The 54940-nt window shown below is 65.9% G+C and carries 54 protein-coding genes and 7 pseudogenes (1 of these 61 cut by a window edge); 26 read left to right on the forward strand and 35 right to left on the reverse strand.

Annotated features, from left to right (window positions below; translation table 11 throughout):
- The 5 genes from G205_RS03140 to G205_RS03160 form a co-directional block, all read right to left on the reverse strand.
- On the reverse strand, positions 1 to 601 hold a 601-nt coding region (locus G205_RS03140), incomplete at its 3' end, for a DUF222 domain-containing protein (RefSeq protein WP_235046758.1).
- A gap of 138 nt (positions 602 to 739) precedes the next feature.
- On the reverse strand, positions 740 to 1942 hold the full coding sequence (locus G205_RS03145) for an N-acetylglucosamine-6-phosphate deacetylase (protein ID WP_009356696.1): 1203 nt from the start codon (positions 1940 to 1942) through the stop codon (positions 740 to 742).
- Positions 1939 to 2736, reverse strand: a complete 798-nt coding sequence (locus G205_RS03150) for a copper homeostasis protein CutC (RefSeq protein ID WP_009356697.1) — start codon at positions 2734 to 2736, stop codon at positions 1939 to 1941. The genes G205_RS03145 and G205_RS03150 overlap by 4 nt, the downstream gene beginning before the upstream one ends.
- Positions 2721 to 3500 (reverse strand): glucosamine-6-phosphate deaminase, encoded by a 780-nt coding sequence (gene nagB, locus G205_RS03155; protein ID WP_009356698.1) that lies wholly within the window; start codon positions 3498 to 3500, stop codon positions 2721 to 2723. The genes G205_RS03150 and nagB overlap by 16 nt, the downstream gene beginning before the upstream one ends.
- Before the next feature lie 43 nt (positions 3501 to 3543).
- Positions 3544 to 4794, reverse strand: a complete 1251-nt coding sequence (locus G205_RS03160; RefSeq protein ID WP_009356699.1) for a PTS transporter subunit EIIC — start codon at positions 4792 to 4794, stop codon at positions 3544 to 3546.
- Positions 4795 to 5026: 232 nt separating this feature from the next.
- Between G205_RS03160 and G205_RS03165 the strand changes: the two genes are divergently transcribed.
- Entirely contained in the window at positions 5027 to 5257 is a 231-nt protein-coding gene (locus G205_RS03165; RefSeq protein WP_009356700.1) for a PTS sugar transporter subunit IIB, read from the forward strand.
- Positions 5257 to 5715 (forward strand): PTS sugar transporter subunit IIA, encoded by a 459-nt coding sequence (locus tag G205_RS03170; protein WP_009356701.1) that lies wholly within the window; start codon positions 5257 to 5259, stop codon positions 5713 to 5715. Before G205_RS03165 ends, G205_RS03170 begins: the two co-directional genes overlap by 1 nt.
- 12 nt (positions 5716 to 5727) lie before the next feature.
- Here G205_RS03170 and G205_RS03175 read toward each other — a convergent pair whose 3' ends face one another.
- Positions 5728 to 6477: a GntR family transcriptional regulator gene (locus G205_RS03175; RefSeq protein ID WP_009356702.1), complete on the reverse strand. Its 750-nt coding sequence runs from the start codon at positions 6475 to 6477 to the stop codon at positions 5728 to 5730.
- Between the two features lie 156 nt (positions 6478 to 6633).
- On the opposite strand from G205_RS03175, the gene G205_RS03180 reads away from it, so the two are divergent.
- Entirely contained in the window at positions 6634 to 7491 is an 858-nt protein-coding gene (locus G205_RS03180; RefSeq protein WP_235046759.1) for a hypothetical protein, read from the forward strand.
- Between the two features lie 76 nt (positions 7492 to 7567).
- On the opposite strand, the gene G205_RS03185 is transcribed toward G205_RS03180, so the two are convergent.
- Positions 7568 to 8164 (reverse strand): nucleoside/nucleotide kinase family protein, encoded by a 597-nt coding sequence (locus tag G205_RS03185; protein ID WP_009356704.1) that lies wholly within the window; start codon positions 8162 to 8164, stop codon positions 7568 to 7570.
- Positions 8165 to 8650: 486 nt separating this feature from the next.
- Here G205_RS03185 and G205_RS03190 point away from each other — a divergent pair.
- Positions 8651 to 9581 (forward strand): annotated as a pseudogene (locus G205_RS03190) (threonine/serine dehydratase).
- Between the two features lie 33 nt (positions 9582 to 9614).
- Here the strand turns inward: G205_RS03190 and G205_RS03195 are convergent.
- Complete coding sequence (locus G205_RS03195) at positions 9615 to 9953, reverse strand: hypothetical protein (protein WP_009356705.1); 339 nt, start codon at positions 9951 to 9953, stop codon at positions 9615 to 9617.
- 150 nt (positions 9954 to 10103) lie between these two features.
- On the opposite strand from G205_RS03195, the gene G205_RS03200 reads away from it, so the two are divergent.
- Positions 10104 to 11027, forward strand: a complete 924-nt coding sequence (locus G205_RS03200; RefSeq protein WP_035751915.1) for an SMP-30/gluconolactonase/LRE family protein — start codon at positions 10104 to 10106, stop codon at positions 11025 to 11027.
- A gap of 9 nt (positions 11028 to 11036) precedes the next feature.
- Here G205_RS03200 and G205_RS03205 read toward each other — a convergent pair whose 3' ends face one another.
- The 3 genes from G205_RS03205 to hisC all read right to left on the reverse strand — a co-directional run bounded on the left by G205_RS03205 (position 11037) and on the right by hisC (position 13535).
- Positions 11037 to 11678: an NADPH-dependent F420 reductase gene (locus G205_RS03205; RefSeq protein ID WP_035751918.1), complete on the reverse strand. Its 642-nt coding sequence runs from the start codon at positions 11676 to 11678 to the stop codon at positions 11037 to 11039.
- A gap of 70 nt (positions 11679 to 11748) precedes the next feature.
- Positions 11749 to 12429, reverse strand: coding sequence for a YitT family protein (locus G205_RS03210; RefSeq protein WP_009356708.1), 681 nt, complete (start codon positions 12427 to 12429; stop codon positions 11749 to 11751).
- Positions 12430 to 12440: 11 nt separating this feature from the next.
- Positions 12441 to 13535, reverse strand: a complete 1095-nt coding sequence (hisC, locus tag G205_RS03215; RefSeq protein WP_009356709.1) for a histidinol-phosphate transaminase — start codon at positions 13533 to 13535, stop codon at positions 12441 to 12443.
- Positions 13536 to 13627: 92 nt separating this feature from the next.
- Here hisC and G205_RS03220 point away from each other — a divergent pair, with 92 nt between their 5' ends.
- Positions 13628 to 14110: an Lrp/AsnC family transcriptional regulator gene (locus tag G205_RS03220; protein WP_009356710.1), complete on the forward strand. Its 483-nt coding sequence runs from the start codon at positions 13628 to 13630 to the stop codon at positions 14108 to 14110.
- A 105-nt stretch (positions 14111 to 14215) separates the two neighbouring features.
- On the opposite strand, the gene G205_RS03225 is transcribed toward G205_RS03220, so the two are convergent.
- Positions 14216 to 15145: an SRPBCC family protein gene (locus G205_RS03225; protein WP_009356711.1), complete on the reverse strand. Its 930-nt coding sequence runs from the start codon at positions 15143 to 15145 to the stop codon at positions 14216 to 14218.
- A gap of 191 nt (positions 15146 to 15336) precedes the next feature.
- The gene (locus G205_RS22020; RefSeq protein WP_165976893.1) at positions 15337 to 15480 is read right to left on the reverse strand and encodes a hypothetical protein; all 144 of its coding nucleotides are present in this window, start codon (positions 15478 to 15480) and stop codon (positions 15337 to 15339) included.
- Between the two features lie 267 nt (positions 15481 to 15747).
- On the opposite strand from G205_RS22020, the gene G205_RS03230 reads away from it, so the two are divergent.
- Positions 15748 to 16359 (forward strand): NADPH-dependent FMN reductase, encoded by a 612-nt coding sequence (locus G205_RS03230; RefSeq protein WP_009356712.1) that lies wholly within the window; start codon positions 15748 to 15750, stop codon positions 16357 to 16359.
- 77 nt (positions 16360 to 16436) lie between these two features.
- On the opposite strand, the gene G205_RS03235 is transcribed toward G205_RS03230, so the two are convergent.
- Complete coding sequence (locus G205_RS03235; RefSeq protein WP_009356713.1) at positions 16437 to 16913, reverse strand: sensor histidine kinase; 477 nt, start codon at positions 16911 to 16913, stop codon at positions 16437 to 16439.
- 200 nt (positions 16914 to 17113) lie between these two features.
- On the opposite strand from G205_RS03235, the gene G205_RS03240 reads away from it, so the two are divergent.
- From G205_RS03240 to G205_RS03255, 4 genes are all read left to right on the forward strand, one after another.
- Complete coding sequence (locus G205_RS03240) at positions 17114 to 17869, forward strand: ZIP family metal transporter (RefSeq protein WP_009356714.1); 756 nt, start codon at positions 17114 to 17116, stop codon at positions 17867 to 17869.
- Positions 17870 to 17951: 82 nt separating this feature from the next.
- Positions 17952 to 18416 carry a pyridoxamine 5'-phosphate oxidase family protein gene (locus G205_RS03245; RefSeq protein ID WP_009356715.1) on the forward strand — a complete coding sequence of 155 codons (465 nt, stop codon included), beginning with the start codon at positions 17952 to 17954 and terminating at the stop codon, positions 18414 to 18416.
- 70 nt (positions 18417 to 18486) lie between these two features.
- Positions 18487 to 18903, forward strand: coding sequence for a YkvA family protein (locus G205_RS03250; protein ID WP_009356716.1), 417 nt, complete (start codon positions 18487 to 18489; stop codon positions 18901 to 18903).
- 77 nt (positions 18904 to 18980) lie between these two features.
- Positions 18981 to 19181 carry a hypothetical protein gene (locus G205_RS03255; RefSeq protein ID WP_009356717.1) on the forward strand — a complete coding sequence of 67 codons (201 nt, stop codon included), beginning with the start codon at positions 18981 to 18983 and terminating at the stop codon, positions 19179 to 19181.
- 238 nt (positions 19182 to 19419) lie between these two features.
- Here G205_RS03255 and G205_RS03260 read toward each other — a convergent pair whose 3' ends face one another.
- A complete protein-coding gene (locus G205_RS03260; RefSeq protein WP_009356718.1) occupies positions 19420 to 20220 on the reverse strand; it encodes an IclR family transcriptional regulator in 801 nt (266 codons plus the stop codon).
- A 114-nt stretch (positions 20221 to 20334) separates the two neighbouring features.
- On the opposite strand from G205_RS03260, the gene G205_RS03265 reads away from it, so the two are divergent.
- From G205_RS03265 to G205_RS03300, 8 genes and pseudogenes are all read left to right on the forward strand, one after another.
- Positions 20335 to 20838, forward strand: a complete 504-nt coding sequence (locus G205_RS03265; protein ID WP_009356719.1) for a tripartite tricarboxylate transporter TctB family protein — start codon at positions 20335 to 20337, stop codon at positions 20836 to 20838.
- 124 nt (positions 20839 to 20962) lie between these two features.
- The gene (locus tag G205_RS03270) at positions 20963 to 22342 is read left to right on the forward strand and encodes a tripartite tricarboxylate transporter permease (RefSeq protein ID WP_009356721.1); all 1380 of its coding nucleotides are present in this window, start codon (positions 20963 to 20965) and stop codon (positions 22340 to 22342) included.
- Positions 22343 to 22400: 58 nt separating this feature from the next.
- Positions 22401 to 23399 carry a tripartite tricarboxylate transporter substrate binding protein gene (locus G205_RS03275; RefSeq protein WP_009356722.1) on the forward strand — a complete coding sequence of 333 codons (999 nt, stop codon included), beginning with the start codon at positions 22401 to 22403 and terminating at the stop codon, positions 23397 to 23399.
- 33 nt (positions 23400 to 23432) lie between these two features.
- Positions 23433 to 24060, forward strand: a pseudogene (locus G205_RS03280) (RraA family protein).
- 18 nt (positions 24061 to 24078) lie between these two features.
- Positions 24079 to 24858, forward strand: coding sequence for an NAD(P)-dependent oxidoreductase (locus G205_RS03285; protein ID WP_009356724.1), 780 nt, complete (start codon positions 24079 to 24081; stop codon positions 24856 to 24858).
- Positions 24859 to 24934: 76 nt separating this feature from the next.
- Positions 24935 to 26271, forward strand: a pseudogene (locus G205_RS03290) (TRAP transporter large permease subunit).
- Between the two features lie 12 nt (positions 26272 to 26283).
- Complete coding sequence (locus G205_RS03295) at positions 26284 to 26544, forward strand: hypothetical protein (protein ID WP_009356727.1); 261 nt, start codon at positions 26284 to 26286, stop codon at positions 26542 to 26544.
- Positions 26541 to 27530: a cyclase family protein gene (locus G205_RS03300; RefSeq protein WP_009356728.1), complete on the forward strand. Its 990-nt coding sequence runs from the start codon at positions 26541 to 26543 to the stop codon at positions 27528 to 27530. Before G205_RS03295 ends, G205_RS03300 begins: the two co-directional genes overlap by 4 nt.
- A gap of 25 nt (positions 27531 to 27555) precedes the next feature.
- Here the strand turns inward: G205_RS03300 and G205_RS03305 are convergent, their stop codons facing one another.
- The 17 genes and pseudogenes from G205_RS03305 to G205_RS03390 all read right to left on the reverse strand — a co-directional run bounded on the left by G205_RS03305 (position 27556) and on the right by G205_RS03390 (position 45922).
- Positions 27556 to 28206 (reverse strand): GntR family transcriptional regulator, encoded by a 651-nt coding sequence (locus tag G205_RS03305; RefSeq protein WP_009356729.1) that lies wholly within the window; start codon positions 28204 to 28206, stop codon positions 27556 to 27558.
- Between the two features lie 78 nt (positions 28207 to 28284).
- Positions 28285 to 29738, reverse strand: a pseudogene (locus G205_RS03310) (NAD-dependent succinate-semialdehyde dehydrogenase).
- Between the two features lie 28 nt (positions 29739 to 29766).
- Positions 29767 to 30900 carry an FAD-dependent oxidoreductase gene (locus G205_RS03315; RefSeq protein WP_009356731.1) on the reverse strand — a complete coding sequence of 378 codons (1134 nt, stop codon included), beginning with the start codon at positions 30898 to 30900 and terminating at the stop codon, positions 29767 to 29769.
- 62 nt (positions 30901 to 30962) lie between these two features.
- Positions 30963 to 32369, reverse strand: coding sequence for an NAD(P)/FAD-dependent oxidoreductase (locus G205_RS03320; protein ID WP_152419511.1), 1407 nt, complete (start codon positions 32367 to 32369; stop codon positions 30963 to 30965).
- 13 nt (positions 32370 to 32382) lie between these two features.
- On the reverse strand, positions 32383 to 33117 hold the full coding sequence (locus tag G205_RS03325) for an SDR family NAD(P)-dependent oxidoreductase (protein WP_009356733.1): 735 nt from the start codon (positions 33115 to 33117) through the stop codon (positions 32383 to 32385).
- Between the two features lie 60 nt (positions 33118 to 33177).
- Positions 33178 to 34284, reverse strand: a complete 1107-nt coding sequence (locus tag G205_RS03330; protein WP_009356734.1) for an alanine racemase — start codon at positions 34282 to 34284, stop codon at positions 33178 to 33180.
- A 9-nt stretch (positions 34285 to 34293) separates the two neighbouring features.
- A complete protein-coding gene (locus G205_RS03335) occupies positions 34294 to 34737 on the reverse strand; it encodes a RidA family protein (protein WP_009356735.1) in 444 nt (147 codons plus the stop codon).
- A gap of 59 nt (positions 34738 to 34796) precedes the next feature.
- Positions 34797 to 35486, reverse strand: a complete 690-nt coding sequence (locus tag G205_RS03340; RefSeq protein ID WP_009356736.1) for a haloacid dehalogenase type II — start codon at positions 35484 to 35486, stop codon at positions 34797 to 34799.
- Positions 35487 to 35952: 466 nt separating this feature from the next.
- Entirely contained in the window at positions 35953 to 38106 is a 2154-nt protein-coding gene (locus G205_RS03350) for an amylo-alpha-1,6-glucosidase (protein ID WP_009356738.1), read from the reverse strand.
- 69 nt (positions 38107 to 38175) lie between these two features.
- Positions 38176 to 38484 (reverse strand): hypothetical protein, encoded by a 309-nt coding sequence (locus G205_RS03355; protein ID WP_009356739.1) that lies wholly within the window; start codon positions 38482 to 38484, stop codon positions 38176 to 38178.
- Between the two features lie 120 nt (positions 38485 to 38604).
- Positions 38605 to 39303 carry a GntR family transcriptional regulator gene (locus tag G205_RS03360; protein WP_152419512.1) on the reverse strand — a complete coding sequence of 233 codons (699 nt, stop codon included), beginning with the start codon at positions 39301 to 39303 and terminating at the stop codon, positions 38605 to 38607.
- A gap of 34 nt (positions 39304 to 39337) precedes the next feature.
- Positions 39338 to 40790 (reverse strand): annotated as a pseudogene (locus tag G205_RS03365) (NAD-dependent succinate-semialdehyde dehydrogenase).
- Between the two features lie 26 nt (positions 40791 to 40816).
- Positions 40817 to 42070 (reverse strand): aspartate aminotransferase family protein, encoded by a 1254-nt coding sequence (locus G205_RS03370; RefSeq protein WP_009356741.1) that lies wholly within the window; start codon positions 42068 to 42070, stop codon positions 40817 to 40819.
- Between the two features lie 80 nt (positions 42071 to 42150).
- Positions 42151 to 43281, reverse strand: coding sequence for an N-methyl-L-tryptophan oxidase (solA, locus tag G205_RS03375; protein ID WP_009356742.1), 1131 nt, complete (start codon positions 43279 to 43281; stop codon positions 42151 to 42153).
- Between the two features lie 3 nt (positions 43282 to 43284).
- Entirely contained in the window at positions 43285 to 44052 is a 768-nt protein-coding gene (locus G205_RS03380; RefSeq protein WP_009356743.1) for an amino acid ABC transporter ATP-binding protein, read from the reverse strand.
- The gene (locus tag G205_RS03385) at positions 44049 to 44945 is read right to left on the reverse strand and encodes an amino acid ABC transporter permease (RefSeq protein WP_009356744.1); all 897 of its coding nucleotides are present in this window, start codon (positions 44943 to 44945) and stop codon (positions 44049 to 44051) included. Before G205_RS03385 ends, G205_RS03380 begins: the two co-directional genes overlap by 4 nt.
- A 47-nt stretch (positions 44946 to 44992) precedes the next feature.
- Positions 44993 to 45922, reverse strand: a complete 930-nt coding sequence (locus G205_RS03390; RefSeq protein WP_009356745.1) for an ABC transporter substrate-binding protein — start codon at positions 45920 to 45922, stop codon at positions 44993 to 44995.
- A gap of 415 nt (positions 45923 to 46337) precedes the next feature.
- Between G205_RS03390 and G205_RS03395 the strand changes: the two genes are divergently transcribed.
- The 5 genes and pseudogenes from G205_RS03395 (at position 46338) to G205_RS03415 (ending at position 52001) form a co-directional block, all read left to right on the forward strand.
- Positions 46338 to 47012: a haloacid dehalogenase type II gene (locus G205_RS03395; RefSeq protein ID WP_009356746.1), complete on the forward strand. Its 675-nt coding sequence runs from the start codon at positions 46338 to 46340 to the stop codon at positions 47010 to 47012.
- A 28-nt stretch (positions 47013 to 47040) separates the two neighbouring features.
- Positions 47041 to 48318, forward strand: a complete 1278-nt coding sequence (locus tag G205_RS03400) for an NAD(P)/FAD-dependent oxidoreductase (protein ID WP_009356747.1) — start codon at positions 47041 to 47043, stop codon at positions 48316 to 48318.
- Between the two features lie 159 nt (positions 48319 to 48477).
- Positions 48478 to 49903 (forward strand): annotated as a pseudogene (locus G205_RS03405) (aldehyde dehydrogenase family protein).
- Positions 49900 to 51021 (forward strand): tartrate dehydrogenase, encoded by a 1122-nt coding sequence (locus tag G205_RS03410; protein WP_009356748.1) that lies wholly within the window; start codon positions 49900 to 49902, stop codon positions 51019 to 51021. The pseudogene G205_RS03405 and the gene G205_RS03410 overlap by 4 nt, the downstream one beginning before the upstream one ends.
- Positions 51018 to 52001: a D-2-hydroxyacid dehydrogenase gene (locus tag G205_RS03415; protein ID WP_009356749.1), complete on the forward strand. Its 984-nt coding sequence runs from the start codon at positions 51018 to 51020 to the stop codon at positions 51999 to 52001. The genes G205_RS03410 and G205_RS03415 overlap by 4 nt, the downstream gene beginning before the upstream one ends.
- Positions 52002 to 52070: 69 nt before the next feature.
- Here G205_RS03415 and G205_RS23940 read toward each other — a convergent pair whose 3' ends face one another.
- The 3 genes and pseudogenes from G205_RS23940 to G205_RS23950 form a co-directional block, all read right to left on the reverse strand.
- On the reverse strand, positions 52071 to 52292 hold the full coding sequence (locus G205_RS23940) for a hypothetical protein (protein WP_235046760.1): 222 nt from the start codon (positions 52290 to 52292) through the stop codon (positions 52071 to 52073).
- Positions 52292 to 53014 (reverse strand): MFS transporter, encoded by a 723-nt coding sequence (locus G205_RS23945; protein WP_235046761.1) that lies wholly within the window; start codon positions 53012 to 53014, stop codon positions 52292 to 52294. Before G205_RS23945 ends, G205_RS23940 begins: the two co-directional genes overlap by 1 nt.
- Positions 53015 to 53160: 146 nt before the next feature.
- A pseudogene (locus G205_RS23950) lies at positions 53161 to 53481 on the reverse strand (MFS transporter); the annotation flags it as partial.
- A 624-nt stretch (positions 53482 to 54105) separates the two neighbouring features.
- On the opposite strand from G205_RS23950, the gene G205_RS22440 reads away from it, so the two are divergent.
- Positions 54106 to 54426, forward strand: coding sequence for a sugar ABC transporter substrate-binding protein (locus G205_RS22440; RefSeq protein ID WP_235046762.1), 321 nt, complete (start codon positions 54106 to 54108; stop codon positions 54424 to 54426).
- An 11-nt stretch (positions 54427 to 54437) separates the two neighbouring features.
- On the forward strand, positions 54438 to 54940 hold the 5' portion of the coding sequence (locus G205_RS22445; RefSeq protein WP_235046771.1) for a sugar ABC transporter substrate-binding protein. Its footprint extends 190 nt past the window's final position; only the first 503 of its 693 coding nucleotides appear in the window; the start codon lies at positions 54438 to 54440; its stop codon lies off the right edge, out of view.

Consider the following 54940-nt stretch of genomic DNA (forward strand, 5'->3'; position numbering starts at 1 on the left):
CCGCGACGCCCTTGGCGTGCCGTTTCTCGATCGACTCCGGATGATGCCGCTCCCGCCAGGCCCGCACCTTCGACCTCAACCGTGAAGGCACCAGCTGCCCAGCCGGACAGCCCCGGGCCGGATTCGGCGCGTCCGGGTCCAGGAAGTGGTCCGCGAGGGCGACGGCGGCGGGATGGTCCAGGTTCTCGGTTTCGTCGGCGATGATCCTGGCGCCCTGCCAGGACAAGGACCCGGTGGACAGGGCCTCGTACACGGATGGGAGGGAACAGACCTGCCGGGCCTGGGACAGGAACGCCCCTGCTGCTCCGGAACTGATGGTCAGGATCCCAGCGATTTCTTCCACTGCCGATATTTCCGCGCACGTACGGTCGTGGGTGGAGGCGTCGGGCGGGGTCATGGCCTGCTGCAGGTCGAGGGACTGGGCGGCGTCGCGGGCCGTGAGCGCGGCGACCTGTGCCTCAAGCCGCTTTTCCAGGCCCAGCCGTTCCAACCGGACCCGGTAGAGCCGGTCCAAAAGATCAACGCCGGCGCCGCCATCAGCTCCCGCCGAAGCAGCCGCGAGCGCTTCCTCTTCAAGGAACAGCGCGTTCAGGGCAGCCATGGAGGCAAAAGCACCTTCCATCGGTGCTGCTATGACCGCGCTGTTTCCCATACCTAAATCATCGCGGGAGGGTCCGACATTTCCTGCCCTGCCCTAACGCCGGCCCCCGCATCGGTCACCCGCAGGAATGCAGCCGCACTACGCTGTGGGCGCGAGGGCAGCCACCCATTCGCCCCGGCGCAGAACGCCCGCCAGGGTGAGGCCCGGGCCGACAACGACGACGTCCGCGGGCAGGCCCGCGCGGAGGTCGCCCGCCTGCGAGGACAAGCCGAGGACTGCGGCCGGAACGGCTGTCGCCGACAGGACGGCGTCCTGCAGCGGGACACCCGCGGCAACGGTGGTCCGCACAACGTCCAGCAAGGTGGCGGTTCCGCCGGCGATGGCCCCGGTGCTGTCCACGCGCGCCACACCATGGTCGACGGTGACGGCCAGGGAACCCAGCTGGTATGCCCCGTCCTGCAGGCCGGTTGCCGCCATCGAGTCGGTGACCAGGGCGATGTTTTCCGCGCCCACCAGGTCGAACACCAGCTTGACCGTTTCCGGCGCCAGGTGCACGCCGTCGGCAATGAGTTCCACCACCGCATTGCCTGCCCGGGCAGCGCTGAGGCTGGCCGAGACCGGGCCGGGGGAGCGGTGGTGCAGGGCGGGCATCGCATTGAACAGGTGCGTGACGGTCGGCCTGAACCGGCCGGTTGGATTGGACGGAGCAGACAGTGCGGCGGCAGCGTGCTCCAGGAACCCGGCAGCGGCGGCCGTGTGTGCGGCGGTGTGCCCCAGGGACGGGATGATGCCGCGTGGTGCCAGCAGCTCCACCAGGCCGGATGCCCCGGGAAGCTCGGCCGCCAAGGTCATGGACGCCAGGGATGGCCCGGCGGCTTCAAGCAGTTCGGTCACCAGGGCCGGATCCGGTTCGAGGAGCAGCGAGGGGTCGTGGGCGCCGCACTGCCCTGCCGCCAGGAAGGGGCCTTCGAGGTGGGAGCCGGCAATGAGTCCTTCCGCTGTCAGGGTCCGCAGCACAGAGAGGTTCCGCACCAGGTTTGCTGGCGAGCCTGTCACCAGGCTGGCCAGCAGGGTGGTGGTGCCGCGGCTGTGCAGGTAGCGGGCCGCCGACCGGGCGCCGTCAGCCGAGCCGTCAGAGAAGTCGGAGCCGTTGGCGCCGTGGCAGTGCAGGTCCACCAGTCCGGGCAGCAGGATGTTGTCGGTCGCGGGCCCTGCCTTTCCGCGGTATTCGGACGCCGGCCCGGAATAAGTGACGCGGCCGGCGTCGGCCGCTATGACCCCGTCGGCAATGTCCATGCTTCCGGTGACGATCCGGCCGCGAAGGACCACTTCGTTGCTCATGCTTCCGTGCCTCCCGCAGTGGGTGTCCCCATGGATCCCCTGGCCACTGCCGCGGCCATCGCCGCAGCCAGGGCAGGGTCGGCGTTGGCCACCCGGTCCGCGCCGGAGAGTCCGCGGCGTGCCCGTGCGGAAGTATGGACCGCCCGGACGCCGCTTTCGAGCAGCGACGGTACCAGTTCCAGCGTCACTCCGCCGCCGGCCATGACCTGGACCGACGGCGCGTGGATCCGTCCCAGCTCCACCAGCCGGGCGATCATGCCAAGGCCCAGTGCGCAGTCCGGGCTGCCGCCGCTGGTCAGGACACGGTCAACCCCGGCTTTCTCCAGCCGGGCCAGGGCTTCCGCCGGGTCGAAGCCGGCCGCAAGGGCGGCGTCGAAGGCCCGGTGGAACGTCACCTCGGCGGCCGGTTTGTAGCGCCGCGCCACCTCGGTAATGCGTCCGACGGCGGAGGTGTCCGGTCCGCCGTCGGCCGCCAGGACCCCGACCACCACGCCGGCGGCGCCGGCATCCATGGCCGCCGCCACGTCGCGCTCGATCACCGCAAGCTCGCCGGCCGAGTAGGTGAAGTTGCCGGGGCGGGGCCGCACCAGGACGTGGACCGGGAGGCACACACTGCAGGCCTGCTCCACTGCGGCGATGCTCGGCGTGATGCCCTCCGTCTCGGCCAGGGCCGCGCAGAGTTCCACCCGGGCGGCGCCGGCGGCGGCAGCCAGCCGCACGCCGTCGGCGTCCTCCACAGCGAGTTCAAGTTCAGGAGCGATAACGGCCCGCTCCGTGCTCACAGTCCCTGCCATGCCGGCTTCCGTCCGAAGGTGTCCGTGTAGTACTCCCGGTGCGCCAGCCGGGAGGCCGCGGACTCATCCACCAGGACGGACACGTGCGGGTGCAGTTGCAGTGCCGACGCCGGGCAGATTGCCGCGACCGGACCTTCGACGGCGGCGGCGATGGCTTCCGCCTTCGCCTCGCCCATCGCGAGCAGCAGCAGGTGCCGGGCCTCGCGGATGGTGCCCAGGCCCTGGGTCAGGACATGGTCCGGGACGTCGTCCGCGGAGTCGAAGAAGCGGGCGTTGTCCTGCCGGGTCTGCCGGGTGAGGGTCTTGATCCGGGTCCTTGAGCCCAGCGAGGACATGGGTTCGTTGAACCCCACATGCCCGTCCGTGCCGATGCCCAGGATCTGGATGTCCACCCCGCCCGCCGCTGCTATCAGGCCCTCGTACCGGGCGGCCTCGGCCTCGGGATCCTCCGCCATCCCGTCCAGTCCGTGCACAGCGTCCGGGGCGAAGTCAACGCTGGCGGTGAACTCATCCCGGATCACCGAGTGGTAGGACTGCGGGTGGGCAGCGGGCAGCCCCACGTACTCGTCGAGGAGGAAGCCCTGCGCCTGTGCGAAACTCAGGCCGCCCGTGCGGTGCCGGGCGATGAGCTCCTGGTACGTGCCCAGCGGCGTGGAGCCGGTGGCCAGCCCCAGGACGGACGGGCCGCGGCGGACCTGTTCCTCGATGGCGTCTGCGGCCGTGCGGGCCACGTCGTCAGCGGTGGGAAGGATGATGATTTCCATGCGGGAGTGCTTTCGGGTTGGTGGACGGAGCAGGGGGGTGTGCTTACTTGGCGGCCTCGGTGTCCACCGTGACTTCGTCGTCCTCACGGCCGGGGGTGCGCAGGTTCCAGCGTTTGATGACGAACGAGAACAGGAAGTAGTAGACCACCGCGTAGCCCAGCCCGATCGGAATGAGCATCCAGCCGTTCTGCGACTTCCCGAAGTTGAGGACAAAGTCGATCAAACCCGCCGAGAACGTGAAGCCGTGATGGATGTCCAGGGCGTTGACCAGGGCCATCGACGTGCCGGTCAGCACCGCGTGGACGATGTAGAGCGGGAAGGCCACGAACATGAACGCGTACTCAAGCGGTTCGGTGATGCCCGTGAAGAATGCCGTGAGCGCGGTGGAGAGCATGATGCCGCCCACGATCTTCTTCTGCGAGGGCTTGGCGTGGCGCCACATGGCGAGGGCAGCCGCCGGCAGGCCGAACATCATGATGGGGAAGAATCCGGTCATGAAGACGCCTGCCGCGGGGTCGCCGGCGAAGAAGCGGTTGAGGTCGCCGCGGACCAGCTGCCCGGAGGCGTCCGTGAAGTCGCCGATCAGGAACCACAGGCCGGAGTTGAGGATGTGGTGCAGACCTGCGGGGAGGAGCATGCGGTTGGCGAAGCCGTAGATGCCTCCACCGAGTTCCGGGTTGCCGGCAACGGCCTGGCCGGCTGCGGAGAGGCCGGCGTTGAAGAGCGGGTAGAAGAGGGCAAGCACGACGCCGGCAACCAGGCTGGTGACGGATGTCAGGATGGGCACCAGGCGGCGGCCGCTGAAGAAGCCCAGGAAGTCGGGCAGCTTGGTGCGGTAGAACCGTTGCCACAGTCCGGCGGAGAGCAGGCCCACCACGATGCCGGCGAGGACGCCGTAGTTGATCACGGCCTGTTTGCCGGCTGGGTCCACCTGCCCGGCGAGGACCAGCGGTGACATCGCCTTGAAGACGCCGTCGATCACCATGTAGCCCACCACGGCGGCCAGGGCGGTGGAGCCGTCTGCCTTCTTGGCCCAGCCGATGGCGATGCCGACGGCGAAGATGAGCGGCAGCCAGGTGAATACCGCGTTGCCTGCGGCGGAGATGACGGCGGCGCCGCCTTCGAAGCCGGGAATGGCGCCGAGCAGGTCCGGCTGCCCGATGCGCAGCAGCAGGCCCGCCGCGGGCAGCACGGCGATGGGAAGCATGAGGCAGCGGCCCAGCCGCTGAAGGGTGGCGAAGGCGCGGTTTGGCTTCTTCTCCGGAGCCAAGGCCGTGGTCTCGGATGTTGACATGGGTACACCTCTGCGGGTTGGGGATGGGGGCTTGTGAAGTGACGGTTCCAGCCGGTACTGTCTGGTTATGACCAGTTCAGTGTGATTCATCCCACGACCGGCTGTCAAGATCGGCGGAAAACACCGTCGGGACTGTTGGTTCGAAGGAGGGGAAGCCAGAATTGGTCGCACCGGACCGCCGGTCCGGTGCTGAGGAAGTGCTCCCGTGCGGGCACCGTCAGAAAGGGCAGCAATGTCCAAAGCAGAGAAGATTATTGAAGGCCTGGGCGGAGCCGCCAACATCGTCGAGGTGGAAGCCTGCATCACCCGCCTCCGCACCGAGGTGAAGGATGGCTCGCTGGTGAACGAGGCGTCCCTGAAGGCCGCCGGGGCCCACGGCGTGCTCACCGCCGGCACCGCAGTCCAGGTGATCGTCGGCCCCGAAGCCGACTCCCTGGCCGAAGACATCGAGGACCTCCTCTAGTGGCGGAGTCCATGGTGGTCCTCGCCCCCATCAGCGGGGCAGTGGTGCAGCTGTCAGACGTTCCCGATCCCGTGTTCGCGGGGCAGATGGTGGGTTCCGGCGCGGCCGTTGAACCCCCTGCCGGTGAGGCGTTCGACGTCGTGTCCCCCCTGGCGGGAAAGGTGGTCAAGCTCCTGCCGCACGCCTTTGTGGTGGTCGGCGAATCGGGCCGCGGCGTGCTGACGCACGTGGGCATCGACACCGTGAAGCTCAAGGGCGACGGCTTCAAGCTGCTGATCGCGCAGGGCGACACCGTCGCGGCCGGTGAGCCTGTCATGCATGTGGACCCGGCCCCCGCCCTGGCGGCCGGCTACTCGATGGTGAGTCCCGTCGTCGTGCTCGACACCAAGCCGGACACGGCAACGCTGCTGGCTGACGGCACTGTGTCAGCGGGAGCCAGCCTGTTTTCGTTGGACTGACCGACGTCCGGCCTAGAGCCGGACTTCCATGTTGAGCGAGTAGCGGTCGGACCGGTACCAGGAGCGCGAGTGCTCAATCGCCAGGGCGCCCGAGTAGGAAACCCGGTCGAAGGCCAGGACCGGCGCACCCGTTCCGGTGCCGAGGAGCGCCCCCACATCGGCGGGGGCGCCCTCGGACCGGACGCTTTGGCGTGCCCGGTCGATCTGGTGGCCGAACTGGGCGGCCAGGGCCTTGTAGACCGAGCCGGTCAGGTCGATGTCCAGGAGTCCGGCGGCGTGCTCCGGGTTGTACCAGGCGTCGTCAACACTGACCGGGCGGCCGTCCGCCAGGCGGAGCCGGCGCAGGTGGATGGCCTCGGACCCCCGGGGGAGGCTCAGTGCCTCCGCTGTATCGTCGGGCGCCGCGGCTGACTCCGCCACCAGCACTACGGTGCTGGGGACGTGGCCCATGGCCTCCATTTCCTGGGTGAAGGACGCCAGGTGCAGCGTGGACTGGACGGGGGAGTCCGCCACGAACGTTCCCTTGGCCGGAACCCGGACCAAGTGCCCTTCGTTGACCAGGCGGCCTATTGCCGCGCGGACGGTGATGCGGCTGACGCCGTAGGAGTCCATGAGGGTCCGCTCGCTGGGCAGCCTGGCGCCGGGCCCCAGCTCCTCCTTGGCCAGCCGCAGGATGATCATCCGAAGCTGCTCGTGCTTGGGGACCTGGGAGTTGTTGATGGCCGCCCTCGCCGCCTCGGTGCCGGTAGTTGTGGCGGACACTGTTGCCCCTCTTGTCTGTGGAGCGGTCCGGTGCGGACCACTACCTCGGATTATTCCATATTGCCAAAGTTATCCGCCTGTTATTTCCCTCTGCCTGCTGCACCCTTTAGGGTGGAAACACTAAGCATGCTTGCTATTTTCGAAAGGGTTGTACTCATGCGAAAAGTTCCTGCGCTTGGATTGATGACCGCGGCGATGCTGGCCTTGGCCGGCTGCACCGGCGGAGGAGGCGGCACGGCCAGCCCCACTGCCACCGCGACGGCCTCGCCCTCACCTACCGAGGAAGAGAAGGTCTATACGGAGGATGAGCTGCGCGAGCTCATCTCCGGCAAGACCGACGCGGACGGCAACGAGCTGAAGCTCTACTCCAAGGAGCAGGTGGACCAGGGCGGGAACATCGCGAACCTGCTGTTGAGCACCGCGACGGTGGACCCGGAAGACTGCAAGGACATCGCCACCGCCGGCCTTCTGGACACCGTGGAGAACGGCGAGGTGGCCGTGGCGATTTCCGAAGGCAACCAGCCCCGCACCCTGTCCGCGCAGTCCAGCGGCGAAGGGGAGGACGCCGAGCAGGTCCTCACCGGCATCAAGGGCAAGATGGACCAGTGCGCCACCTTCAAGGTCGAGGCCCTGGGCCAGAGCTACGAGGTTTCCAGCGAGGAGCTGCAGGCGGAGACGGATGCCGACGAGACGTTCGCCACCCTCAGCACCCGCAGCGGGGACAATCAGCAGAAGCTGATGCAGGTTTCCGCTGCGGAGGGACGGCTGCTGGTGGTCGCCACCAAGAGCGGCGCCGAGCTGGGCGACACGGACCAGAAGGAGCTGGAGGACCTCATCAACGAGGTGCTTGAGCAGGCCGACGACGACGGCGGCGCCACTTCCAGCCCGACGTCCACCTCCACGTCCACGTCAACCGCTACGTCCACGGCCTCGCCGGATGACACGGCGTCACCGATGGCCACGGAGACCGAGGACATGGAGACGTCGACGGCCTCGCCGACAGCGTCGCGCTAGTCGCTGATCCAACCAGAAAGGGCGGGCAGGACCAGTTGGTCCTGCCCGCCCTCCTCTGCTTCTCGAGGTCCCGAACTTAGGCGCCGGCCGGCGGGGCGGGCAGCTGCTGCCCTTTCACAATGAGCTGCTCCAGCTGCCGGGCCAGTTCCGCCGGCGGCAAGGTAGCGTCCACCTTCACGAAGTCCTGATATTCCGGCAGTTGCTGGTAGGCATCCCGGAAAGCGATGAGGTCCTCCAGCGTCTCGTCATCCGTTCCCCGGGCCATGATCCGCCGGTGCGCCTCGCCGGGGTGGATATCGAAATGGACGACGGCGTCGGGCGCCGGAAGTGCCTTCAGCAGCCACGGCAGGAAGCGGCCTCGGGGCAGTCCCTTTGTGGTCCGCAATGCGAGCTGGCAGTAGAGGTGCCGGTCCATGACCACCAGTCCCTCAAAGCGGCTTGCCCGCAGGTGGGAAACCAGCACGTTCCACACCCGGAAGGTGGTTTCGAGTGCTTCGGCCAGGCGCTTGGGCAAGCGGATCCCCGTTTTTGCCGACAGGACGGACATGGTGCGCCGGCCGGCGTGGTTGTTCAGCAGCACCGCCTTGCCGCCATGGGCCGCAACGGAATTCACCAGGGCATGGGCAGCCGTGGACTTGCCGGAACCGTCGATTCCGGTAAGAACAATGATCACGTGGCCTCCTTCTGCCAAGGGTTTAACGCCCCCCGTTCCCGCGACGTCCCGGTTGCGGGTGGATTCACAGCTGGCGGGCGTTTTTCACAGGTTTCCCGGGCAAATCACAGGTTCCACCCTTCCATGCGATCAGGCCCATGAAAACGTAGGCTGGAAAGCGGCCGGGCCAGCATGGCCGGAAGCAGCGAGTTTCCCGAGGTGAAAGGCAGGACCATGACCACATCCAATGACGAGCCCCTGAACGACGCAGACCTCCGCGGCCCAGGCGACCCCGACGAAGCCAAGACCGCCCCCGGACAGGGGACGGAAGCTCCGCAAAGCGGGCAGCACCCCGAACTGCCGGGCGCATCCAACATCCGCGAGGAGCAGCAGGCCCATGCAGGTGGTACGGTCCCGGCGTCGTACGTCGCAGCGGAGAGCCGAGGCAGGAGCACAAGCCCGAGGAAGCCCTCGACGAGCCGGGAACCTGGGACGACGAAGTCTGACGTGATCACCCGTACCCACGTTGACGAGGCTGCGGACCGGACCGCCGGCCTCACCCGCCTGACACCCGTTGTGGAGGCCGACCGGGACGCGTTCCCCGGGCAGGCCTGGTTCAAATGCGAGTTCATGCAGCACACCGGGACTTTCAAGGCCAGGGGTGCGCTGAACCGGATCCTGGCCAGCAAGGAACGCGGCGAGCTCCGGCCTGATGTGGGCGTGGTGGTGGCCTCCGGCGGAAATGCGGGCCTCGCCAACGCCTACGCGGCAGCCCAGCTTGGCGTCCCCGCCACGGTGTTCGTTCCCGCCGCAGCACCCGAGGTCAAAGTCCAAAAGCTCAAGGCCATCGGCGCCACGGTGGTGCAGGGCGGCGCGGAGTATGCCGAGGCCTACCAGGCCGCGGTGGCCTACGCCCGGGAAACCGGTGCGGTGTACTGCCACGCCTACGACCAGCCAGAAATCGCGGCGGGCGCCGGAACCGTTGGCTCCGAACTGCTGGAACAGGTGCCCGGCGTCGAAACCGTCCTGGTGGCTGTCGGCGGCGGCGGACTGATGGCAGGTGTTGCGGCTGCCGTGGAAGGCCAGGCAAAAGTGGTGGCCGTGGAACCGCACGGTGCGCCCACCTTCACAGTGCCTTGCCGCGGGAGAGCCGGTGGATGTGGCAGTGTCCGGTGTCGCGGCCGATTCGCTGGGAGCCCGCCGCATCGGCGACATCGGTTTCTCCGTGGCGGTCCGCACCGGCGTCGAAAGCGTCCTGGTGTCCGACCACCACATTGTGGCGGCGCGAACCCAGCTCTGGAATACCTACCGGATGGTGGTGGAGCATGGCGCCGCGGCCGCCTATGCTGCCCTCACCAGCGGCGCCTACAGGCCGCGCCCGGACGAGCGCGTTGCCGTGATCCTCTGCGGTGCCAACACGGACCCGGCCAGCCTGTAGCCCAGGAGGCCGGGTCCGGTCCGTGGCAGCTGCCTAGCTGCAGAACTCGCTGTAGGTGCTGCCGGCTTCCTCGTAATCGGCCTGGAGCTCGGCGAGCTTGGCCTCGTCCGGCGTCTCCTTCGCCTGCTCGTCGGTGTACTCGATGATCGAAGCGAGGGCAGGCTTCAGATCGTCGGAAGCAACGGCGTGGATGGGGCGGATCTGGTTTGCCAGCCGGTTCATGCCCGTCTTGCCGGCGCTGTTGGCAGGGTTCGACACAACGGACTGGATCCGCTCGCAGGTTTCTGCGGTGGACAGTTGGTGGGAGGCGGAGCAGGCTGTAGCCGAAGCAACCAGGCCGGCGGCGAACAGGACTGTGGCGAATTTCTTCATGGATCCCTCAGTAGTCGATAGAGGTTTCGATTGTAAGCAGAATGGGGGCTCCGATGCCTTGGCGGGCCCAACTCCGGTACTTAAACTGGCTACACCATCGTGTGGAGCTGCCGCAGAGGGCCCCGCGCATTATCCAGATCAGGAAGCATTATGCGCCCAACAGTACAACGCCGTGCAGTCATCGGGTTCATCGCTTTAGTGGCCCTCATCCTTCCCACCGCCGTTCCCGCCTCCGCGGGTGAATCGCCGCGGGACAGCGTCATCGTGCTCGACGGCGCCACCTCCGCCGAGGGCATCGCGGCGGGCCGGGGGACTACCTTCTATGCGGGTGAGCTGGAATCCGGGGACATCTTCAAGGGGGATATCCGGGATTCGAAGGCCACGCGTTTCATCGATGCGCCAGCCGGCCGGCAGGCGGTGGGCATGAAGTTCGATGCCGGCACCAACCTGCTCTTCGTGGCAGGGGGCCAAACGGGCAAGGCCTTCGTCTACAACACGGGGACCAAGGAAGCCGTAGGGGAATTCACCCTGGCGCCGGGCTTCATCAATGACGTCACCCTCACCAGGGACGGGGCCTGGTTCACCAACTCCGCACGCGGAGAGCTTTACCGGCTGCAGGTCAGCCGGGAGGGGGAGCTGGAGGGCCTTGAGACGGTGCCGCTGAAGGGCCCGGCCGCCGAACTGCCCGGGCCGTTCAACCTGAACGGCATCACGTCGGTGCAGGGCGATCGGGTGCTGATCGTTGCACATTCCGCCAAGCAGGCCCTTTTCACAGTGGATCCCGACACCGGTCAGAGCGCGCTGATTGACACGGGAGCACTTCCCAATGTGGACGGCATTATTGCCCGTGGCAAGACCGTGTGGGTGGTGCAGAACTTCCTCAACCAGGTCAGCCGGGTCAAGCTCAACCACGACCTGTCCTCGGGCGAGGTCCGGGACGTCATCACGAGTGACAGCTTCCAGATTCCCACCACGGCGGCCTTGTTCGGCAACACCCTTGCAGTGGTGAACGCCAAGTTCGACGAGCCGGCAGCGGATCTGCACGAAGTGGTCCTGGTCCCCGCCCGGGAGTAGCCCCGCGGCCTAGATGGTCCGGGTTGCCAGCGCCAGGTTTTCCTTCAGCTCGGCCGCGTTCTGCCGCACGACATATGCCGGGCGGTCCCGTTCCACCCGCCAGCTGTCCTCGAGCAGCCCGATGTTGACGGTGTCGAAGCCGAACTCGTCGTACAGCCGGGTCACCAGTTCGGCGGCCTCCGGGTAGTCGCTGGCGGTTGCCAGGGCGCGGCGGTTTTCGGTACCGGACGGAGTGCCGTCGGTGGTGATCTGGGACGCCATGATGTGGTTGAAGCCCTTGGCCACCTTGGAATCGGGCAGGTGCTCCTGGAGCAGCCCGGAGGTGGTGGCCTCGCCGTTGTCGAGGGCGGGGATCCGGCCGTCCCGCTCCCAGTAGTAGTTGTTGGTGTCGATGACCACCTTGCCAGCCAGCGGTTCCACGGGGATGTCCTTGTAGTTCTTCAGCGGGACCGTGACGACGGCGAAATCGCCTGCCGCTGCTGCTTCCGCCGGCGTGGCGGCCCGGGCGTTCGGCCCGAGTTCCGCCACCAGTCCGGCCAGGGTCTCCGGCCCGCGGGAGTTGCTGATGACCACGTCGTAGCCCAACTCCACCGCCTTCCGGGCAACCTGGCTTCCAATATGTCCTGCACCGATAATTCCGATTGTTGTCATACCGGCCCCAACCACCGCCCCCGCAAAGATATTTCTGGCGGTTTCGGGGAATAAACAGCCCTCCGGGCGCCTACTTTCCGAGGTAGCGTCCGGGACGGTGGTTCAGCGCGAGGATGAGGTTCAGCAGCGTGGCGCCCACTGCGGACAGCAGCACCATCAACGGAGGCACTAGGACCAGCGCCGCCAGCACGATGGCCACGTCCAGCACCATCTGTACGTACCCGGCCCGCCATTTCAGCTTCTCCTGCAGCAGCAGCGCCAGGATGCTGAAGCCGCCCAGGCTGGATTTGTGCCGGAACAGGATGAGCAGCCCGACGCCGGCCAGCAGGTTTCCGCCGAGCACGCCGTAGACGGGGTCGATGGCCAGCGGTCCCAGCGCCCAGGGGTGCAGGCTTGCCATGGCCGAGACCAGGGCAATCGCCGCACCGGTGCGCAGCGCGAAGTTCCAGCCCTTTTTCCACACCGCCAGGCCAAAGAACGGCAGGTTTACAGCGAAGAAAATCACGCCGAACGGCAGCGGCAGGGCGTAGCTGAGCAGCAGGGCCAGGCCGGCCGTGCCGCCGGTGACAGCCTCGCTGGACTTGAGCAGGTACAGGCCCAGGGACGCGGCGAACGTCCCGGTGAGGATTCCCAGGACATCCTCAAGCAGGGAATGGCGGACGGCCGACGGCGGCGTGGCGGGCGCCGCCGTCGTCGAGCCGTGCGCTGTGGCCGGGACGGCGCAGCGGACGTCTGCGGCGGGGGTGGGCATCGTGGCGGTACTCACTGGGCGGCGAAGCGTCCGCGGTCAGCCAGGACAGCGAGGACGCGGTCGTTGGTTTCCCGGTCCGCCAAGGTAACCCGGACGCCGTCGCCCGCATAGCCCCGGGCAAGGATGTCCGCATCGGCCAGGGCAGCAAGCAGCTGTTCCCGGAGCCCGTCCGAGGCGCGGAGCCAGTAGAAATTGGCCTGGCTGTCCGGAACGTCCCAGCCGACGCTGCGAAGCGCGGCGATGACCCGGGTGCGTTCCTCTGCCACGGCGCCGGTCCGTTCACGAAGTTCATCCCCCGCGGCCATCGACGCGACGGCAGCGGCCTGGGCCATCCGGTTGACGCCGAAGGGAATGGCGGTCCGGCGGAGTCCGTCAGCCACGGACGGGCGGGCAATGGCGTAGCCGATCCGCAGGCCGGCGAGGCCATAGGCCTTGGAGAAGGTGCGCAGGATGCACAGGTTGGGGTGACGCCTATAGAACTCCAGCGAGTCCACGCCGGGGCCGCGCTGGTATTCGATGTAGGCCTCGTCCAGCACCACCAGCACCCGGGACGGAACGCTTTGCAGGAAGTCCTCCAGTGCGCCGGCGTCAATGGAGACGCCCGTCGGGTTGTTGGGGGAGCAGAGAATCACCAGGCGCGTGCGGTCCGTGATCGCGGCGGCCATGGCCGGGAGATCGTGCTGTTCATTGTCCAGCAGCGGGACCGGGACAGGCGCGGCGCCGGCCACGGTGACCAGGATGGGGTAGGCCTCGAAGGACCGCCACGCGAAGACCACCTCGTCCCCGGAATCGCACACGGCGGTGATGATCTGCTGCAGTACGCCGGAGCTGCCGGGGCCGGCGGCGATTTCCTCCGGTGACACCCCGTGGTGGCGGGCGATGGCCTCGCGGGCGTCCACCGCGCCCATGCTGGGGTACCGGTGGATCCGGCCGGCTTCGGCAGTGACAACTTCGACGACGGACGGCAGCGGAGCAAAGTGGCTTTCGTTCGAGGCCAGGGCGGCAGTCAGTTCAGACTCTGCGCTTTTACCGGCAACGTACGCGGGCAGGTTCGCGACGGCGGTGCGCAGCCCGGGTGCGGCAGTTTCGGGGAGGGTGCTGGTCATGAAAAGCATCGTGGGCCAGAAACGTACGTATGCGCAACACGGCTGCGTCCTGCAGGACAGATCCGGTCTCGACAGCAGGATGGAGTGGCAAAATGCTCAGTATGCACCTTCTTGATGCTCTTGACGCCGAGATCCTCCTCACACTCGATGCCGACCCGCAGGCGACGGTCCTGTCGCTCTCCCGGACGCTGGGGGTAGCCCGGAACACGGTCCATGCCCGGCTGCGCCGCCTGGTGAATGACGGGAGCCTGGCGCCGTTCAGCCAGCGTGTCCGGACGGCGGCGCTGGGGCTGCCACTGACAGCCTTCATCTCGATCTCCATCAGCCAGTCCTCAAGCGACGAAGCCACGGCCGCGCTTCGGACCATCCCGGAAATCATCGAAATGCACGCGACCACGGGCGATGCCGACCTGCTGGCCAAAGTGGCGGCGAAGGACCCGGCCGACCTCCACCGGGTGACCAATGCGATGCTGGCGATCGCCGGCGTCGTGCGTACCAGCACGGCCATGTCCCTGGTGGAGGTCATGCCCCCGCGGACCGTGCCGCTGCTGCAGGCGGTGGCAGGCCAGGAGTAGCCAGCACAGCACAGAAGGCACAACGGCAAAGCGCCGCCCGCCTCGGGGGAGAGGCGGGCGGCGCTTTGCTCTTGAGATGTACGACGGCGTGTGGCAGCCCTGTGGTCAGTGCTGGCCGAGGTTGCCGCCAACGGGCGGCAGGCCGCCGTCGGGACGCCGGTCATCCTCGCGGCGCTCGCCGGCGCTCAGGTTCTCCCCCTCGATGGTCTCGTCGGACTCGCCGGTGGTGTCCACCAGGCCGTTCGTCTGGTCAAAGGCGTGCCCGATCCTGTCATCACCCAAATCGGCGACGGAACCGGTGGACCCGGCGGCCGCCGTCGTGCCAGTAGTGGTGGCGTCCGTCGTGGTGGTGTCCGTCGTCAGCGGCGTGACGGTCGCCGGCTCACCCGGGGCTGCTGGAGTGACCGTTTCGTCCGCAGCTGCAGTCTCGCCCTTGTTGCCTCCGGCAGCCATGGCGGCTGCGGCGCCGGCGGCTGCGGCAACACCGAGTCCTGCGGCCACCTTGCCCGAAACGCCGGCCTTGCCGGAATCACCGCGGGAAGCGGCTGCGTCTTCCACGCCGGGCGTTCCGACCGTGGCGCCGGGGTTGACGGCACCGCGCCAGGCGCCGCTCGCGTAGCCTTCGTCCTCGATGAATTCCTTGAACCGCTGCAGGTCTGCCTCGGCCTGCCGGTCAACCACGTTGAGCTTGTCGCCCACCTTCTCGATCAGTCCCTCGGGCTCGTATTCGAGCGTCAGCCGGACGGACGTCTGCCCGCCGCCCACATCCTCGAAGTCCACAACGCCGGCGTTGGTGGCGCCTTCGGTGGCCGCCCAGGCCACCTTGCGGTCCGGGACCTGCTCCAGGATCTTCGCTTCCCACTGGCGGCGGACGCCGCCGATCTCGGCCACCCATTCCAGCCGGTCATCGGTCAGCTGCGTGACACTCTTGACCCCGCCCATGAAGTGCGGGAATTCCTCGAACTGGGTCCACTGGTTGTAGGCCGTGCTCACCGGTACGTTCACCAGAATGCGTTTTTCCACCTTCGTGCTCATAACGTCTCCTTCGCTTTGTCACCGGAACTGATGACCCGGGAAAAATCATCAGCATGCTTACCAACATACCTTTTGGGCGCGTCCGTTTCCAGAGCAAGGAAAGGGGAACGGACGACGGCGGCACCTGCGCGGGTGCCGCCGTCGGGCATGGCAAAGGCCGGCCGCGTCCGGGGCGGCCGGGTGCGGAGGCGCTACTTGGACGCCGGTGGGGCGGGTTCGTCGGCCCCTTCTGCCGGGTCCTGGGAATGCATGCGGATCTCCGTGACATCCGCGTCCGGATCGCCCTCGGCGGGTGCTTCGGTGTGGACTCGCTCGTCCAGCGGATTGTCCGTCATGGCTGGTGTGCTCCTTGGAAGGCGAAGAGGGGCGGCGGCGGGCCGGCAACGACACCGGGTTGCTACAGATCATTCAGCGCTCCCGGGAGCGGCCTGTCAAGGAGGTAGCCAGGTGGGCCCGAGGTCTGGCCGGGACGGTCCATCTGTGCTGGACTGTTGGGTGCAGTGGCACCCAACCAGCGCCGCCATTTCCGCAGGAAGCCGGGCGGCACCTTTTCGAAAGAACATGGACAGGCCGGCGCCGTCCGGCCCTCGGAAGGAACACTCATGGCACCGTTCAAGATCGGATATTTCGTGGGAAGCCTGGCAACGGCCTCCATCAACCGGACCCTTTCCAAGGCGTTGATCAAGCTCGCCCCGGAAGACCTTGAGTTCACCGAGATCCCCATCCGGGACCTCCCGCTGTACAGCTACGACTATGACGCCGACTTCCCGCCCGCGGCCCGTGCCCTCAAGGAGGCCATCGAGGCGTCGGACGGCATCCTCTTCGTTTCCCCTGAATACAACCGGTCCATCCCCGGTGCACTCAAGAACGCCATCGACTGGGGCTCCCGGCCGTGGGGCAGCAACTCCTTTGCCCGCAAGCCCACGGGCATCATCGGCGCCTCCGTGGGCAGCATCGGTACTGCCGTCATGCAGTCCTCCTTCCGCAGCGTCCTCAGCTTCCTGGACGCGCCGCAGCTGAACGCTCCCGAGGCGTACATCCATTACGACGCGGCCGTGTTCGGTGAGGACGGCGAGGTCAAGAACGAGGGCACCGCCAAGTTCCTGCGCCACTACATGGATGAGTACGCCGCGTTCGTTGCCCGCGTCCTGGCCGCCAACGCGCCGGGCCACATCGGCGACCTGGAGACTGACGACGCCAAGCTGACCCGGTAACCGCAGGACCCGGTTCCGGGCGTACGGAGGCCCGCCGTCCCAGTACGGCGGGCCTCCGAGTCTGTGTAGGCAAGGTGTCAGTCCAGCGGCAGGGTTACCGTGACTTTGGTGCCGTGGCCGGGACTGGAACTGACGTCCACACTGCCACCGGCTTCCCGGACGGCCACCGCCATGAGGCGCAGCCCATAGCCGTGGTGCCGCCCGCGTGTGGCGCGGCGGCTGTCAAAGCCGGTGCCATCGTCGGCCACTACCAGGCGGATGCCGTGGTCCACCGCGGCGAGCTGGACGGTGAGGTGGGACGCCTCGGAGTATTTGTAGGCGTTGCTGAGCGCCTCGCGGGCGGACTGGTAGAGGAGGGAGGCGCAGTCAGACGGGATCTCGATGCCCCAGTGCGGAGTATCCCAGCAGACTGCGGTCCCCCTGCGGCGGATGGGCCCGGTCAGCCGGTCGATGCAGCCGGCCAGCCCCAATGCGTGGAAATCGAGCGGCTGCCGGTCTGTCAGCACGCCTCCCACGGTGGTGACGTCGCCCTCAAAAGCTGTCGTGTTTCCCATGACTTCCTGCTCCCCACAAGCTGGTTGGTCCGATGCCTCCAGCGTGGACCCGCAACTTCAGGGGTCCGCAAGGATTGGGTCAAGATCCCATCAATTCTGCGTGCGGCAGGGGCCTCCACTAGTCTGGCTGCTCTACGGCCGCACGCTGCTGCTGCTATGGGTGGAAAGGCTTCCGCTGCGGAGCCGGAGAGTGGGTGGCAATGCCCGTATGGCTGCAGGCGCTGGTGTGGGGCACCATGGCAGGCGCAGCGCTGGTGTTGGGCGCGGCACTGTCCTGGCGGTGGTCGCTGCCGTCCAAGCTGGTGTCCTCCATCATGTCCTTCGGGGCCGGCGTGCTGATCTCGGCCCTCGCCTTTGAACTGGTGGGCGAGGCGGTGGCGGGTGGCGGTCTCTGGCCCACCGTGGCGGGCTTCCTGGCGGGATCGGTGGTCTACGTCGGGGCGAACGTGATGCTCGCCCGGGCAGGGGCGAAACACCGCAAGCGTTCCGGCCACCAGCAGCCGTCCGAGGAGGAGAACCCGGGAAGCGGTACGGCCATCGCCTTCGGCGCCCTGCTGGACGGCGTGCCGGAATCGGTGGTGCTCGGCGTGGGCATGCTCGCCGGCGGCGCGGTCAGCCCGGCCATGATGGCGGCGGTCTTCATTTCCAACGTCCCCGAGGGGCTGTCCGGGACCGCCGGCATGAAGAAGGCGGGCAGGAGTGCCCGGTACGTCTTTGGGCTGTGGGGTGGAATCGCCCTGCTCTGCGGCGTCGCCTCGCTGGTGGGTTATGCCGCGCTGGAGAATGCGCCCGGCGGGGTGGTGGCCTTCATCACCGCCGTGGCTGCCGGCGGAATCCTGGCAATGCTGGCCGACACGATGATCCCGGAGGCGTTCGAGGAGCACCACAACCTGACCGGCCTCACGGCCTCCGTGGGCTTCCTGACAGCTTTCACCGTCCACCACCTCGGGGGTTAGGCGGCCTGGCAGTGGCGCCGGCGCGGGACTGGGGGACTCAAGGCCCTACCCCCGCCCGTGCCGGACACCTAGAATCTCGCCCATGGGAACCCCTCAGCCGGGATCGGCAACCGAAGTCCTGACCGTCGAGGAATGCTGGAAGCTCCTGGGCTCCTCCTACATCGGGAGGCTGGCGGTCATCAACGGCAGCACGCCGGAGATCTTCCCGGTGAACTTCGTTCCCGCGGAGAGGGCGATTTATCTGCGGACGGCTCCCGGAACAAAACTCCGGTCGCTGCTCACGGGAAATCCGGTGGCGCTGGAAACGGATGCCCTCAACGTCTACGGCACGGAGGTGTGGAGCGTCGTCGTCAAAGGTGTGCCCTCGCCGGTGGAGGACGGCTCCATGCCCCTGGAACTGGCCGATCCGGACCGTGAACCCTGGGAGCCGAGCCTCAAGGAGCACCTGATCCGGATTGATCCCACCGAGGTCACCGGGCGCAGGTTCGCCGTCCATTCGCGGACGCGCTGGTGGCCGCCCCTGGACTTCACCTCGGACTGGGAGTGACGGCCCCCGCGGTCAAGTAGTCTCGTTCAGGTGCCGGAGGTTGCAGTCCCCGGCGCGGGAGGAGCGCAAGATGTCGTGGGAAACCGTTGCCGGAATTGTGGCCGGCGTCCTGCTGGCCTACGCCGTGCTGCTGTTCCTCCTGTGGCTGTACGCGCGGCGCCATCCTGAAACCGTGACCATGAAGGATGCCCTGCGGCTGTTGCCGGACCTGTTGCGGCTCATCCGCAGGCTCGCGGCGGACCGTACCGTCGCCGTCGGCGTCCGCATCCGGCTGGTGCTGCTGCTGGCCTACCTCCTGTCTCCCATCGACTTGGTCCCGGACTTCATTCCGGTCATCGGCTACGCAGATGACGCCGTGATAGTCGCGCTGGTCCTGCGCTCGGTCATCAAACGGGCTGGCGAAGACGCCGTCCGGCGGCACTGGCCCGGCAGTCCCGCCGGGCTGGACGTCATCCTGCAGGCGGCGCGGCCCGTCCGGCGGATGTAGGAAATTTCGGCGCCACTTCCGACGCCTTTCCAGCCGCAGGCTGTTAGCGTGGAGGCCCGGCCAATGAAGGAGGAGCGATGACAATCAACTCACCCGATTCCCTGCCCGACGACGAGACCCAGGAAGGCGCGCCAGGCGCGGAAGGCAAGGGCGCATCCAGCCAGAGCGACGGCGGGATCCCCCAGGGCGGCGACGGCGTCGGCATCGCGGCGGACGCCGAGCCCAACACCTTCGAGCCCGAGGAAGCCCCGGACTCCACGGAGGAGCCGGGCAGCTAAACCCCCGCGTGGGCGGCGCTGCTCAAAATTCCCTCAAGATTTACCAAACCGGCCCGTTTTGGAGATTTCCAAACCCTACTGGCCGGTAAATTCTTCTTGTTTCCACGTTAGTTCCCCAACTAGGAAGCATAGAAGCCCCCGCGCTGGAGCCCGACTCGCGCGGGGCTTCGCCACTCTGAAAAGGTAGCCCCGCCGCAACGGCAGCCCGCCTCCCTGCCCGGATGAGGCTGAACCCGGCCTAGTAGACGGAGCCTTCAAGGAGCGCGGACAGCGTGCGGGCCGCGCGCCGGAGCTCCGGCACGCCGGCCTTAAGTGTGTCTTCGCTGGCTGCCTCCACCGGGCTCGTGAGCGAAATGGACTCCGTGGGCCGGCCGGTCCGGTTGGGCACGGCAACGGCCACTGACAGGACGCCGGTGGCGCGTTCGTCCGCGGAATAAGAAAAGTCCACACCCGCCTCTGGGAGCCTTGCCTGAAGGGCATCTGCCGTGAAGGACTTGTCTTCGTGCCCCGCGGCGACGGCCGCGGCCGCTACCTGCTCCAGTTCTTCCCTGGGCGCAGACGCCAGGAGTATCTTGCCTGCCGCGCCGAGGCTGAGTGGCAGGCGCTTGCCCAGGGGAAGGTCGTAGCGCAGGGGCGCCGCGCCGTCGACACGCGCCACGAGGATCCGCTCGTAACCAAGCCGGGTGTAGAGCGACGCCGTCAATCCCGTCGAGGTGGCCAGCTGCTGGAGGATGGGCCGCGAAGACACCACCAGGGGATCGTTTTCGAGATAGCTGCGGGCCGCCGGCAGGACTGCTGGGCCGATCCGGTAGGACTTGTCCGTCTGGCTGACCATGCCGAAGTCCTGGAGCACCCGGAGGATGCGCAGCGTGGTGGGCAGGCTCATGCCGCACGCCCGGGCCAGGTCGCTGAGCCGCTGCGGCCTCTCCGCCCGCTGCAGTTCGGCGTACACCTCCAGTGCCCGCGACAGGGAGCGCATGTTTGACGCTTTGGGCCCCTCATCCGTGGAAGGCGGCGGGGTGGATGCGGCGGTCGTCATTGTTTCATTCTATGTAATCCCCTTGCGCTTGACAGTGGGTGTGTCTGCTGTCACTATTTCTATACACGTAAGGCTCTTTCATTCTATGAAAGGCACGAACACAAGAAGGAAACCATGACAACGGAGTCACTGACGACGACACCCAAGAGCGCGGCACGCGTTGCTCCATCCGTTCTGGTGGGCATCGGCGCTTTCGCGGCCGTCGGCATCTACGTCCTGGTCAGTTCCCTGGGACTCGGCCTCTGGACGTCCCTCGGCCCCGGGCCGGGGCTCTTCCCCTTTGCGATGGGCGGGGTGCTCGTCGCCATGGCGCTGGTCTGGCTGATCCAGGAGCTGCGCCGGCCAAGTGAAACGGCGGAAGGGGTGGACCGCGGCCTGGTGGTCGCCGTGGTGGTCAGCCTGGCCATCCTGGCGTCCGTCATGGATCTTCTCGGGTTCCAGCTGAGCACGTTCCTGTTCCTCATGTACCACCTGAAACTGCGCGGACGCCGGACCTGGGTCACGTCGCTGATCATTGCCCTGACCGGAAGCGTCGGCGCCTTTTACGCCTTCAACTACGGACTGAACGTCGCGCTGCCGGTCTCTGCCTTCCCCCTGCTGAACACGATCGGACTCTAGACGTGGACATTTTCAACGAACTGCTGGGCGGTTTCGCGGCCGCCATGACCTGGCAGAACCTGCTGTTCGCTTCCTAGGCTGCCTCCTGGGCACCGTCATCGGCGTCCTGCCCGGCATCGGCCCGGTGGCCGGCGTCGCGCTGCTGATCCCCCTGACCCTGAACATGGACGCGACCGGCGCCATCATCATGCTTTGCGCCATTTTCTACGGCACGGCCTACGGGGGAACCATTACCAGCGTCCTGCTGAACACTCCCGGCGAGGCGGCCTCCGCCATCACCACCATTGACGGCTACGCCATGACGAAGATCGGCAAGGCGGGCGCCGCCCTGACCATCGCCGCCGTCGGGTCCTTCGTTGGCGGCACGATAGCGACCGTGGGGCTGGTGGCCGCGGCGAAACCGCTGGGCGAACTGGGCCTGCTGGTCGGGCCCCCCGAGTTCTTCGCCCTGATGGTAGTGGGCATATCCCTGCTCGTCGCCCTCGCCGGCAAGTCCATGGTCAAGGCCGTGATCTCCGGCGCCCTCGGCCTGCTGATCTCCATGGTCGGCATCGACCCTGTTGCCGGCGCACCCCGCTTCACCTTCGGCGTGGACAGGCTCCTGGACGGCGTCAGCTTCGTGGCCGTGATTGTCGGAGTCTTCGGACTCTCGGAACTGCTGTCCTACCGCAAAGGGGCTGCGGCACCGGCAGTCCACGCACCCAACTTCCGGTCGCTGCTGCCCACCGGCAAGGAATGGCGGCGCAGTGCCCCGGCCATGGCCCGCGGCACCGGCATCGGGTTCGGCCTGGGCCTTATTCCCGGCATGACCGGCTCCGTGTCCTCCCTGCTTGCCTACGGCGCCGAGAAGAAGTTCTCCCGGCACCGCAACGAGCTGGGCAAGGGCGCCATCGAAGGCGTGGCCGGCCCGGAGACCGCCAACAACTCCCACGCCAACGCAGCACTGATCCCGCTGTTCACCCTGGGCATCCCCGCATCCCCGACCATCGCGGTGCTGATGGGCGCCTTCCTGCAGCAGGGCCTCACCCCCGGGCCCACACTCTTCACGGAGAACTCCGAGATCGCGTGGGCCATCATCGCCAGCCTGTTCATCGGCAACCTGATCCTGCTCCTGCTGAACGTCCCGCTGGTGGGCCTGTGGACCTCCATCCTCCGGGTCCCCACGACGATCCTGACGGCGCTCATCCTGCTGTTCATGGTCATCGGCGCCTACACCATCAACTTCACCGTCTTCGACGTCTTTGTCATGATCGGTTTCGGCCTCCTCGGGCTCGCGCTGCGGCACCTGGACATCCCGCTGGCCCCGATGGTGCTCACCCTGGTGCTGGGCCCGCTGATGGAACGTTCCCTGCGTGAATCCCTTGAAATCTCCCAGGGCGACTTCGGAATTTTCGTCAACCGCCCCATCTCTGCGGTCCTCATCGGCCTGGGACTCCTCATCATCTTCAGCCCGCTCCTCAAGCTCCGTAAGCCCAAGGCGCTCAACGAAGACCCCGAAACCTAAAGACACCCGTTCCATCCCCAACCTCTGCACAACAGACCACCTTCAAAGGAGAAGCCCCATGAAGACCCGCATCCGCCTTGCCGCCGTCGCAGCAGCAGGCCTCCTCGCCCTCACCGGCTGCGGCGCGAACGCCGGAGCCACGAACACCGCCAGTGACTTCCCGCGGAAGGGCAAGTCCATTGAAATTGTGGTGGCCTTCGGCTCCGGCGGCGCCGTGGATACGGCTGCCCGGCTGATCCAGCCCGTCCTCGAGAAGGAACTGGGCACCAACGTGGAGGTCATCAACAAGCCCGGAGCCGGCGGACAGATCGGCTACACGCAGCTCACCAGCGCCAAGCCCGACGGCTACACGATCGGGGCCACCGGTTCCCCGTCCGTGGTTGTCTCGCCGCTGGATCCCAGCCGTGGCGCCAAGTACACCCGGGACAGCTTCCAGCCCCTCGGCCGGCAGGTTATCGACCCCACCGTGATCGCCGTCCAGCCGGACAGCCCGTACCAGACCCTCAAGGACCTCCTGGACGCAGCCAAGGCCAGTCCGAAGTCCATGACTGCCAGCACCACGGGGCTGCAGACCGGCGAACACTTTGCCATGGCCCAGATCCAGGAAACCACAGGCTCCGAATTCGCCCCGGTCCACTTCTCCGAGGGTGCTTCCCAGGCCACCACTGCATTCCTGGGCAAGCACGTGGACATCCTGGTGGCCAACGTCAGCGACGTCACCGACCTGACCAAGCAGGGCAAGGCCCGGGTCCTGGGCGTCATGTCCGAGGAGCGTGCGCCTTCACTGCAGGACGTGCCGACCTTCAAGGAATCCGGCTACGACCTGGTGGCAGGCACCGTCCGCGGCTACTCCGCCCCGGCCGGCCTGCCGGACGAGGTGGCCGAAAAGCTGGAAGCTGCACTCCAGAAGGCCATCGAGGATCCGGCCGTGGTGCAGAAGATGAACGACCTCGGCCTGCAGACCAGCTACCTCAACGGCGACGACTACCAGCAGTTCTGGGCCGCCCAGGAAGAGGACTTCAAGAAGGTCCTCCCGCTGGTCCAGAAGACCGACTAACCCCTTTCCGCGCCTCCCACGAAAGAACGCACCATGACAACGCCCGCCACTGACACCATCGACGCCGACTTCCCCCGCCCCGACAGGGACGTCATTGAACGGCTCGCCAAACTGCCGGCTGCCAACATCGGCGATGCCGTGGACCGCCTTGGCGTCGCCCACTCGGCAATCCAGCCATCTGGCCGGGAGCGAAAATCGCCGGGCCGGCCTTCACCGTCTGGACCCGGCCCGGCGACAACCAGGGAATCCACCAGGCCCTGGGACTGGCACAGCCGGGGGATGTCATCGTCGTGGCCGGCGGGGCCGATGAGTCCCGCGCCTCTTAGGTGAACTGATTGGGGAACGGGCCATCAACCTCGGCATCGCCGGATTCGCCCTGGACGGAGCAGCGCGCGACGCCGAGGCGCTGGGTGAGATCGGCATGCCCGTCTTCGCACGGGCTACTTCACCCGCGGGTCCCTACAAGAACGGCCCCTTCCGGCTGGGAACGGCCATCGCCTTCGGCGGCGTCCCCGTCCTGCCGGGCGACGTCATCATCGGCGACTCCGACGGCGTGGTGGTCATTCCCCGGGAACAGGCAGCCGCCGTCGCGGACGCCGCGGAAGCCGTGTTCGCAGACGAAACCAACCGCCGGCAAGCAATCGTTGCAGCCCGCTCCTAACCAGAAAGAGAAGAACCCATGACAGCGTGCACCGTCATCGGCCTCGGCGAGGCCGGCGCAACCTATGCTGCAGCCCTCACCGCTGCCGGCCACACAGTCACCGGCTATGACCCCGTTGCCCCCACCACCCCGGCGGGCGTCACCCGCGCCGCCACCGCCGCCGAAGCATGCCGGGACGCGGACATCGTCCTGGTGATGACAGGGGCGGCGGCAGCCCGGGCCGTAGCCCTGGAATGCCTGCCGGTCATGGCGGCCGGCAGCTGCTATGCGGACTTCACTTCCTCCTCACCGGGCGTCATGCAGGAGCTGGGCCAGCTGCCCGGCAAGGCGGACTTCGCGGACGTCGCCATCCTTGGACCGGTTTCCGCGCTGGGGGAGAAGACCCCCCTGATGGTCAGCGGACCCGGGGCCCAGGCCGTGGCCGACCTGCTGCGTCCGCTTGGCGTCGACGTCGAAATCACTGAAGGGGAACCGGGCGCGGCCATGGCCCACAAGCTGCTGCGCAGTGTCCTGATGAAGGGCCTGGCTTCAGTGGTGGTCGAAGCCGTCACCGCCGGGAAGGCGGCAGGGCTCGAGGAGTGGATCCGTGGGCAGATCGCCAAGCAGCTCGCCGGGGACGGCCAGGCAGTGATCGACAGGTTCCTCACCGGGACCGTCAAGCACGCGGTCCGCCGCTCCAAGGAGATGCAGGACACGGCCAGCTACCTCTCGGACCTCGGTGTGCCCGCTGAGATGACCAACGCCTCCGCCGCCGCACTGACTCGTATTGCGCAGGCTACGGTGCCGGTCTTGCGCTGACCCCGGGGCACGACAGAATCAATAGCAGGAAAGTAAACCGCGTGACATTCAGCAGCACAACGTCAGGGGCAGGATCGTGATCGGAATCTGGGCACTGGGGGCCTATCTGGCCGTCATTCTGCTCTGGACCACCGTGATCAAGCGCAGCGTTGGGGAAGCATGATCCTCGGGTTCCTGGTGGTGCTCCCGTTCACTGGTTCCGCCGCCGCCCAGGTGGGGTGGGAGGCGCTGTACGCGGCCATCACGGACGAAATCGTCTACGCCACCATGGCGTTCGTTTTCATGGGATACCTGCTGGACAAGGCAGGGGTGCTGGACCGGCTGATCGACCTGTTGAACTCCCTCATCGGCGGGGTCAAAGGCGGACCGGCATGGGTCTCAACAGTGGCGTCGGCGGGCCTGGGTGGAGTGGTCCACAACCAGGCCGCCATCGCCGCGACCGTAGGATCCGTGACCATCCCCTGGATGGAAAAGTCCCGGCTGGACAAGCCCTCCGCCGCCACCCTGGTGGCGGGCAACGCGGGCATGGGCATCACGTTCCCGTTCAGCGCCTCAATGTTCGTCCTGGCCGGATCCGCTACCGTGGGGCCGCTGCTGGATATCAACGCCCTCGTCCTGCCGCTGCTGTTCGGCGGACTGTGGTGCTTCCTGCACCGGCTGATCGTCACCTGGCTCCTGGTCCGCAAGAGCGGCATGGCCCCGCTGGACGCCGCGCACCGGCTGCCCGTCCGGGCCGCGTTCGGCAGGGGCTGGGCGACGCTGCTGCTGTTCGTCGTCGTCGCCATCCCGCTGGTCATTACCTCCGGTGCCGTCGCGCAGGCGCTCACCGGCTGGACCGGCACGGACATCACCAAGGCGGTCGGCGTCATCGTCTGGATCCCGGTAGTCCTGATCATCACCGGTGCGCTCCTGGGCCGGAAGAACCTTCCCAGGAACCGGCGGGCCTGGCGGGACCTGTTGCAGGATTCCGCCCCGCGCTTTGGCATCGTGGGCGTCACGGTGGTGTTCGCTTTCGCCGGGGCCAACGCTTTGGCCGGCACCGGCCTGCCCCAGCAGATGACAGCCCTTCTGAACGGCATGAACCTGCCGCTGTGGCTGTTGGCCATATTGATCGGCTTGATCGTCATTGCCGTCGCCGCGCCGCTGTCCGCCACCGCCACCATGGCCGCCGTCGGAACCGTTGGCGTCGCGGCACTGGTGGCTGCCGGGGTGCCGGCCACCACTGCCGCCGTCGCCGTGCTGGTCTTCTCCTCGTGCGAGGCGTCGGTCCCGCCGGGCGGCGCACCGCTGTACGTGGCCTGCGGCATCGCCGACGTCAATCCGATCAAAACCTTTGCCCGGCTCCTCACCCACTACGCGCTGCCGCTGCTCGGCATCGGCGTCCTGATCATCCTCGGCGTCCTGCCGATCTAAGGGGGACACACCATGCACAAGATCCGGCGTGCCGTCCAGGCCGTCTTTGTCCTCACGCTGGCGCTCCTGCTCCTGGGTGGAGTGTTCTTCGTCGCCGGCCAGGCCGTGGCGCTTGCGTCGGGACAGGGGGAGTGGCTCGAGTTCTTCAATACAGCCATCAAGGACCCGATGTGCATCGCGGCATCGGTCTGCGCGGTTACCGGGTTCCTGCTCAGCTACAAACACGGCAAGGAACAGGCAGTGACGGCCGGGGAAGCGGCAGCATCGCGATGACGGACATGTCGGAAGGCCCGGCCTACCCCAGTTACGCCGAACTCCTGGAACGGGCCGGAGAGCTTGCGGGGACCTCGTGGGGGCTGTTTCCCCAACCCGGCCGCGGAACCCCGTCCTTCATCGGGCCGGATACGGTCCTGCGCGCCAGGGACTCCATCCGGACCGGAACCGTGTTCGGCCTGGACTACCCGGCAGATGCCTTCGATCCCGGCATGTCCCTGAAGCGCGGTGCTCCCAGGCACACTATCTACTCCTCACACCCTGCCCACCGGGACGACTACCTGGACAGGTACTACCTCCAGGGGTCAAGCCAGATCGACGGGCTCCGGCACCGCAGGGCGGACGACGTCGGCTTCTACAACGGCACGCCCGATCATGTGATCACCGAGGGCAGTCCCGAGCTGGGGGTCCAGGAGTGGGCGGAACATCCGATCGCCGGCCGGGGGATCCTGGTGGACCTGGCCGGCTACCGGGAGAGCGTCGGCGAGCCCATCAACCACGCGAATGGCGAACCCCTCGGCCTGGAGCTGATTCAGGAAGCCCTGGCAGCCCAGTCCCTCACCCCCGGGCCGGGGGACATCCTGATGCTGCACACCGGCTGGTGCGAATGGTTCCTGGACCTGGCTCCAGGGGAGAAACTGCGGATCCGGGACAGCCGGAAGGCAACGGGAGTCGCCCAGTCCCGGGAATTCCTCGCGTGGGCGTGGAACAGCCGGTTCGCCGTCGTCGCCGCTGACAACTTCGCCTTCGAATGCCTTCCCGCCCTCGCGCGCAGCCCGTTCCGGAACACCGCCCCGAACGACCACGGCATGATGCACCAGGATCTCCTGGCCAAACTGGGCATGCCTCTCGGCGAACTCTGGAAACTCGGCCCGCTGGCACGGCACATGAGGTCCAGCGGCATCTGGGATGCCTTCATCAGCATCAAGCCGCTGAACATCACCGGGGGTACGGGATCGCCGGCCAACGCCACGGCTGTGACCTGACGGCCGCCGGCTGGATCGACCCCACTTACATTCCGGCCCGCAGAGCGTTGTGGAACTGGCTGACCAGCTCCTGGCGGAAACCGTCCATATCGCCGTTCAAGGCCATGTCAGCCAATTTTTCATGCTCCACGGCGATGTCATGCAGGTCGCTGTAGGTGCGGTGGTCAACGGCCAGGTAGAGGCGCAGCTTGGTTTCCCACCCGTTCCACATACTCTGCAGTGCCCCGTTTCCGGAGAAGTCGTAAAACAGCCGGTGGAAGCGAAGGTGCGCGTCAATGCTCGCAGGGATATCGTTCGTTTCCGTGGCCCGGTGCAGTTCCTCAATAGTTTGCGTCAGCCGGTGCCGCTCGCTGCCACGCAACGTTTCGACCGAGAGTTCGGCGGCGTAGGGCTCCACTAGGACACGGATCGAGGCGATTTCGGCGACCTCGCGGTCACTCACTTCCACCACAAAGGAGCCACGGAAAGGAATCTTGACGACCAGTCCTTCCTCCTCCAGCCGGGTCAGCGCTTCCCGCAGCGGCGACCGGCTGATCCCCAGGTCCGCGGCGATGCGGGTCTCGCGCAGCTGTCCGCCCGGGGGGACTGTTCCGTCAAGGATGGCGGTGCGCAGGACGCGGTAGACACCCTCCGGCGTGGTGGTTCGCTGCTCCTGCCACGCGAATTTGACGTCCATGGCGCCGCCTTTCTTGTCGATTGTCGATTATATCGGCCAGCTTCCGGTGGACCGGAGAGCTGGCCGATATGGTGTTTCCTACACCGCGATAGCCGTGTACTTGATCTCCAGGAATTCTTCGATACCCACCTTGCCGCCTTCGCGTCCCAGACCGGACTGCTTGATTCCGCCAAAGGGGGCTGCAGGGTTGGAAACGAGTCCGGTATTGATGCCGACCATGCCCACTTCCAGCTCCTCGGAGAACCGCTGTGCGGTCTTCAAAGCCTGGGTGTAGACGTATCCGGCGAGGCCCCACTCGGTGTCGTTGGCCAGGCGGAGAACTTCGTCTTCGCTGTCAAAGACAGTCACCGCTGCGACAGGTCCGAAGATTTCCTCATGCATCAGCTTCGCGCCGATGGGCACATCGACCAGGACAGTAGGCGGATAGAAGTAGCCGGGCCCGTCTGGGAGCGTGCCGCCGGTCAGGATGCTGGCGCCCTTGGTTACGGCATCGCTAACCAGAGCGTGTACTTTGTCGAGGCTTTTTTGTTCAACCAGGGGGCCAACCTCAGTGCCGGGGTGCGAGCCGTTGCCCACCTGGAGTTCAGACATCCTCTTCGCGAACTTCTCACTGAATTCCCCTGCCACAGATCGGTGAACGAAGAAGCGGTTTGCCGCAGTGCACGCCTCTCCCATGTTTCGCATCTTGGCCGTCATGGCGCCGTCGACGGCCTTTTCGATGTCCGCGTCGGCCAGCACGATGAAGGGGGCGTAGCCGCCCAGTTCCATCGACGACCGCATCACGTTGTCGGCAGCCTGGCGCAGCAGGGCCTTGCCAACTTCGGTCGACCCGGTGAAGCTGACCTTCCGGGCGATGCCACTGGACATCCAGGTATCGACCACACTGGAAGCGCGTGAGGTGGTGACAACGTTCAGGACGCCGTCGGGAAGCCCCGCCTCCCGGAAGATGTCCACCAGGGCGAGGGACGTCAGCGGCGTGAGCGCGGCCGGTTTGAAAACCATGGTGCAGCCTGCCGCGACAGCCGGCGCGATCTTGCGGGTGCCCATGGCCAGCGGGAAGTTCCACGGTGTGACGAGTACGCACGGGCCGATCGGTTCCCTGGTCACGATGACGCGGGTGCTGCCATAGTCTGATACGGCGTCATCGCCGCCGACCCGGACGGCTTCCTCGGAGAACCAGCGAAGCATCCCAGCGCCATATGCCACCTCGCCTCGAGCCTCTGCGAGGGGCTTGCCCATTTCAGCGGTCATAATTGCGGCGAGCCGGTCCGTGTTGGCCACAACCAGCTCGTAGGCGCGGTAGAGGATGTCGGCCCGGATGCGGGGAGTTGATTCCGCCCACTCTGCTTGGGCTCGGCCGGCGGCTCGATGGCCTGAGCAGCATCATCCGGGCCGCCGTCAGCCACGTGGGCGATGACTTCATTGGTGGCCGGATTCTCGACCGGGAAGGTGGCTCCACGGCTGGCCGCCCGCCAGGCGCCATTGATGAAGAGCTCGGTGTGGAGGGCAGTGGGGTCAAAGGAGGCGGTCATCTCACGCTTTCAGTTGCAGTATGGGTGGTCAGGTGGTTTTGAAGCGTTCCGGGCGCAGGAAGTCCAGCCCGCTGAAGTGCTGTTTGCCGAGTGCTTCATGGGCTGCAATGTGGCCGAAGCCGGTGGCATTCTTGAAGCCGCCGCCGGAGAAACCGGTGGCGATATAGATCCTGCTGCCCTCGTTGAGTGGGCCGAGGAGTGGGTGTCCGTCAGCGGTGAAGAGTTCGGGAAAGGCGTCAGCCCGGATGATGCTGGGGTTAAGGCCGGGAAGGAATCCGGTCACAGTTTCCGTGGTCTCTTGGATTTCCGCGGCCGTCAGATCCCTGGGCACGGCGTCCGGGTCAGGGGTGGGCCTGCCGCCGCCGTCCAGGGTCGCTTTCACCGTAACGCCGTCCACGGCCGGCGCCCCGTACATGGCGCGGTCCTGGTGGACGCGGCTGAAGACAGGGAACCGGGCGGGCGAAAAGCGGGCACTGTCCTTAGCAACGAACCAGGTCAGGATAAGCCGTTTGGTCTGTGTCTGGGCCTTGAGGTAATCAGGCATGAAGTGCCGGGACCAGCCGCCCGAAGTGATGATCACATTCTCGAACGTCCAGGATCTGCCGGCCGAGGTGATGAGTACACCCTCCGGCGTTTCCTCGATACCTTCAATGGGCGTATTGGTGTGGACCGTTGCGCCGTTGTCCTGTGCGGCGGAGACAGCCGCCGTCACCGCACGGTCGGTGCGCAACACGCCTGCGTTGGGATCAAAGATGGCGACGTCATCATGGTGGAGGTTGTGCTGGGGGTAGCGTTCGGCCATGTTCTGGCGGGTAAGGACGCTGTGTTCTGCCCCCGTAACCCGGGTGGTTTCCAGGACCGAGGTGATGTAAGGGCCATCGGCGGCGCCGATCGACAGGCCTCCGCAGCGGGTGAGGATGTCCTGGCCGGTTTCGGCCTCGAGCTCTGCCCACAATGCGCGTGAGCGCTTCATGATGGGGTAGAGGCCCGGGTCGCCGCGGAAAATCATGCGGAACAGGCGGGTGTCACCGCCCACGGCACTGCGTCCGTGGCCAGGGGAGGCGGTTTCGAAACCGACGACGGAACCGGAGATGCGTGAAGCCTGCCAGAGGGCCATGCTGCCGATGCTGCCGAGGCCAATGACCGCAAGCTTTCCATCCATGTTCAGTGCCTTCCTTTCTTTGCCGGATACGGCATGACGGCGGGAAAATTGGACGTTGTGCACTATTCGTGAAGTCCGGCCAGCCGGCTGCCGAACCTGGCCAGGAGGGAAGTGTTGCTCGAGTCCATACGTTCTTCCCACTGGTCGGCGAGTCCGAACAGCCGGTACATGCCGTGGACACCCAGCCAGCGGAGTGGCTCCGGTTCCCATTTCCGGGAGCGGTAGCCTACCCACGGGAGCGTGGTCCGTTGGGTGTCCTGTTCGAATGCCAGCTCGGCGAGGGTCCTGCCACCCACGTAGGCGGCTGTGACGCCGTGACCCGCGTAGCCGGTGGAAGATCCTATTCCAGTGGCCGGGTCCCAGTGCACGCCGCCGTTCCAGTCACGGGTGACCCCCAGGACCCCTGACCAGGCATGGTCGACTTCGAAGTGGATTCCGGGGAAGAACGTGGCGAGCTTTTCGGAAATCAGGTTGATCGTGGACTGGGCTGTTGCCCCGCGGCCACCGGTGCCGGACGCATAGCGGTAGGGACGGCCGCGTCCGCCGATGGCGATCCGGCCGTCGGCGGTGCGTTGGGAGTAGATGAAGGTGTGGGCCGAGTCGTTCAGGCACTGCAGTCCGTTCCAGCCGATCTGCCGCCACGCCTCCGCGGACAGGGGCTTGGTCACGATCATTGAGGAGTTGATGGGGATCAGGGTCCGGTGGCCAAGCAGCGGGCCCGAGTAGCCTTCGGTGCAGATGAACGCCTTGCCGGAAGTCACCCGGCCGTTGGCCAGGACGAGCACTCCGGCGTCCACACTCTCCACGCGGCTGTGTTCGTAGATGTCCACACCCATCGCCGTGAGCCTGTCAGCGAGACCATAAACAAGCTTTGCCGGCTGGATTCGTGCGCATTGCTTGTAGAAGAGGCCGCCGTGGACGGTGGAAATGTTGATGTTGTCCTGGAACTCGTTCCGGTTGAGGAACTGGACCTCGTCTTCGGTCAGCCCGTATTTCAGGTCCGTGTCGCGTCTGCTGCGCAGCCGGCCGAGCCCCGCTTTGGTGTGGGCCGCCACGAGCGCGCCGCCCTTGTGCTGGTCGGCGTTGATGCCTTCAGCCTTGAGTATTTCCAGGACGGCATCGACGCCGGTGATGAACTCCTGCTGCAACGCCCGGCTGGCGTCCATCCCGCCGCCGGAAGCACGGGCAAAAGTGGCGCGGTTTCCGGGGATCATTGCCGACAGCCAGCCGCCGTTCCGCCCGGACGCGCCGTAGCCCACTTGTTCTGCCTCGAAAACCGCGACGGAGAGGGACGGCTCGAGCTTCTTGGCGAAATACGCAGCCCACAGGCCCGTGTATCCGCCGCCGATGATAGCCAGGTCTACTGAAAGCTGTCCCGAAAAACGCGGGTACGCTGGCTTCTCATCGGCGAGCCCGGCCAACCAAAAGCCAAGGTCGCCATTTTTTGGTGTTGCCGCCAGGGTTTGCATTGGTTGTCCCTCTCTAAAAGGCGGTGTATCCGCCGTCGACAGGGAGCGTTGCTCCCGTGATGTAGGAAGATTCCTTGGACGCAAGGAAAAGAACGGCGTCGGCGATTTCTTCGGGAGTCGCGAGGCGTTTGAGGGGGATCTGGCCCTCCCGCTCCCGGCGGTAGGCCTCCGGGTCGGGTCGCCGCTGGAACGATGCCTCGATCACGGGTGTCACGGTGAGGCCCGGTGCGACGACGTTGACCCGGATATTGCGTTCGGCCCATTCGATCGCGGCGCCCTTGGCAAGCATGATGACGCCTCCCTTGGCGGCGGAGTACAGAACTTCATCGGGTTTGCCGACCATGCCCAGCCGGGAACTGACCAGGACGAATGAACCCCCGGATGCAGGCATGAGCCGGGCGAAGTGTTTCATCACCAGGAAGGTGCTGAGGAGGTTGCTGTGGAGCACGTTCCTGGCATCCTCGTACGCCATCCCGGTGAGAGGACCGCTGACCTGCAGGCCGTGGTTGAGGACGACGACGTCGACCGTGCCGAAGGACTCGGCGGCCTGACTGGCGAGGCTTTCCACAAACGCCTCGTCGTTGAGGTCCCCGGCAACATACAGGTCATCGGGCTGGGCGCTGTCGAGGTGCGCCCTGCGGCCGGTGAGCAGCAGCCGTGCGCCTTCCCGCCGGAAGTGGGAGGCAATGGCCTCTCCGATTCCGCTGCTGGCACCGGTGACCAGGGCGGTGGTCTTATCAAGTCTCATGTCGGACACTCCATCGTGGATAAAAATGCTGGTGGTGGTGGGGAGCTGCTGTAGATGGGGTCAGTTGAGGTGCCCGCGGGCGTCTACTGCCCAGCGTTCCAGGGACGCACCCGAACTGTCGGTGACGACGTACTCCTCAAAATTGACCACCACCGGGCATACATGGTTGGGGATGACGGGCAGCACGGCGCCAACCGCAGGGCGGAACCCGCCCCCCGGAAGGGGGAGGAACCCGTGGTATTCATTGAGTTTGGACAGGGCGGCAGCGGTGCCGGCAATCCGGCCGTAGCCGATCTCGGGGCTGCCTTCCCGGCCCAAGGCTTTGGTGCCAATATCGAGGATGACCTGGCCGGGAACCCAGTCGCTGACCACCGTCCCGGCGACGAACAACGCGATCTGGTCCTCCGTGCAGGCGCCCAGGCGCGCGTTGTTCAGGTCGTTGAACACGTACTCTCCGGGCCGGATTTCGGTGATCACGCTGCTGGTGGCGAATTCCACCGTGGGCGTGGAGCCGGCGCTGACCACTTCCGGCCTGATCCCGTGCGAGCCCAGGCTGCGCACCGCGGTGGTGAGCGCGGCTTCCTGGTCTTCCGCGGCACGCTTGCGGGCTTCCGGACCGGCGCTGCCGTGGCCCGGATAGGTGAAGACGCCTGCCGGAACCAGTCCGCGCTTGCGGGCAGCGAGGGCGAGGTCGCCCGCGGCCTCCGGAGGAGCCCCGGACCGGCGAGCGCCGCAGTCGACCTCTATCACCACCTGCAACTGCTCAGGTTCTGTGCCCATCGCGTCGGCGAGGGCGTTGATCGCGGCGACATTGTCGACGCCGATCCGCAGCCTGGTGCCTGCGGCCAGGCTGCGGATCCGCTTCCCCTTCGTTCCCGAAGGCCAGAGCGGGTAGGCGATGAAGATGTCGTCGAAGCCGGCAGCGGCGAAGACCTCGGCCTCACCTACGTTGCCTGCGGTGATTCCCACTGCCCCTGCTTTCACCTGGCGCCGGCCGATTTCCACGCATTTGTGGGTCTTGACGTGCGGTCTGACTGCAAGGTTCTGCTGGGTTGCGAACCGCTGCATGCGGTCGATGTTGTCCTGCATCACGTCGGCCAGCACGATCGGGGCCGGGGTATCAATGCGGCCGGCCAGGGCGTCGACTGCTCGTTGAATGCGGTTCACGTGTGCTCCTTACAAGGCGGTACAGACCATCTGGATTTCCACGGGGGTGTTCAGCGGCAACCCGGCCACGCCAATCGCGGTCCGGGCGTGCCGTCCGTTTTCCCCCAGCACCTCGATCAGCAATTCACTGGCGGCGTTGGCCACCTTTGATTGCAGACCGAAGTCCGGTGTGCTGGCCACGAAGACCAGCATTTGCACGATCCGGACCCGGTCCAGATCTCCCATCGCCTGCACGGCAGCGGCGAGGCAGTTCAGCGCGCAATGACGCGCAAGCTCCTGCGCCGTCTCCAGCCCGACCTCCCGGCCGACAACGCCCTGCCCCAGCAGGACCCCGTCCCTGTAGGGCAGTTGGCCGGAGATATGGATGCTGGAGTCCACCGCCCGGTGATCCATGTAGTAGGCGTTACCAGCGAGGACCGGAAGCTCCAGGCCGAGGGCTTCGAGCCGGTCCATAGCCGAGGTGCCCTCGACGGTTTGAGGTAGTGGCAGGCTCATCCGTACCCACGGTCCCTTTACGAGGCGGCCGGGCGCGGCAGGCCAAAGAGGACGGGGAGGTCGGCGATGTCGGTGATCCGCTCGTAGCCGAGCCAGTGCTCGTCGTGCTCGAAGCCGCGGTCCATGTACACCTTGTTCTTGATGCCCATGATGGCTGCAGGCCGGTGGTCGTACATCGGGCTCGCGGAGACGTGCACGATCTCGTCCGGCGTCACGCCAAGCTTGTCGAACATGTACTCAAATGCACCGAGCCGCGGCTTGTACATACCCATCTGTTCGGCGCTGATGATGGTGTCGAAGGGGGCCTTCAGGTTCGCGGCGAGCCGAGCCGCATCCGCGGTGTCGCTGTTCGTGATGATGACCAACGGGACTTCTGCAGCCAGGCGGTTGAGTGCCTCGGTGACACCCGGGTAAGGGCCCCACGTGGGGACAGTCTCGTAGACAGCCCGGGCATCGGCTTCACGGTACTCGATGCCCACCCTGCGCGAGGCGCGTTCCATGGAGTTCGCAACGATCTGGCGGAACGGCTTGTAGTCGCCCATGCACTCGTCAATCCGGTAGGCCTTGCAGGCCTGCAGGTAATCCTCGGCGACTTCGGCTGGCAGACGGTCTCCCAAGACGTCACGCAGCGCGTCGTTGATAGCGAATTTGATCAGCGTTCCGTTCATGTCGAAGGTCACGAACTTTGGTTTGGTTGTGAATACCACGGGGTCCTCCTGTGACTGGTTACGGCAACGTCGATTGTCGACGACCTCTGTCGATTGTCGACGATACTCGCTTTGATTGTGGATTGTCAACGATTCTTGCTTGGATTCGGCATTAATTCCGATTGAGCTCTATCGTAGATTGTTGACAATTGGTAGTCTTTTCCCTGTCAGGAAGCTTGTCCCGCCCCCTAGGCGTGGACTTCCCCAAGGAGCATGGAATGAAGAAACGCCGCTTTGATACTCCTGCTTTCGAGCTGGATGAAACGTCCCGCACGGGCCACCACTGCCCTAAGACCGGTTGGTGGGCCGCCGCGGGAGATCCGTCAGCGGCACGCTTCATCACGAAGGGGGAAGTGATGCCTGCCTCATGCGGCGAGCCTGTGCTGTGGATGCTGGGGAAGACTGCCGGCAGCCGCAGCCTGCCCTCTGTTGCTGTCCTTGCTCCGAGCCACTAGGCACAGCTTCGTCACTTTTCCTTGCGCAGCCCGGCCTCGGCCAGGAGTTCGGTCAGCCATGGCCGGTGGCCACGATGGAACGCCATCCCCTCCGGGAGTCCATGCACCGTGGGCACGCAATTGGCGATGTCGATGGTGACGCGCCCTCCTGCCATGGGTGCGTTGCTGATGTGCAAATCGCCGTAGGATTCCGGCAGTTCGGGGTCCATCCAGAACCCTCCGCGGGACACGTGGGCGTCGTACCTCATCAGGCTCGTGACCAGCTGGATGGGCGACGTTGCGGCCCAGGCCTGGGGCGAGCAGGCGGTTGGATAGGGCACGGGCTCGCTGTACTGTTCCCGGTTGAACCCGCAGAACAACTCGGGCAGGCGCCCTCCGGAGTGTTCGGCTGCTTCGAAGAGGGCGGTGGAGATGCGCTGTGCCTCTGCAACGAATCCGTAGCGCATCAGGCCCGCCGCGATCACGGCATTGTCGTGCGGCCACACAGAGCCGTTGTGGTAGCTGGCAGGGTTGTAGGCGCCCATGTCCGTGGCGAGGGTACGGACGCCCCAGCCGCTGAACATTTCAGGGGACATCAGCCGTTCGGCAACCAAGGGAGCCTTGTCCTCATCCACGATGCCCACCCAGAGGCAATGCCCCATGTTGGAAGCGCACGCGTCCACCTGCTGTTTCCTCCCGTCCAGCGCGATGGCGTAGTACCCCTTGTCCGGCATCCAGAACTTCTCGTTGAACCGCGCCTTCAGCTCGGCCGCACGGTCCGCGAGTTCGGCCGCCAGCCCTGTGTCCCCGGTGTCGTGGGCGATCCAGGCGCGGGCCATGTAGGCGTCATAGACGTAGGCCTGGACCTCGCAGAGCGCGATGGGCGGCTCCGCGAGGGTGCCGTCGGCAAAGTTGACGCCGTCCCAGGAATCCTTCCAGCCCTGGTTGACGAGACCTTGGTCATTGAGGCGCTGGTACTCCACAAAGCCGTCGCCGTCCCTGTCGCCGTAGTCCCGGATCCATTCCAGGGCGCGGTCGGCGTGCGGGAGCAGTGCGGCAATGGTGTCCCTGGCGAACCCCCAGCGGCTGACCGAGCCCAGGATCACCACGAACAGGGGAGTGGCGTCCACGCTGCCGTAGTAAACGGATTTGCCTCCCAGGGCCAGAGAACTGGAGACGTCGAGCCGCACCTCGTGCAGGATCTTCCCTGGTTCCTCCTCGCTGACGGGATCCACCACCCTGCCTTGCCGGTCGGCCAGTGTCTGCAGCGTGCCCAGGGCAAGGGAAGGGTCCACGGGCATGGCCATCTCCGAGGCCCACAGGGAGTCCCGCCCGAACAGCGTCATGAACCACGGCGCGCCGGCCGCCACCACAATCCTGTCGGGGTGGGCGGGATCCTCAATGCGGAGGGCGCCAAGATCGTCATAACTGCGGCGGAGGGTCCGTTCGATGGACCTGTTGCCCATGTGCAGCTTGGGTATTTTTGCCACCCATTCCTGCCGGCGGCGGTCGCTGCGCGACAGTTCGCCTTCAGCCGGCCGGACAACCGGTGCCGCGGGGGCTTCGGAGCCGGGCACCACGGTTAGGACGGTGTTCCATTCGCCGCGCGGCGGGATAGTGGCCACGCATGTCAGTTCCTCGCCGGCCGCTGACCAGGGGGTAGCGGACGTTACGACGACGGACTTCCGGACTTCCTGCCAGCGGCCGCTGATGCTCAGGGTCTTTCCGTCGAACTCGCGGGTCTCGTCCCATACCCGGGGGGTTCGGGCTTCCTTGACTTCAAAGACATCCGCGAAATCCGAGCTGATGGTAATCGTGACCGTGCATTCCGCGGGCTTTGTGGAGTGGTTGTGCACGGTGACGTGTTCCACGATGCCGATCCCCAGTTCCCGCCTCCGTTCCACGATGAGTGGGCTGTCCGCGTAACCGTCCGACCGGGTAACCCTGCCGGCGAAAATCGCCCTGTATGGCTCTTTCGTCTGGGCTGCCAGCGGTTCCAGGGGCTGCCCGTTGACGGCCAGGTTCCACCTGGACAGGATGCGGGTGTCCTGGAAAAAGAATCCATGCGGGTGTTCCGGGTGGATGTCCCCGTTCGGCAGTGAAATGCAGAAGGACGTGCCTTCCACCAGTGTGACCGTGCCGGCCCCAAGCGGGCCTGCCGCCGTGTCCGCGTTCCATCCAGCCATTGCCCGGCCTCCTCGGGGAACTGCCTGACGGGCAACCGCTCCGGGTTGGGGGCGCTGGCTGGCCGTCCTCTACGTGGTAAGCCCGAGGCTACTCCCGCCGCCCCTTGCAGGCCAGAGCCGCGTGCCGGCGTCGGACGTCATGCCCATGGAGAGGTCGTACTCGTCCTCGATGTGGAAGAGCCGCCGGTCCCCAATACGGTCTATGACCCAGATGGTCCGGCCGTCGGCGGTCCGTTCGTCCACCCTCCCGCTGTAGTGCTCATAGCCCTGCCGGCCCAGGGTTACCAAGTCCCCAGGCTCCAGGGATGACCACGTTGCTTCGCGGACGCTGCGGGCAGCCCGGGTTTCGAAGGCAGGAATGGCCCGGTTGTCTTTCATGTGCACGTGCTCCTTGCTGACCGGCAGCTGGCGCCAGTGCCAGCAGGCGGTCGTGGAAATGGGTGTGGTTGAGTAAGGGCCCAGTTCCGCTGGAACTGGCCCTTACTGTGAGCGGTGCTGCTAGGCGCTGATCCCGGCTGCTTCAGGATCGGAGGTGAGGTCCTCCACCGCCTTCTCCATGTGGCGTTGAATGGCACGCTGGAGTCCCTGCCGGTCACCTGCTTCCAGGTGGTCGAGGATCTTCTGGTGTTCCTGCACCAGGACGTCGATGCGCGGATACGCCACTTCCAGCCCGAGGATACACATGCGGGATTCGGCCGCGAGCGTCTCATAAATCCGGATCAGGCGGGTGTTGCCGGTGCCGGACACGAACGTGGTGTGGAACTGCATGTCCAGCCGGGCGAGGGCCTGCCAGTCGGAGGCCTTCACCTGCTTGGCCATGTTCTTGATAATGGCCTTGAGTTCCCGGACGGTGGTTGCAATCTGCTCCGGGCCTGAGTCGAGGAGGGTGTGGGCGGCAGCAAGTTCCACCGCCTCGCGGACGGCATAGATTTCCTTTACGTCAGCCGCCGTCAGTTCCAGCACGAAAACCCCGCGGTTGCGCTTGCTGACCAGGATGCCCTCCTGGCAGAGCCGCTGCAGTGCTTCGCGCAGCGGGCCCCGGGAGGTGTTGAGCTGGCTGGCCAAAGCAGATTCGTTGACCTGCTGCCCGGGCCTGAACGCCCCCTGGACGATGAGCTCCCGCAACTGGTCGGCGATCAGTTGCGCCGTGGGGCGACCCTCCAGTACGAATGTTGCCTCCGGTGCCGCCATTGACATCCCCTCATTCCATGAATCGGCAGATTGCAGTTTATTAGAACGCTATTGCTGTGTACTTGTACTCGAGGAATTCATCGATTCCCACTTTCCCGCCCTCGCGGCCCAAGCCTGATTGCTTGATGCCACCGAAGGGTGCGGTGGGGTTGGAGACGATGCCGGTGTTGATTCCCACCATTCCGACCTCGAGTTCGGTTGAGAAGCGCGTGGCCTTTTCCAGGCTCTCGGTAAAGACGTAGCCCACCAGGCCCCATTCCGTGTCATTGGCCAGTCGGAGGACCTCGTCCTCGCTGTCAAAGGGAGTGATGGCTGCGACCGGCCCGAAGATCTCCGTGCTCATCAGGGCCGCGTCCCGGGGGACGTCCGTCAGGACCGTCGGTGTGAAGAAGTATCCGGGACCCTCCGGCCGGGTTCCGCCGGTCAGCAGCCGGGCCCCCTTTGCTGTTGCATCGGCGACGAGGCTTTCAACCTTGTCGAGCCCCTTCTGTTCGATCAATGGTCCGACGTCGGTGCCCGCCACGGCACCGTTGCCCACCTGCAATTCTGACATCTTCTTGGCGAACTTCTCGCCGAACTCCTCCACGACGGACCGGTGGACGTAGAAGCGGTTGGCGGCGGTGCAGGCTTCGCCCATGTTCCGCATCTTCGCTTCATGGCACCATCCACGGCCTTTTCGATATCAGCGTCGGCCAGGACGATGAAGGGTGCGTTGCCGCCCAGTTCCATGGAGGACCGCATGACATTGTCGGCGGCCTGCCGGAGGAGGACCTTGCCCACCTCGGTGGAGCCGGTGAAGCTGATCTTCCGGGCAATGCCACTGTCCGTCCAGGTCCGCACCACACTGGAAGCCGAGGACGTGGTGACCACGTTGAGGACGCCGTCGGGAAGTCCGGCCTCTTTGAAGATGGCCACCAGGGCCAGCGATGTGAGCGGCGTCAGCTCGGCCGGCTTGAAGACCATGGTGCAGCCTGCCGCGATGGCCGGTGCTATCTTCCGGGCGCCCATGGCCAGGGGGAAGTTCCACGGGGTGACCAGCACCGAGGGGCCCACCGGCTCCTTGGTGATCTGGATGCGTGTGGTTCCGTCCACTGACACGGTGCTGTCGCCGCCGATGCGCACAGCTTCTTCCGAGAACCAGCGGAGCATTTCGGCCCCGTAGGCCACCTCGCCCCGGGCTTCGGCCAGCGGCTTCCCCATTTCCGCGGTCATGATGGCGGCGAGCCGTTCGGTGTTGGCGATGACCATTTCGAAGGCGCGGCGGAGGATGTCCGCACGCTGGCGCGGGGTTGACCTGCCCCAGGCCGCCTGGGCACGGCCGGCTGCTCGATGGCCCGCGCGGCGTCATCGGGCCCGCCGTCGGCCACCTGGGCAATGACTTCGTTGGTGGCGGGGTTTTCCACCGCGAAGGTGTCGCCGTCCGCGGCCTGCTGCCAGGTGCCGTCGATGAACAGGTTGGTGTGAAGGCTGTTGGGATCAAAGGATGTGTTCATGATGATCTTTCAGTGATCAAGGCGGACTAGGAGGTGGCTGTCTTGAGGGCCTGGGTGAACCTGGCCAGGCCGGCCTGGATTTCGTCGCTGGTGACATTGAGGGCCGGGATGAGGCGGATGACGTTGCCGTGCGGGCCGCAGGTCAGGAGGAGGAGTTCTTCCTTGATGGCCGCCTGCTGGACGGCCAGCGCGGTGGCGGGGTCCGGGGTGTTGCCGTCGGCGGTGAACTCGACGCCCTGCATCAGGCCACGGCCGCGGACGTTGCCGATGCCGGAGAACTCGGACTGCAGCTTGTCGAGCCCGGCGCGCAGTTCGTCCCCGCGAAGCAGCGCATTTTCCACCAGGTTCTCGCGCCGGATGACGCCGAGGGTGGCGACGCCGGCCGCGGCTGCCACGGCATTCCCGCCGTACGTCCCGCCTTGGGAACCGGGCCATGCCTTGCCCATCAGTTCCGCGGAGGCGGCAATTGCCGAGATGGGGAATCCGCTCGCGAGGCCCTTGGCCGTGATGACGACGTCCGGCAGGATGCCTGCCCAGTCGTGGCCCCAGAACTTGCCGGTGCGCCCGACGCCGGCCTGGACCTCGTCGAGGATGAGCACGATGCCGTGCCGGTCGGCGCGCTCGCGGAGGCCCTGGAGGAACCCGACGGGCGTGGGGATGTAGCCGCCGTCGCCAAGGACGGGCTCGATGATGAAGGCAGCGGTATCGGCCGGGTGGCTGGCGGTGAGGAGCAGGTGGTCGAGTTCCTTCAGGGCGAACTCCACCGCCGTTGCCTCGTCCCAGCCGTAGCGGTACCAGTGCGGGAAGGGCGCCACGTGCACGCCGCTCATCAGCGGCGAGAATCCGGACCGGAACTTTGATCCGGCCGTGGTCAGGGAGGCTGCGGCAACAGTCCGTCCGTGGAAACCGCCCTGGAAGGATATGATGTTCGGCCGGCCGGTTGCCATGCGGGCCAGCCTGACGGAGGCTTCCACGGCTTCGGATCCGGACGTGGCATAAAAGACGCTGTCCAGCCCCTGGGGCAGGACGCCACCCAGCAGTTCCGTGAGTTCCAGCAGCGGCTGGTGCATCACGGTGGTGTACTGGGCGTGCACAATCTTGCCCACCTGCTCGCGGGCCGCGGCCACGACATCAGGGTGGCAGTGGCCTGTGCTGGTGACGCCGATACCGGTAGTGAAGTCGAGATACTTCTTACCGTCGGTGGCGTGGATCCAGCTGCCGGACGCGTGGTCGACGATGACAGGCGTCGCCTGCTTCAGGATGGGGCTGAGGGTTGCCATGGGTTGGTACTTTCTTGATAACTGTAGATTGTCAACAATAAACGGATGGTGGGTCGGGCCGCAAGTTCTTTCCTGCTGCGCTACTGGGCGAAACGTTCCGGCCGGACGAAGTCCAAGCCATCGAAGGTGCGTTTTCCAAGGGCTTCGTGCGCGGCGATCTCGCCGAAGCCGGTGGCGTTCTTGAAGCCGGCGCCGGAGAATCCGGTGGCGCAGTAAATCCTGCTGCGGTCGGCCAGCCTGCCCAGCAGGGGGTGTCCGTCCATGGTGTAGAGGTCGGGGAACGCGTCGGAGCGGACGATGTTGGGGAACAGGCCGGGGAAGAACTCCGTGACGGTTTCCATGGTCTCGGTGATTTCCGCGGCGGTGAGTTCCCTGGGTACTGAGTCGGCCTGGGGTGTGGGCGAGCTGCGGCCGTCCAGCGTGGCTTTGACGGTGACTCCGTCCACCGCGGGTGCGCCGTACATGGAGCGGTTTCCGGAGATGCGGATGAAAATGGGGAACTTCTCGGGTGAGAACTGGGCCGCGTCCCGGGCAACGAACCAGGTCAGGTAGTTCCGTCGGGTTTCCGTGGCCGTTTTCAGGTAGTCCGGCATGAGGCGTCGGGACCAGCCCCCGGAGGCGATGATGACGTTCTCGTAGGTCCAGGTCTTTTCGCCCGAGGCGATGATAACGCCGTCGGTGGTTTCGGTGATGCTGTCGATGGGGGTGTCGGTATGGATCGTTGCGCCGTTGGCCTGGGCGGCTTCGATGGCGGCCGTGACGGCGCGGTCGGTCCGCAGGGCGCCGGCGTGGGGGTCGTAGACGGCGATGTCGTCCGGGCGGAGGTTGTGCTGGGGATAGCGTGCGGCCATGTCCTCGCGGCTGAGGATGACGTGCTCGGCCCCGTTGGTCCGGGTGGTTTCAAGCAGTGCGGTGAGGTAGGGCCCGTCCTTGGTGCCGATGGACAGCCCGCCGCAGCGGGTGAGGATGTCCTGGCCGGTTTCTGCTTCGAGTTCGGCCCAGAGCTGCCGTGACCGTTCCAGGATGGGGTAGTAGTTGGGGTTGCCGCGGTAGAGCATGCGGAAGAGGCGGGTGTCCCCGCCCACGGCGCTGCGGCCGTGGGCGGGTGAGTGTGCTTCAAATCCGACGACGGCGTCGGTCAGTCGGGAGGCCTGCCACAGGGCCATGGATCCGATGCTGCCAAGGCCGATGACGGCGAGTTTTCCGTCCATGGCTTAAAGGACCTTTTCGAGGAAGGATCGGGTACGGGGTTCCTGGGGGTTGGAGAGGACTTCGCGGGCGTCACCGCGTTCGATGATGTAGCCGTCGTCCATGAAGACCAGGGAGTCCGCCACTTCGCGGGCGAAACCCATTTCGTGGGTGACCACCACCATGGTCATGCCCTTCTTGGCGAGGTCCTTCATGACGGCGAGGACTTCGCCCACCTTTTCCGGATCCAGGGCGGAGGTGGGTTCGTCGAAGAGCATGATCTCGGGGTCCATGGCCAGGGACCGGGCGATAGCGACGCGCTGTTGCTGGCCGCCGGAGAGCTGGGCGGGGTAATAGTCCCCGAAGCCGGCCAGGCCGACGCTGGCGAGGAGTTCATGCGCCCGTTTGGCTGACTGCTTCTTGTCGGCGTGCTTGACCAGGACGGGGCCGGACATGACGTTCTCGTGCGCGGTCATGTTCGGGAAGAGGTTGAAGGACTGGAAGACCATGCCAACCCGGGTGCGCTGCTCTGCGAGTTTCTTGGGCGGCAGGGCGTGGTAGGCGGTAGCGGTTTCGTAGTAGCCGAAGTCTTCGCCGTTGACTTTCAGGACTCCGGAGTCGACGGTTTCCAGGCCGTTGATGCAGCGCAGGATGGTGGACTTGCCCGAGCCGGAAGGCCCGATAATGCAGCAGATTTCACCGCTGGCGATCTCGAGGTTGATGTCCTTGAGGACTGTTTTGGGTCCAAAGGACTTACGGATTTTCTGGGCAACGATCGTGCCGTCGTGGCTCATCGGGCCGCACCTTCCGGATCAGTGAGCACGACCGGTTTGGCTTTGCGGGGAAGCCTGGAGGTCGCGCGCGAATATTTCTGTTCGAGCTTGGACTGCGGGTAGCTCAGTAGCAGGGTCATGACCAGGTACCAGAGGCTGGCGACGATCAGCAGCGGGATGGTTTCGTAGGTGCGGGCGTAGATGAGCTGCGCGCTTTGGAGCAGTTCGGCGACACCCAGCACGCTGACGAGGGACGTTCCCTTGAACATGCCGATGACCTGGTTGCCGGTGGCCGGGATGATGGAGGGCATGGCCTGCGGGATGATGACCTTGCGCATCCTGGTGCCGGCGCTCATGCCGAGGGAGTCCGCGGCTTCGATCTGTCCTTTCCCGACAGAGGAGAACCCGCCGCGGATGATCTCGGCCATGTAGGCGGCCTCGTTGAGCGTCAGGCCCACGAGGGCCGCGGTGATCGGGCCCATGATCGCGTTCGTGTCGACGGCCATCCCGATGTCCGTGAACGGGATGCCGATCCTCAGGTCCGGATACAGGGCGGAAATGTTGAACCAGAAAATCAGTTGCACCAGGACCGGGGTGCCCCGGAACAGCGTGATGTAGAGCCCGGCAGCGATGGAAACCGGCTTCACATGCGAGGAACGCATGACCGCCAGGGCCAACCCGAGGAGCGTGCCCAGGGCCATGCTCGCAACCGTGAGGAAGATCGTCAGCATGAGCCCGCGGAGGATCGACTCGGCGAAGAAGTACTTGCCGACGACGTGCCACTTGAAGTTGGGGTTGGTCAGGACGGAGGTGAGGATTCCGATACCGGCGAGGATGCTGAAGATCCATCCGGCGTACTCGGCCCGGGTCCGAAGCCGAAGCCGGGGCTTCAGCGCTGCATCGATGCTGCCCATCGTTGTTTCACTTCCTTTTGTGATAACTGTGGCCATGGGGCGCCCCGCTAGTTCAACTTGGCGTCGGTGATGGCGCCGGACTCCAGTCCCCAGGTTTCGAGGGACTCCTTGTACTCCGGGGTCTCCAAAACTGACTGGATGGCCTTCTGCAGCGCCGGGGTCAACGGTGAGCCCTTCTTTACGCCAATCGCGGTCACGTCGCTCGAGCCAACGTTGACCCTGCCCAGGAGGGTGAAGGAGTCCGGCTGCTGCTTCTGCGCCCATCCCAGGGACGTGGTGTCATACAGGACGCCGTCGATCCGCTTGGAGTGCAGCTGGGTCAGGGCCTCCTGGACGTTGGGCAGCGTCACGGCGTTGATCTCCGGCTGTCCCTTGGACGTGCAGGTCTGCTCGCTCAGGGCCGGCAGGCGCTTAAGCTGGCCCGTGGACCCCTGGGTCACGGCGATGTTCTTCCCGCACAGGGTCTCCATCGTGAGGTTCAGCGGGTTCCCGGCCGCTACGGCCACCGAGTTGCCGGCCTTGAAGTAATCAATCATGTCCAGGACCTTCAGCCGTTCCTCTGTCTTGGACATCGTGGTGGCAGTGAAGTCAAAACGGCCGCCGTCCAGGCCCGGGACGATCGTGTCGAACTTCGTGTCCACGAACTTCAGGTCCAAATCCAGCTTCTTCGCAACAAGCCGGGCCACGTCCGGGTTCAGCCCGATAGGGGTCTGGTTGTCCTCGGCGAGGAAGGTGGTGGGCGGGTAGTGCAGGTCCATCGCCACCGTAAGCTCACCCTTGTCCTTGTAGGACTGCGGCAGCAAGGCGACGGCGTCCGCATCAGGCTGGACGCCTTCCGAGATGTCGGTGGTGTTGTTGGTCAGCGACTTCGTCTCTTCGCTTGTGGAACTGACTCCGGCCGCACCACCACAGGCGCTCAGGGCCAGTACAGCGGCGAGCCCTACGGCCGCGGTCTGCAGTTTGTTAATGGTCTTCATGGGATGTCTTCCTTTGAGGATTCGAGCCGGGGGACTGCGGTGTCGCCACGGGATGTGGAATGTGAATTGGCGCCTTGTGCAAGGGAGCAAAGGGAACGCGTGGAGCGGCGTCTTCAGTTCGGGTCAGGCCGTGTTTGTGATCCGTGTCTCTTCGGCCTCTAAAGCAATGCAACCGCTTCAAGAGTAGATTGTCAACAATTCACAGCAACAAATTTTTGGGAACGGGCGAGTTTGGGCGGCGAGTCTGCAGACGCGAAAAGTTGTTGACAATTTACAATTTGGCGGCCTACAGTCGACGTATCGGGCAGGAGATCTTCCGGCTTGCGCCAGTACTTCCCTGCCGCATGAACGTCCCCAACTTCACTGCTCCCAAGGGATGCCCGCCCCAACCTCCTGATCAAGAACGGAACAGAACATGGCAGAGACCAACTTCCGGCCGAAGTACATCTCGTTTGATGTCTATGGCACGCTTATCAACTTCGACATCGATCCCACCACCCGCCGCCTGCTCGACGGCCGCATCTCCGAAGAGCAGTGGCCCACCTTCAAGAAGCAGTTCCGCGGGTACCGGTTCGATGAGGTCCTTGGAAACTACAAGCCCTACGAGCAGATCCTGCAGGATTCCTTTGACCGGGTGTGCAAGCGCTGGGGCATCGGACCAACCCCCGGTGCCGGAGCGGAGTTCGCCGAGGCTGTACGCGGCTGGGTTGCGCACGAGGACGTGCCGGCTCCGCTGAAGCTCATGGGCGACAACTACAAGCTGGTGGCCCTGTCCAACGCCGACACCAGCTTCCTGGACATCAGCATCCCGAAGCTCGGCGCCGATTTCCACGCCGTCTACACCGCCGAGCAGGCCCAGGCCTACAAGCCGCGCTACCAGGCCTTCGAGTACATGCTGGACACCCTGAACGCCAAGCCGGAGGACTTCCTGCACGTCTCCTCGCACACCCGGTACGACATCCACCCGATGCACGACCTGGGCTTCCGCAACCTCGTGGTGCTGGACCGCGGCTACGACCCCGTCACCACGGGCTATGACGTCTTCACCGTCAAGTCCCTGGACGAACTGAACAAGCACCTCGGTCTCTAAGCCGACGACGAGACGAAAGGCCACTTCCGTGAAACTCATTCCTTACTGGCTGGACACCGCCGAAGCTTCCGGAGACTACCGGCGTACACCGGTTCCCGAAGACGTTGATGTCGCCATCATCGGAGCCGGCTTCACCGGCCTGTCCGCTGCCCTGGAATTCGCCAAGCAGGGCGCGAGCGTTGCCGTCTTCGAACGCCACACCGTGGGGTGGGGCGCCTCCGGCCGTAACGGGGGAATGGCCACTACGGGCCTTGCCATCGGTTTCAGCACCGCGGTCAAACGCTACGGCGAGGCACGCGCGGTCGAGTACTTCCGCGAGTACAACGACGCCATCGAGACCATCGAGAAGACCGTCCACGACCACGCGATCGACTGCGACTTCCAGCGGTTCGGTAAGCTCTCCCTGGCCTTTCACGAGTCGCACAACGACGGTTTCCGGAAGTCCCAGGAGCTCCTAGCCAAGCTCGTGGACCACCACGTCGAGGTGATTCCGAAGTCCGAGATCCACTCCGAGATCGGCACCGATTTCTACAAGGGCGCCATGATGGACCCGCTCGGTGCGGGCCTGCACGTGGGCAAGTTCTCCCACGGTCTGGCCGGGGCGGCCGTCGGTACCGGCGCGGTGGTCTGCGAGGACGCGGGCGTGACCGAGCTCAAGCGCATCAACGGCACGGTGCACGACGTGCACACCACCCGCGGGATCACCCGGGCCAAGCAGGTCCTGGTGGCCACCAGCGGATACACGGGCAACATCACCCCGTGGATGCAGCGCCGCGTCATCCCGGTGGGCAGCTTCATCATCTGCACGGAGCCGCTGGCCGAAGACGTGGTCAACCGCATCCTGCCGAACCGGCGGATGGCCTCGGACAGCAAGATGCTCACGTACTACTTCCGCATCACTCCGGACAACCGGCTCCTGTTCGGCGGCCGCGCCCGCTTTGCCCTCTCCAGCCCCGACTCGGACGTTAAGAGCGCGGAGATCCTGCGCAAGGCCATGCTTGACCTGTTCCCCTACCTCTCCAACGCCAAGGTGGACTACATCTGGGGCGGCCTGGTGGACCTGTCCATGGACCAGATGGTCCACGCCGGCGAGCACGACGGGCTCTTCTACTCGCTCAACTACAGCGGCCACGGGGTTCAGATGGCCGCGCACATGGGCAAGCGGATGGCGCACTACATGGGCGGAGACAAGTCCGCCAACGTCTGGGCGGACCTGAAGAACCCGCCCGTGCCGGGCCACTTCGGCCCGCCGTGGTTCCTGCCGTTCATCGGCGCCGCCGCCAAGGTCATCGACCGGGTCAAATAAACCAAACCTCCCAGCCCGCCAACCTAAAGGGTTCCCATGCCAACAACACCGGTCGCTGAAGCGCGCCCAAAAAACACCGAGGAAACTGCCTTCAAGCGCACCCAGTTTGCCAACCTTCCGGGTGGTGCTTTTTTCGAGGGAAAGTGGCACAGCGCCGACATGACCCTGGAGGTCCGGGATCCCGAGGACGGCGTCCTGCTGGGGCGGGTGTGCAGCTCCACGTCGCAGGACGTGGAGCGCGCCATCGCCCATATCCACCGCCAGCTCCAGTGGGAGGACTGGCCCCTGCGCGACCGGCGGGAGGCGCTGGAGAAGGCTGTGGTGCTTCTGGGGGAGCAGGCGGAGCGGTTCGCCAACATCATCGCGGCGGAGAGCAGCAAGACCATCGGCGAAGCCGAGCGTGAGGTGCGCCGCTGCGCCGAAACCCTGCGGCTCTCCGCCGCCGCCTCCGGGGAGCTGCTGGGGGAGACCCTGGGGTTCGAGGACAGCATGGCCGGTGCGGGCAAGATCGGCTGGTACAGCCGGAAACCCGTGGGCATTGTCGCGGCCATCACGCCCTTCAACGATCCGCTGAACCTGGTGGCACACAAGCTGGCCCTGCCTGATCGGGGGCAACGGCGTCGTCCTTAAACCATCGCGGCGGACACCGCTCACTGGCCTTGCCCTGGTGAAGCTGCTGCTGGAGGCGGGTGTCCCGTCAGGGCGGATCGCGGCCATCGTGTCCGGTCCCGGCGTCTCCGAGGCGCTGGTGACCGATCCCCGTGTGGACCTGATTTCCTTTACCGGCGGCCCCGCGACGGCGGAGCGGATCGCCGCGGCAGCGGGCGGGAAGAAGATCCTCTCGGAGCTGGGCGGAAACAATGCCACGATCGTATGCGCGGACGCGGACGCTGAGGCTGCGGCCGAGGCGATTGTGGCCGGTGCCTTCGGGGTGGCGGGCCAGAACTGCCTGTCAGTGCAGCGGGTGTACGTGCACACGTCGCTGTTCGATTCCGTGCTGGAGCTTGTCACCGCGCGCACCAGGGAACTGAAGACCGGTCCCAAGCTGGACCGCGGCACGGACGTGGGGCCCCTCATTTCCGAGGCAGAGGCACGGCGGGTCGAGGAATGGGTGGAGGAAGCCAAGGCGGCCGGCGCCACTGTCCATGCAGGCGGGCAGCGGCGCGGCGCCTACTACCAACCGACGGTGCTCGCCGACGTGCCGTCCGCGTGCCGGGTGATCCGGGACGAAGTGTTCGGTCCGGTGGTGTCCATCCTGCCGTTTATCGAGGTGCAGGACGCGGTCTTTGCCGCGAACGCCACCGAGTACGGGCTGCAGGCCGGCGTCTTCACCCGGTCGATCGATCTGGCCCTGCAGATAGCAGAGAAACTGCACGTGGGCTCGGTAGTCATTAATGAAACGAGTGACGTGCGGATCGATTCTATGCCGTTCGGCGGCTTCAAGAAATCCGGTGTGGGCCGGGAAGGCGTCCGGCACGCCGTGCGGGAAATGACCGAACCCAAGAACACCATTATCAACATCGCGGGGGCACCCATGCAGCGGCAGCGCCCGGCGGCCACCCCGGAATGGAGCGCTTCATCATGACAGCACACAGCATTGCGGTGATCGCCGGCGACGGCATCGGCAAGGAGGTTGTCCCGGCTGCCATCGAGTGCCTGGAACGGATCGCGGAACTGCATTCCCTGGACCTGGAGTTCACGTACTTCGACTGGGGATCCGACTATTATCTCCGGCACGGCCGGATGATGCCGGTTGACGGCCTGGAACAGTTGGCCCGGCATGACGCGATCTTCCTGGGTGCCGTCGGCTCCCCGGAGGTGCCGGACACCGAGTCGCTGTGGGGGTTGCTGATCCCCATCCGCCGGGAGTTCCAGCAGTACATCAACCTCCGCCCGGTTAAAACGCTCGACGGCGTCAGGTCGCCGCTGGCGTCCAAGGAACCTATCGACATCCTCATCGTCCGGGAAAACAACGAGGGCGAGTATTCCGAGGTGGGCGGCCGCGCCTACCGCGGCCAGCCGCACGAGACCGCGGTGCAGGAAACGATCTTTACCCGCCAGGGCGTGTCCCGGGCAGCCCATTTCGCGGCGGCGCTCGCCTCCTCCCGCCGCGGCCTGCTGACTTCGGCAACCAAGAGCAACGGCATCATCCACACCATGCCGTTCTGGGACGAAGTGGTGGAGGTAACTGTCCGCCTCTACCCCGACGTGACCCTGGTCAGCGAGCTGGTGGATGCGCTGGCCGCCCACCTGGTGCTTAAACCGTGGACCCTGGACGTCATCGTTGCCTCCAACCTGCTGGGCGACATCCTCTCGGACCTGGGCAGCTCGGTCACCGGGTCCATCGGCCTGGCCCCGAGCGCCAACCTGAATCCGGATGGCGACTTCCCGTCCCTCTTCGAACCGGTCCACGGCTCGGCGCCGGACATCGCGGGCAAGGGACTGGCGAACCCCGTGGGCCAGATCTGGTCCGGTGCCATGATGCTCCAGCATCTGGGCCATCCGGAGGCTGCCGAACACCTCCAGCTGGCCTTCGAGTCGGCGCTCCGCGAGGGACTGGGCACCCGGGACGTGGGAGGCCCGTCCTCCACCGCGGAGTTCACGGCCGCCGTCCTTGCCGCCATCGACGTCTACCACGCACTGGACGCGATCGATGCACGGGTAACGGACGGGCCGGCGGCAGCACCGGCGTCGTCCTCATGACCGTGGCGGCCGGGGGCGCAAAGCCCGTTGTAGCAGTGCTGTATCGGGAAGCCCTGCCGCCGCGGCTGGCTGAGATCGAGGCGCTGGCCGAGGTCCGCCTGGCCAAGGCCGACGCCCTGGCCGGGGCGATGGACGGCGCCGATGTGCTGTACCAGTGGCACTCGTTTTCCCCGGCGCTGCGGGAGAACTGGGGTGCCGCGTCAACGCTGCGGTGGGTCCATGTGTCCGCCGCGGGGGTGAGCCAGCTGATGTTCGACGAACTGGTGCGCAGCAGGATCCAGTACACCAACTCCCGCGGCGTGCTGAGCCGGGCGATCGCGGAGTTTGCGCTTGGATTTGTGCTGGACCTGGCCAAGGATTCGCAGGGGTCCTTCCGGCGGCAGCAGGAGCAGCGGTGGGAGCACCGGACCAGCCGGAAGATCCAGGGCCAGCGTGCCCTGGTGGTGGGGACGGGGTCCATCGGGCGCGAAATCGCCTCGCTGTTCCGCGCCGTCGGCATGCAGGTCAGCGGTGCGGGCCGCAGCAGCCGGCCCGGCGACACGGATTTCGACGAGATCCACTCTTCGCAGGAGCTGGCCCGAATTGTCCCTATTTTTGACTACGTTGTCCTTGCCGCACCGCTGACCGGGCAGACCAGGGGACTCGTCGGTGCGGAAGCCCTGGCGGCCATGAAGCCCAGCGCCCACCTGATCAATGTGGGCCGGGGCGAACTGGTGGAGACGGATGCGCTGGTGGATGCGCTGGCGGCAGGATCAATTGCCGGCGCCGCGCTGGATGTTGTCCATCCCGAACCCCTGCCTGCGGGGCACCCGCTCTGGGCCCTGGAGAACGTGATCATCACGCCCCACATGAGCGGGGACACGGAGGATTACCTCGATGATCTCGGGGCGCTGTTCGTGGAGAACCTGAGGCGGTACTGCCAGGGCGAACCGCTGCAGAACGTGGTGGACAAGCAGTTGGGGTTCGTCGCGGCTTCCTGACAGAAGCTCCCACAAAAAGCAGGACGGCCGCTGGTTTTCACCAGCCGGCCGCCCTGTTTTTTCTTCTAATCAGCGTGCCGCGCCCGCCAGTTCGTCCTGCCGGACCGGCTTCTCGGCTTTGCGGGCTTCGAGGTCATCCAGCGACTTGCCGCGGGTGTCGGGGGACAGAAGCGTGGCCGCCGTGGAGACGAGGCAGATGCCCAGCGTGGTGAGGCCGATGGTGAGCGGGATGTTGGCGGAGCCGGGAGGGGCGATCGCGGTGAAGATGCTCGGGAAGAAGGACGCGAGCATCAGCCGATGTTCTGGGATACGGCGAATCCGGTGACGCGGATCCGCATGGGGAACTGCTCCTGGAAGAACGTGGCGAAGGTGGCGTTCCACATCTGGAAGAAGATGCCCTGCACGATCACGACGCAGGCGAACACCAGCGGCAGGCTGCCCTGCTCGATCGCCCACAGGTATCCGGGTACCAGCAGGCCGCCGACGATGCCGCCCGTTGCCATGAGCGTGCGCCGGCCGATCCTGTCGGACAATGCACCAAACAGCGGGATGGTGGCGACAGCCGCAATGTTGGCAACGAGGGTCACCCAGAGAAACTCGCTGCTGGAAAAGCCGTTGCCGTAGCCCTCCTGCGTCGCGTAGGAGACGCCGAAGACCAGGGTGGCCATGCCGATGACGTTGGTGAAGGTCATGAGGATGCACCGGACCACCGCGCCCGGGCGGGTGCGGAGGAGCTCAACGAGCGGGAAACGCTGCTTGGCCTCGGTGGTTCCCTTGGCCGCGTAGGCGGGGGGCTCCTGCACACGGCGGCGGATGATGTAGCCGGCCAGGATCACGACGGCGCTGAGCAGGAACGGGACGCGCCAGCCCCAGGCGCTGAACTGGTCGGCCGGGAGCAGCGCCGCGAGCGGCAGCAGGACGGCAGTGGCCAGGATGGAGCCCACCTGGGTGCCCTGGAGAGTGAAGCTGGCGAAGAAGCCGCGCCTGGCGTCGGGGGAGTGCTCAACGACCATGGCGCTGGCGCCGCCCAGCTCGCCCGCGACGGCGAAGCCTGGATGAGGCGGAGGAGCACCAGGAGAACCGGGGCCAGGAGGCCCACCTGTCCGTAGGTGGGCAGGAGGCCGACGGCGAAGGTTGCGAAGCCCATGAGGAGCATTGCAAAGACAAGTACCTGCTTGCGGCCGTGCCGGTCACCGTAGGCGCCCAGGACCACTGCGCCGACGGGACGGGAGACATAGCCGACGGCGTACGTGGCCAGGGAGGCGATGATGCCGACAGTCTTGTTCTCGGCCGGGAAGAAGATGGTGGGGAAGATGAGCGTCGCGGCCAGCGAGTACAGCGCAAAGTCGTAGTACTCAAGCGCGCTGCCGATCCAGCCGCTCATCGCGGCTTTCTTGGGGTCCCTCTTGCCGGCGCTGGCTTCAGGGGCTGGGGACACTGCCCCGGGGGTGGTGCTCATGTGGTGATCCTTCGTCGTCATTGGCAAGGAGCCGGAACCTCGGTTCCGCACGGTCTATGACCTTGGTCGTCCTGCAGAGGCTCGGGAAAGCCCTTTCCCCTGAATCGTTTCATCCAGTTTAGGAGGTGACGGTGGTTACGTCAATGCGGGACGTGCACCACACTGGTCCAGCTTTTGCGGCCGGGGCTTGACCTGCGGCCCAACTCGCGGGCGAGGGTGCACTAAAACTGGGCCAACATGGCAAAGGCAGCCACACTTGGCGCAGCTAAAGGCTTTATGGGCAGGTCCTCGTCAAGGTCCGATCGCGTCCATTCTCCACCGCACTTGGTCCATCCCAGGCCGCCGGTTGCGCGAAAAGCTCTCGATGAGTTAGCGATAAATCAGTTCTGCACGCCACCGCTGCTGGTCATGAGGAGCCCGGCTATTGCTTTATTTTCCTTGTTTTTATACGGGCTGGTCCGCTACCTGGGGCTCTCGGGCAACTTTCGCAAACCCCTTGATAGTGCGCTAACTCAGCCTGTAAGGTAGCTCACATGGCCCCGGAGGTGGGGCGACCTCGAACACAAGGAAGTGTTGTTCATGCAGAGAACTACAACTGGAATCCGCCGAAACAACAGACTTGGCAAAGCAACTCTGTGCGCGTCCGTGCTGACGGTCGCCATGTTTGGGCTGGCTGGATGCAAGGGCGGCGCCGCCGCTGACAACGCGGAGGAGAAGGCAAGCGGAAAAGGGCTTGTCATCGGCTGGAGCCAGCGCGGCATCAGCGGCAGCGACTGGTGGAAGACCCTCGTTGAGGGCGGTCAGGCCGAAGCGGGCAAGATCGGGGCGCGCCTCGAGTTGCTCGACGCCAATGGTGATACCGTCCGGCAGAACGCGGATGTGCAGACTCTCATCACAAAGGGCGTGGACGTCGTGGTCATGAACCGAACGACCCACTTGGCGTCGGGCCCTCGGTCCAGGCGCTGAAGGATGCGGGCATTCCCGTCGTCACCGTCAACTCAAGCCTGGACAAGTCATTGGTCCCGGACATGTTCTGCTACGTCGCTGAGGACCAGGAGCACACCGGCTCACTCGCCGGCGAAACCGCAGCGCAGAAGGCGCTCGAGAAGTTTGGTGTCCAGGGCGAGATCAAGCTCGTCGGAATCGGCGGCTTCCCGGGAGACGTTCTGAGTGACCTCCGCTTCAACGGTTTCATGGCGGGGTGGAACCGCGTTATGGACAAACACCCGGGAGTCACCACCGTAAAGCTCGATACGAAGTACGGGGAATGGAAGCCCGATAAGGCGCTCGCCCCGATCCGGGATGTGGCCACCGCCAACCCGGACCTCAAGGTTATCTACAGCATGAGCGACGTCATGCATGGCGGCATTGTCCAGGGCCTGCAGCAGGCCGGACTCTGGGGTGACGGGATCATCATGGCCAGCTACGACGGCGGCATGGGGGCAATCAAGGAAATGGTGGACGACCCGAAGGGTCCGCT

It is taken from the genome of Arthrobacter nitrophenolicus, assembly GCF_000332815.1.
GTDB lineage: Bacteria > Actinomycetota > Actinomycetes > Actinomycetales > Micrococcaceae > Arthrobacter > Arthrobacter nitrophenolicus.

What these genes read in the sequence shown, in the direction of transcription:
- G205_RS03145 (WP_009356696.1), bottom strand. Translation starts at nt 1,942, where the DNA reads ATGAGCAACGAAGTGGTCCTTCGCGGCCGGATCGTCACCGGAAGCATG.
- G205_RS03150 (WP_009356697.1), bottom strand. Translation starts at nt 2,736, where the DNA reads ATGGCAGGGACTGTGAGCACGGAGCGGGCCGTTATCGCTCCTGAACTT.
- nagB (WP_009356698.1), bottom strand. Translation starts at nt 3,500, where the DNA reads ATGGAAATCATCATCCTTCCCACCGCTGACGACGTGGCCCGCACGGCC.
- G205_RS03160 (WP_009356699.1), bottom strand. Translation starts at nt 4,794, where the DNA reads ATGTCAACATCCGAGACCACGGCCTTGGCTCCGGAGAAGAAGCCAAAC.
- G205_RS03165 (WP_009356700.1), top strand. Translation starts at nt 5,027, where the DNA reads ATGTCCAAAGCAGAGAAGATTATTGAAGGCCTGGGCGGAGCCGCCAAC.
- G205_RS03180 (WP_235046759.1), top strand. Translation starts at nt 6,634, where the DNA reads ATGCGAAAAGTTCCTGCGCTTGGATTGATGACCGCGGCGATGCTGGCC.
- G205_RS03195 (WP_009356705.1), bottom strand. Translation starts at nt 9,953, where the DNA reads ATGAAGAAATTCGCCACAGTCCTGTTCGCCGCCGGCCTGGTTGCTTCG.
- G205_RS03200 (WP_035751915.1), top strand. Translation starts at nt 10,104, where the DNA reads ATGCGCCCAACAGTACAACGCCGTGCAGTCATCGGGTTCATCGCTTTA.
- G205_RS03205 (WP_035751918.1), bottom strand. Translation starts at nt 11,678, where the DNA reads ATGACAACAATCGGAATTATCGGTGCAGGACATATTGGAAGCCAGGTT.
- G205_RS03210 (WP_009356708.1), bottom strand. Translation starts at nt 12,429, where the DNA reads ATGCCCACCCCCGCCGCAGACGTCCGCTGCGCCGTCCCGGCCACAGCG.
- hisC (WP_009356709.1), bottom strand. Translation starts at nt 13,535, where the DNA reads ATGACCAGCACCCTCCCCGAAACTGCCGCACCCGGGCTGCGCACCGCC.
- G205_RS03220 (WP_009356710.1), top strand. Translation starts at nt 13,628, where the DNA reads ATGCTCAGTATGCACCTTCTTGATGCTCTTGACGCCGAGATCCTCCTC.
- G205_RS03225 (WP_009356711.1), bottom strand. Translation starts at nt 15,145, where the DNA reads ATGAGCACGAAGGTGGAAAAACGCATTCTGGTGAACGTACCGGTGAGC.
- G205_RS22020 (WP_165976893.1), bottom strand. Translation starts at nt 15,480, where the DNA reads ATGACGGACAATCCGCTGGACGAGCGAGTCCACACCGAAGCACCCGCC.
- G205_RS03230 (WP_009356712.1), top strand. Translation starts at nt 15,748, where the DNA reads ATGGCACCGTTCAAGATCGGATATTTCGTGGGAAGCCTGGCAACGGCC.
- G205_RS03235 (WP_009356713.1), bottom strand. Translation starts at nt 16,913, where the DNA reads ATGGGAAACACGACAGCTTTTGAGGGCGACGTCACCACCGTGGGAGGC.
- G205_RS03240 (WP_009356714.1), top strand. Translation starts at nt 17,114, where the DNA reads ATGCCCGTATGGCTGCAGGCGCTGGTGTGGGGCACCATGGCAGGCGCA.
- G205_RS03245 (WP_009356715.1), top strand. Translation starts at nt 17,952, where the DNA reads ATGGGAACCCCTCAGCCGGGATCGGCAACCGAAGTCCTGACCGTCGAG.
- G205_RS03250 (WP_009356716.1), top strand. Translation starts at nt 18,487, where the DNA reads ATGTCGTGGGAAACCGTTGCCGGAATTGTGGCCGGCGTCCTGCTGGCC.
- G205_RS03255 (WP_009356717.1), top strand. Translation starts at nt 18,981, where the DNA reads ATGACAATCAACTCACCCGATTCCCTGCCCGACGACGAGACCCAGGAA.
- G205_RS03260 (WP_009356718.1), bottom strand. Translation starts at nt 20,220, where the DNA reads ATGACGACCGCCGCATCCACCCCGCCGCCTTCCACGGATGAGGGGCCC.
- G205_RS03265 (WP_009356719.1), top strand. Translation starts at nt 20,335, where the DNA reads ATGACAACGGAGTCACTGACGACGACACCCAAGAGCGCGGCACGCGTT.
- G205_RS03275 (WP_009356722.1), top strand. Translation starts at nt 22,401, where the DNA reads ATGAAGACCCGCATCCGCCTTGCCGCCGTCGCAGCAGCAGGCCTCCTC.
- G205_RS03285 (WP_009356724.1), top strand. Translation starts at nt 24,079, where the DNA reads ATGACAGCGTGCACCGTCATCGGCCTCGGCGAGGCCGGCGCAACCTAT.
- G205_RS03295 (WP_009356727.1), top strand. Translation starts at nt 26,284, where the DNA reads ATGCACAAGATCCGGCGTGCCGTCCAGGCCGTCTTTGTCCTCACGCTG.
- G205_RS03300 (WP_009356728.1), top strand. Translation starts at nt 26,541, where the DNA reads ATGACGGACATGTCGGAAGGCCCGGCCTACCCCAGTTACGCCGAACTC.
- G205_RS03305 (WP_009356729.1), bottom strand. Translation starts at nt 28,206, where the DNA reads ATGGACGTCAAATTCGCGTGGCAGGAGCAGCGAACCACCACGCCGGAG.
- G205_RS03315 (WP_009356731.1), bottom strand. Translation starts at nt 30,900, where the DNA reads ATGGATGGAAAGCTTGCGGTCATTGGCCTCGGCAGCATCGGCAGCATG.
- G205_RS03320 (WP_152419511.1), bottom strand. Translation starts at nt 32,369, where the DNA reads ATGCAAACCCTGGCGGCAACACCAAAAAATGGCGACCTTGGCTTTTGG.
- G205_RS03325 (WP_009356733.1), bottom strand. Translation starts at nt 33,117, where the DNA reads ATGAGACTTGATAAGACCACCGCCCTGGTCACCGGTGCCAGCAGCGGA.
- G205_RS03335 (WP_009356735.1), bottom strand. Translation starts at nt 34,737, where the DNA reads ATGGACCGGCTCGAAGCCCTCGGCCTGGAGCTTCCGGTCCTCGCTGGT.
- G205_RS03350 (WP_009356738.1), bottom strand. Translation starts at nt 38,106, where the DNA reads ATGGCTGGATGGAACGCGGACACGGCGGCAGGCCCGCTTGGGGCCGGC.
- G205_RS03355 (WP_009356739.1), bottom strand. Translation starts at nt 38,484, where the DNA reads ATGAAAGACAACCGGGCCATTCCTGCCTTCGAAACCCGGGCTGCCCGC.
- G205_RS03360 (WP_152419512.1), bottom strand. Translation starts at nt 39,303, where the DNA reads ATGTCAATGGCGGCACCGGAGGCAACATTCGTACTGGAGGGTCGCCCC.
- G205_RS03370 (WP_009356741.1), bottom strand. Translation starts at nt 42,070, where the DNA reads ATGGCAACCCTCAGCCCCATCCTGAAGCAGGCGACGCCTGTCATCGTC.
- solA (WP_009356742.1), bottom strand. Translation starts at nt 43,281, where the DNA reads ATGGACGGAAAACTCGCCGTCATCGGCCTTGGCAGCATCGGATCCATG.
- G205_RS03380 (WP_009356743.1), bottom strand. Translation starts at nt 44,052, where the DNA reads ATGAGCCACGACGGCACGATCGTTGCCCAGAAAATCCGTAAGTCCTTT.
- G205_RS03385 (WP_009356744.1), bottom strand. Translation starts at nt 44,945, where the DNA reads ATGGGCAGCATCGATGCAGCGCTGAAGCCCCGGCTTCGGCTTCGGACC.
- G205_RS03390 (WP_009356745.1), bottom strand. Translation starts at nt 45,922, where the DNA reads ATGAAGACCATTAACAAACTGCAGACCGCGGCCGTAGGGCTCGCCGCT.
- G205_RS03395 (WP_009356746.1), top strand. Translation starts at nt 46,338, where the DNA reads ATGGCAGAGACCAACTTCCGGCCGAAGTACATCTCGTTTGATGTCTAT.
- G205_RS03410 (WP_009356748.1), top strand. Translation starts at nt 49,900, where the DNA reads ATGACAGCACACAGCATTGCGGTGATCGCCGGCGACGGCATCGGCAAG.
- G205_RS03415 (WP_009356749.1), top strand. Translation starts at nt 51,018, where the DNA reads ATGACCGTGGCGGCCGGGGGCGCAAAGCCCGTTGTAGCAGTGCTGTAT.
- G205_RS23940 (WP_235046760.1), bottom strand. Translation starts at nt 52,292, where the DNA reads ATGCTCGCGTCCTTCTTCCCGAGCATCTTCACCGCGATCGCCCCTCCC.
- G205_RS23945 (WP_235046761.1), bottom strand. Translation starts at nt 53,014, where the DNA reads ATGGTCGTTGAGCACTCCCCCGACGCCAGGCGCGGCTTCTTCGCCAGC.